Annotated in this window: 49 protein-coding genes and 3 pseudogenes (2 of these 52 cut by a window edge); 15 read left to right on the top strand and 37 right to left on the bottom strand. The window is 58.5% G+C overall.

Annotation, left to right across the window (positions count from 1 at the left end; genetic code table 11):
- On the top strand, positions 1–833 hold the 3' portion of the coding sequence (locus D3M70_RS25310) for a Tim44 domain-containing protein (protein ID WP_120128329.1). The gene continues 19 nt to the left of window position 1, outside the view; 833 of the gene's 852 nt are visible here — the last part of the coding sequence; its start codon lies beyond the left edge, outside the window; it ends in the stop codon at positions 831–833.
- Positions 834–963: 130 nt separating this feature from the next.
- Entirely contained in the window at positions 964–1,371 is a 408-nt protein-coding gene (locus tag D3M70_RS25305; protein ID WP_120128328.1) for an SMI1/KNR4 family protein, read from the top strand.
- A 28-nt stretch (positions 1,372–1,399) separates the two neighbouring features.
- On the opposite strand, the gene D3M70_RS25300 is transcribed toward D3M70_RS25305, so the two are convergent.
- A complete protein-coding gene (locus D3M70_RS25300; protein WP_120128327.1) occupies positions 1,400–3,163 on the bottom strand; it encodes a cation:proton antiporter in 1,764 nt (587 codons plus the stop codon).
- A gap of 315 nt (positions 3,164–3,478) precedes the next feature.
- Between D3M70_RS25300 and D3M70_RS25295 the strand changes: the two genes are divergently transcribed.
- Positions 3,479–3,964 (top strand): acyl-CoA thioesterase, encoded by a 486-nt coding sequence (locus D3M70_RS25295; protein WP_120128326.1) that lies wholly within the window; start codon positions 3,479–3,481, stop codon positions 3,962–3,964.
- Positions 3,965–4,112: 148 nt separating this feature from the next.
- Here the strand turns inward: D3M70_RS25295 and pdxY are convergent, their stop codons facing one another.
- Positions 4,113–4,985: a pyridoxal kinase PdxY gene (pdxY, locus tag D3M70_RS25290; protein WP_120128325.1), complete on the bottom strand. Its 873-nt coding sequence runs from the start codon at positions 4,983–4,985 to the stop codon at positions 4,113–4,115.
- Positions 4,986–5,119: 134 nt separating this feature from the next.
- Here pdxY and D3M70_RS25285 point away from each other — a divergent pair, with 134 nt between their 5' ends.
- Complete coding sequence (locus tag D3M70_RS25285) at positions 5,120–5,512, top strand: DUF3301 domain-containing protein (RefSeq protein ID WP_120128324.1); 393 nt, start codon at positions 5,120–5,122, stop codon at positions 5,510–5,512.
- A 6-nt stretch (positions 5,513–5,518) separates the two neighbouring features.
- Here the strand turns inward: D3M70_RS25285 and D3M70_RS25280 are convergent, their stop codons facing one another.
- Positions 5,519–6,484 carry a GTP-binding protein gene (locus D3M70_RS25280; protein ID WP_120128323.1) on the bottom strand — a complete coding sequence of 322 codons (966 nt, stop codon included), beginning with the start codon at positions 6,482–6,484 and terminating at the stop codon, positions 5,519–5,521.
- 53 nt (positions 6,485–6,537) lie between these two features.
- Between D3M70_RS25280 and D3M70_RS25275 the strand changes: the two genes are divergently transcribed.
- Positions 6,538–6,909: an NADH:ubiquinone oxidoreductase gene (locus D3M70_RS25275; protein WP_120128322.1), complete on the top strand. Its 372-nt coding sequence runs from the start codon at positions 6,538–6,540 to the stop codon at positions 6,907–6,909.
- A 106-nt stretch (positions 6,910–7,015) separates the two neighbouring features.
- On the opposite strand, the gene zigA is transcribed toward D3M70_RS25275, so the two are convergent.
- A complete protein-coding gene (gene zigA, locus D3M70_RS25270; RefSeq protein ID WP_120128321.1) occupies positions 7,016–8,218 on the bottom strand; it encodes a zinc metallochaperone GTPase ZigA in 1,203 nt (400 codons plus the stop codon).
- Positions 8,219–8,307: 89 nt separating this feature from the next.
- Between zigA and D3M70_RS25265 the strand changes: the two genes are divergently transcribed.
- Positions 8,308–8,697 carry a glutamine synthetase gene (locus tag D3M70_RS25265; RefSeq protein ID WP_120128320.1) on the top strand — a complete coding sequence of 130 codons (390 nt, stop codon included), beginning with the start codon at positions 8,308–8,310 and terminating at the stop codon, positions 8,695–8,697.
- Here the strand turns inward: D3M70_RS25265 and D3M70_RS25260 are convergent.
- Both D3M70_RS25260 and D3M70_RS25255 read right to left on the bottom strand, forming a co-directional pair.
- Positions 8,694–9,938: an N-acetylmuramoyl-L-alanine amidase gene (locus D3M70_RS25260; RefSeq protein WP_120128319.1), complete on the bottom strand. Its 1,245-nt coding sequence runs from the start codon at positions 9,936–9,938 to the stop codon at positions 8,694–8,696. The two genes, D3M70_RS25265 and D3M70_RS25260, sit on opposite strands and share 4 nt — an antisense overlap.
- Before the next feature lie 248 nt (positions 9,939–10,186).
- On the bottom strand, positions 10,187–10,708 hold the full coding sequence (locus D3M70_RS25255; RefSeq protein ID WP_120128318.1) for a DUF3617 domain-containing protein: 522 nt from the start codon (positions 10,706–10,708) through the stop codon (positions 10,187–10,189).
- Between the two features lie 173 nt (positions 10,709–10,881).
- Between D3M70_RS25255 and cls the strand changes: the two genes are divergently transcribed.
- Positions 10,882–12,321, top strand: a complete 1,440-nt coding sequence (cls, locus tag D3M70_RS25250; RefSeq protein WP_120128317.1) for a cardiolipin synthase — start codon at positions 10,882–10,884, stop codon at positions 12,319–12,321.
- A gap of 126 nt (positions 12,322–12,447) precedes the next feature.
- Here cls and cfaB read toward each other — a convergent pair whose 3' ends face one another.
- The 5 genes from cfaB to hflK form a co-directional block, all read right to left on the bottom strand.
- Positions 12,448–13,632 carry a C17 cyclopropane fatty acid synthase CfaB gene (cfaB, locus tag D3M70_RS25245; RefSeq protein ID WP_120128316.1) on the bottom strand — a complete coding sequence of 395 codons (1,185 nt, stop codon included), beginning with the start codon at positions 13,630–13,632 and terminating at the stop codon, positions 12,448–12,450.
- 281 nt (positions 13,633–13,913) lie between these two features.
- Positions 13,914–15,863, bottom strand: coding sequence for a heavy metal translocating P-type ATPase (locus D3M70_RS25240; protein ID WP_120128315.1), 1,950 nt, complete (start codon positions 15,861–15,863; stop codon positions 13,914–13,916).
- Positions 15,860–16,927 (bottom strand): SPFH domain-containing protein, encoded by a 1,068-nt coding sequence (locus D3M70_RS25235; RefSeq protein ID WP_120128314.1) that lies wholly within the window; start codon positions 16,925–16,927, stop codon positions 15,860–15,862. Before D3M70_RS25235 ends, D3M70_RS25240 begins: the two co-directional genes overlap by 4 nt.
- Positions 16,924–17,961: a protease modulator HflC gene (gene hflC / locus D3M70_RS25230; RefSeq protein ID WP_120128313.1), complete on the bottom strand. Its 1,038-nt coding sequence runs from the start codon at positions 17,959–17,961 to the stop codon at positions 16,924–16,926. Before hflC ends, D3M70_RS25235 begins: the two co-directional genes overlap by 4 nt.
- A gap of 11 nt (positions 17,962–17,972) precedes the next feature.
- The gene (gene hflK / locus D3M70_RS25225) at positions 17,973–19,940 is read right to left on the bottom strand and encodes a protease modulator HflK (protein WP_120128312.1); all 1,968 of its coding nucleotides are present in this window, start codon (positions 19,938–19,940) and stop codon (positions 17,973–17,975) included.
- A gap of 384 nt (positions 19,941–20,324) precedes the next feature.
- Here hflK and D3M70_RS25220 point away from each other — a divergent pair, with 384 nt between their 5' ends.
- Positions 20,325–20,969, top strand: coding sequence for a CDP-alcohol phosphatidyltransferase family protein (locus tag D3M70_RS25220; RefSeq protein ID WP_256659969.1), 645 nt, complete (start codon positions 20,325–20,327; stop codon positions 20,967–20,969).
- A 230-nt stretch (positions 20,970–21,199) separates the two neighbouring features.
- Entirely contained in the window at positions 21,200–22,600 is a 1,401-nt protein-coding gene (gene lpdA / locus D3M70_RS25215; protein ID WP_120128311.1) for a dihydrolipoyl dehydrogenase, read from the top strand.
- 166 nt (positions 22,601–22,766) lie between these two features.
- On the opposite strand, the gene D3M70_RS25210 is transcribed toward lpdA, so the two are convergent.
- Positions 22,767–23,240 carry an Lrp/AsnC family transcriptional regulator gene (locus tag D3M70_RS25210; protein ID WP_120128429.1) on the bottom strand — a complete coding sequence of 158 codons (474 nt, stop codon included), beginning with the start codon at positions 23,238–23,240 and terminating at the stop codon, positions 22,767–22,769.
- Between the two features lie 155 nt (positions 23,241–23,395).
- Here D3M70_RS25210 and D3M70_RS25205 point away from each other — a divergent pair, with 155 nt between their 5' ends.
- The 4 genes from D3M70_RS25205 to D3M70_RS25190 all read left to right on the top strand — a co-directional run bounded on the left by D3M70_RS25205 (position 23,396) and on the right by D3M70_RS25190 (position 28,924).
- Positions 23,396–24,025: a LysE family translocator gene (locus D3M70_RS25205; RefSeq protein WP_120128310.1), complete on the top strand. Its 630-nt coding sequence runs from the start codon at positions 23,396–23,398 to the stop codon at positions 24,023–24,025.
- Positions 24,026–24,205: 180 nt separating this feature from the next.
- Complete coding sequence (locus D3M70_RS25200) at positions 24,206–25,825, top strand: glucan biosynthesis protein D (RefSeq protein WP_120128309.1); 1,620 nt, start codon at positions 24,206–24,208, stop codon at positions 25,823–25,825.
- A gap of 509 nt (positions 25,826–26,334) precedes the next feature.
- Positions 26,335–27,639 carry a hypothetical protein gene (locus D3M70_RS25195; RefSeq protein WP_120128308.1) on the top strand — a complete coding sequence of 435 codons (1,305 nt, stop codon included), beginning with the start codon at positions 26,335–26,337 and terminating at the stop codon, positions 27,637–27,639.
- 1 nt (position 27,640) lies between these two features.
- On the top strand, positions 27,641–28,924 hold the full coding sequence (locus tag D3M70_RS25190; RefSeq protein ID WP_120128307.1) for a hypothetical protein: 1,284 nt from the start codon (positions 27,641–27,643) through the stop codon (positions 28,922–28,924).
- 227 nt (positions 28,925–29,151) lie between these two features.
- Here D3M70_RS25190 and D3M70_RS25185 read toward each other — a convergent pair whose 3' ends face one another.
- From D3M70_RS25185 to gcvA, 8 genes and pseudogenes are all read right to left on the bottom strand, one after another.
- On the bottom strand, positions 29,152–30,948 hold the full coding sequence (locus tag D3M70_RS25185) for an FAD/NAD(P)-binding protein (protein WP_120128306.1): 1,797 nt from the start codon (positions 30,946–30,948) through the stop codon (positions 29,152–29,154).
- Positions 30,939–32,958, bottom strand: a pseudogene (gene sbnA, locus D3M70_RS25180) (2,3-diaminopropionate biosynthesis protein SbnA). The gene D3M70_RS25185 and the pseudogene sbnA overlap by 10 nt, the downstream one beginning before the upstream one ends.
- 361 nt (positions 32,959–33,319) lie before the next feature.
- Positions 33,320–34,264, bottom strand: a 945-nt coding sequence (locus D3M70_RS25175; protein WP_256659968.1) for a SidA/IucD/PvdA family monooxygenase, incomplete at its 3' end; no start/stop codon positions are given.
- A 52-nt stretch (positions 34,265–34,316) separates the two neighbouring features.
- Positions 34,317–35,264, bottom strand: a complete 948-nt coding sequence (locus D3M70_RS25170; RefSeq protein WP_120128305.1) for an ABC transporter substrate-binding protein — start codon at positions 35,262–35,264, stop codon at positions 34,317–34,319.
- Positions 35,261–36,385, bottom strand: coding sequence for an FAD-binding oxidoreductase (locus D3M70_RS25165; RefSeq protein WP_120128304.1), 1,125 nt, complete (start codon positions 36,383–36,385; stop codon positions 35,261–35,263). The genes D3M70_RS25170 and D3M70_RS25165 overlap by 4 nt, the downstream gene beginning before the upstream one ends.
- Before the next feature lie 16 nt (positions 36,386–36,401).
- The gene (locus D3M70_RS25160) at positions 36,402–37,910 is read right to left on the bottom strand and encodes a methionine--tRNA ligase (RefSeq protein ID WP_120128303.1); all 1,509 of its coding nucleotides are present in this window, start codon (positions 37,908–37,910) and stop codon (positions 36,402–36,404) included.
- The gene (locus D3M70_RS25155) at positions 37,910–38,353 is read right to left on the bottom strand and encodes a cupin domain-containing protein (protein WP_120128302.1); all 444 of its coding nucleotides are present in this window, start codon (positions 38,351–38,353) and stop codon (positions 37,910–37,912) included. Before D3M70_RS25155 ends, D3M70_RS25160 begins: the two co-directional genes overlap by 1 nt.
- 369 nt (positions 38,354–38,722) lie before the next feature.
- Positions 38,723–39,631 carry a transcriptional regulator GcvA gene (gcvA, locus tag D3M70_RS25150; protein WP_120128301.1) on the bottom strand — a complete coding sequence of 303 codons (909 nt, stop codon included), beginning with the start codon at positions 39,629–39,631 and terminating at the stop codon, positions 38,723–38,725.
- 157 nt (positions 39,632–39,788) lie between these two features.
- Between gcvA and D3M70_RS25145 the strand changes: the two genes are divergently transcribed.
- Positions 39,789–40,712, top strand: a complete 924-nt coding sequence (locus D3M70_RS25145) for a DMT family transporter (RefSeq protein WP_120128300.1) — start codon at positions 39,789–39,791, stop codon at positions 40,710–40,712.
- Positions 40,713–40,912: 200 nt separating this feature from the next.
- Entirely contained in the window at positions 40,913–41,833 is a 921-nt protein-coding gene (locus D3M70_RS25140; RefSeq protein ID WP_120128299.1) for a LysR substrate-binding domain-containing protein, read from the top strand.
- Between the two features lie 79 nt (positions 41,834–41,912).
- On the opposite strand, the gene glmS is transcribed toward D3M70_RS25140, so the two are convergent.
- The 17 genes and pseudogenes from glmS to mnmG form a co-directional block, all read right to left on the bottom strand.
- Positions 41,913–43,748 carry a glutamine--fructose-6-phosphate transaminase (isomerizing) gene (gene glmS / locus D3M70_RS25135; protein WP_120128298.1) on the bottom strand — a complete coding sequence of 612 codons (1,836 nt, stop codon included), beginning with the start codon at positions 43,746–43,748 and terminating at the stop codon, positions 41,913–41,915.
- Between the two features lie 9 nt (positions 43,749–43,757).
- Positions 43,758–44,525 carry a DeoR/GlpR family DNA-binding transcription regulator gene (locus tag D3M70_RS25130; RefSeq protein WP_120128297.1) on the bottom strand — a complete coding sequence of 256 codons (768 nt, stop codon included), beginning with the start codon at positions 44,523–44,525 and terminating at the stop codon, positions 43,758–43,760.
- A gap of 206 nt (positions 44,526–44,731) precedes the next feature.
- Positions 44,732–46,099 carry a bifunctional UDP-N-acetylglucosamine diphosphorylase/glucosamine-1-phosphate N-acetyltransferase GlmU gene (gene glmU, locus D3M70_RS25125; protein ID WP_120128296.1) on the bottom strand — a complete coding sequence of 456 codons (1,368 nt, stop codon included), beginning with the start codon at positions 46,097–46,099 and terminating at the stop codon, positions 44,732–44,734.
- 125 nt (positions 46,100–46,224) lie between these two features.
- Positions 46,225–46,650: a F0F1 ATP synthase subunit epsilon gene (locus D3M70_RS25120; protein WP_037016911.1), complete on the bottom strand. Its 426-nt coding sequence runs from the start codon at positions 46,648–46,650 to the stop codon at positions 46,225–46,227.
- A gap of 44 nt (positions 46,651–46,694) precedes the next feature.
- Positions 46,695–48,071, bottom strand: a complete 1,377-nt coding sequence (gene atpD / locus D3M70_RS25115; RefSeq protein WP_062386203.1) for a F0F1 ATP synthase subunit beta — start codon at positions 48,069–48,071, stop codon at positions 46,695–46,697.
- A gap of 28 nt (positions 48,072–48,099) precedes the next feature.
- Positions 48,100–48,960, bottom strand: a complete 861-nt coding sequence (gene atpG / locus D3M70_RS25110; RefSeq protein ID WP_081564626.1) for a F0F1 ATP synthase subunit gamma — start codon at positions 48,958–48,960, stop codon at positions 48,100–48,102.
- A gap of 50 nt (positions 48,961–49,010) precedes the next feature.
- Entirely contained in the window at positions 49,011–50,555 is a 1,545-nt protein-coding gene (gene atpA, locus D3M70_RS25105) for a F0F1 ATP synthase subunit alpha (RefSeq protein ID WP_120128295.1), read from the bottom strand.
- 21 nt (positions 50,556–50,576) lie between these two features.
- Positions 50,577–51,113 (bottom strand): F0F1 ATP synthase subunit delta, encoded by a 537-nt coding sequence (locus D3M70_RS25100; RefSeq protein ID WP_037016920.1) that lies wholly within the window; start codon positions 51,111–51,113, stop codon positions 50,577–50,579.
- A 12-nt stretch (positions 51,114–51,125) separates the two neighbouring features.
- On the bottom strand, positions 51,126–51,596 hold the full coding sequence (locus tag D3M70_RS25095; RefSeq protein ID WP_062386210.1) for a F0F1 ATP synthase subunit B: 471 nt from the start codon (positions 51,594–51,596) through the stop codon (positions 51,126–51,128).
- Between the two features lie 57 nt (positions 51,597–51,653).
- Positions 51,654–51,911 carry a F0F1 ATP synthase subunit C gene (gene atpE, locus D3M70_RS25090; protein ID WP_002555987.1) on the bottom strand — a complete coding sequence of 86 codons (258 nt, stop codon included), beginning with the start codon at positions 51,909–51,911 and terminating at the stop codon, positions 51,654–51,656.
- Between the two features lie 136 nt (positions 51,912–52,047).
- A pseudogene (locus D3M70_RS33680) lies at positions 52,048–52,458 on the bottom strand (F0F1 ATP synthase subunit A); the annotation flags it as partial.
- 1 nt (position 52,459) lies between these two features.
- A pseudogene (locus D3M70_RS33675) lies at positions 52,460–52,829 on the bottom strand (FoF1 ATP synthase subunit a); the annotation flags it as partial.
- A gap of 64 nt (positions 52,830–52,893) precedes the next feature.
- On the bottom strand, positions 52,894–53,301 hold the full coding sequence (locus D3M70_RS25080) for a F0F1 ATP synthase subunit I (RefSeq protein WP_074757410.1): 408 nt from the start codon (positions 53,299–53,301) through the stop codon (positions 52,894–52,896).
- Between the two features lie 146 nt (positions 53,302–53,447).
- Positions 53,448–54,320: a ParB/RepB/Spo0J family partition protein gene (locus tag D3M70_RS25075; protein ID WP_120128294.1), complete on the bottom strand. Its 873-nt coding sequence runs from the start codon at positions 54,318–54,320 to the stop codon at positions 53,448–53,450.
- Positions 54,321–54,329: 9 nt separating this feature from the next.
- Complete coding sequence (locus tag D3M70_RS25070; RefSeq protein ID WP_120128293.1) at positions 54,330–55,124, bottom strand: ParA family protein; 795 nt, start codon at positions 55,122–55,124, stop codon at positions 54,330–54,332.
- 18 nt (positions 55,125–55,142) lie between these two features.
- A complete protein-coding gene (gene rsmG, locus D3M70_RS25065) occupies positions 55,143–55,778 on the bottom strand; it encodes a 16S rRNA (guanine(527)-N(7))-methyltransferase RsmG (protein ID WP_120128292.1) in 636 nt (211 codons plus the stop codon).
- Between the two features lie 5 nt (positions 55,779–55,783).
- Positions 55,784–57,671, bottom strand: partial view of a tRNA uridine-5-carboxymethylaminomethyl(34) synthesis enzyme MnmG gene (gene mnmG / locus D3M70_RS25060; protein ID WP_120128291.1) — the 3' portion only. Its footprint extends 11 nt past the window's final position; 1,888 of the gene's 1,899 nt are visible here — the last part of the coding sequence; the start codon falls outside the window, past its right edge; it ends in the stop codon at positions 55,784–55,786.

Genomic DNA, 57,671 nt, shown 5'->3' with positions numbered 1-57,671 from the left:
TCGCTTTGGCGCTGGTCATCGGGCTCTCCATGAGTCTGGATGCCAACGCCGCGCGCTTCGGTGGTGGCAAGAGCATGGGCTCGGCGCCAAGCCATCAGGCGCGTCAGACAGCTCCTTCCGCTCCTGCCGCTGCACCTAACGCCGCTGGCCGCCCTGCGCCTGCTGCAGGCGGTGCTTCCAAATGGCTGGGCCCACTGGCCGGTATCGCCGCTGGTGGCCTGCTGGCTTCCATGTTCATGGGCGGCGGTTTCGAGGGCATGCAGTTCTTCGACATCCTGATCATGGCGATCATCGCGTTCGTGATCTTCCGCTTCATCGCGGCTCGTCGACGCAAACAGCAACCACAGATGGCTCCGGCGGGCGCTCCTTACCAGCGTGAAACCTTCGAGCAACCTGCGCAGAACAACAACTCGATGTTCGGCGGCTCACCCGCCGCAACAGCGCGTCCCGTGATCAACGCTCCTGCCTGGTTCAACGAAGAACGTTTCCTTGAAGCCGCCCGCAGTCACTTCCAGTCGCTGCAGCAGCACTGGGATGCGAACGAGATGGATAAGATTGCCGAGTTCGTCACCCCACAAATGCTGCAGTTCTTGAAGAAAGAACGAGCGGATCTGGGCGACGGCTTCCAGTCGACCTACATCGATAATCTGACCGTGCAGCTGGACGGTGTCGACGATCGCGCCGACAAGACCATCGCCACGCTGACATTTGCTGGCGTATCGAAAACCTCGCGTTTCGATCAGGGTGAAGTGTTCAGCGAAAGCTGGAACATGGAGCGCGCTCCAGGCGAGAACCAGCCTTGGCTGGTGGCAGGTATTCGCCAGAACGGCTGAAACTCTTTGCCGCTTCGCTAATCCAAAACCCCGACTGTGATCGGGGTTTTGTTTTTTAGAGGCCAGCAGTTATTTGGTGATGTCTTTGAGCTACTGTATAAACCGCGCAAATAGTTAGAGGATCCACGTCGTGGAAGAAGTCATCGAACAACTCCGTGAAGCCAATGAGCCGGTCCCTGTCCCGCTTGAGCTGCCGGACGAAGATCAGCTCGTCGAAATCGAAGAACAGCTGTTCATTAATATCCCTTTTGTCTTCAAAGAGTTTCTGCTGACCGTCAGCGACGTGGTGTACGGCAGCCTGGAGCCGGTCACCGTGACCGACCCGCAGTCCCATACTTATTTGCCTGAAGTGGCGGCGAACGCCTGGGACATCGGTGTACCCCGTGAGCTGATCCCGATCTGTCAGGATGGCGAGGATTACTACTGCGTCGAGGAGGACGGCACCGTGGTGCTGTGGTCCGGCGAAGAAGAACTGGTCACCGAAGACAGCTGGGAATCGGTATGGCACTGGGCGCGGGACGTCTGGCTGGAAAGCTGAGACCCGCGCTTTGGAGAGCCTTCAACCGCTAACGGTCTGAAGGCTCCTGATGATTACCGAGGGTTTCCAGCAGCGCGATCTGCATCCGCGTATGCACACGGATGAACCAACGCCACAGCACAGCGGCGATCACAGCGGCCACTAGCACGATCAGCAGCAGCCATTCGCTGGTCGGCAACATGCTTGCCGACAGCAGTGCAATGAGCAGGAAGATCACCCCCAACGACAGCAACGGGATCACCTCGGCGATCACCCGCCGCACGCGCTCGGTGTGACGTCCCGCCATTTCCGGTTTGACGCTCATTTCCGCCAGCAACATCGACAGCGCTTTGAGTTTGCGATACGCCGCGATCAGGAATGGCAGGGACAGTAGCAACGACGCTCCCCAGATCCAAGCCTTCTGCTGTCCGACTTCAGTGACCCACTCGCTGAAATACTCGCCAATCCGCTCAGCGAAATAAGCCCCGCAGAAGAAGATCGCTACCACCAGTGCGAGATTTACCCCAACTTGCAGCAGGATCTTGCGGATCATCGATGCCAGAAGTGCTCCCTGGCCTTGTGGCTGAATGCTGCGTAACCATTCGCCGTACATGCCGAATACCCGGGCCACACGGTGGGGAACGATCCCTGCGAGCGAGTGCGATAACGGGTCAGCGGCACGAATCAGATAAGGCGTCAAAAGTGTGGTGATCGCCGAAACAGCCACCGCCACAGGGTAGAGAAAGTCGCTGGTGACCTGCAGCGTCATCCCGAGGGCTGCAATGATGAAGGAAAACTCACCAATTTGTGACAGCCCCATGCCCACGCGAAGTGAGGTTTTCCCGTCGTTGCCTGCGATGAACGCTCCAAGCCCGCAGGACAGCATCTTGCCCAGCACGACAGCCACCGTAATCACCGCAATGGGCCAGGCGTAGTCCAGCAGAATCTGCGGGTCGATCAGCAGGCCGATGGCAACAAAGAAGATCGCACTGAACATGTCGCGAATGGGTTCGATCAGATGCTCGATTTTCACCAGCTGTTTTGATTCGGCCATGATCGCCCCGATCAGGAACGCGCCGAGCACCATGCTGTATTCGAGTTTGACCACCAGCAGACAGAAGCCGAAACACAGGCCCAGAACCGTGATCAGCAGCATTTCGTTGCTTTCGAATTTCGCCACATAAGCCAGCAGACGCGGCACCAGCAGAATTCCGATCACCAACGCGACAATCATGAACAGCGAGAGCTTTCCGACAGTGGAAAAGACTTCGCCCGAACTGACCGTGCCGCTGACCGCAATCCCGGACAGCAGCGCGATGATGCCGATGCCCAGAATGTCTTCGACGATCAACACGCCGAAGATCAGTTGAGCAAAGCGCTGGTTCTTCATCTTCAGGTCGTTGAGTGCCTTGACGATGATCGTGGTGGAAGAAATGGCGAGAATTGCGCCCAGGAACAACGAGTCCATGGTGCTCCAGCCGAAGAACTGGCCGATTTCATAGCCGATCCAGATCATCAACATGATTTCTAGAAACGCAGCGATGAACGCCGTGGCACCGACCTTGAACAGTTTGCGCAGGCTGAACTCCAGCCCCAGGCAAAACATCAGGAAAATCACGCCAAGCTCCGCGAGAATCTTGATGGTGTCTTCGTCGTGGATCAGTCCGAATGGCGGAGTGTGCGGGCCAATGATGAAGCCGGCGACGATGTAACCTAGTACCACCGGCTGCTTGAGGCGATGAAACAACACGGTGACCACCCCAGCCACCAGCATGATGACTGCCAGATCCTGAATGAAGCTGATGGCATGCATGGGCGCGGACTCCTTGTGACGAACCGTGAAGGTGCGCGCTTCTGCCGGAAAGTCGGACAGCAACTGTGCGAAAGGTCGCCAACTGAGCCGGAATGATCTGACTGAAACGCAGGAAATACCCCATCCAAGGGTTTTCGCAGGTTAACACCGCACAAAAGCGGGTAAAGCCGGTGCAATATATGGAAACAGATAGGCATCAGGCGTGACGGCAGCATCGCTGCCAGCGTCCCGATATCGGTGGTTTTAATTGCCGATCTGCCTGGAGCACCGACACAGGTGCCGAATTTCTCTGATTCAACTAACCGTGAGCACGCTATGGAACCCGGAAACGCCCAGCTGTCGATGACTGTATTGATGACCCCGGACATGGCCAACTTTTCTGGCAACGTGCACGGCGGCACCCTTCTCAAGTACCTCGACGAAGTCGCGTACGCCTGTGCGAGCCGTTACGCCGGTCGCTATGTCGTGACTCTGTCGGTGGATCAGGTGATTTTCCGCGAGCCGATTCATGTCGGCGAACTGGTGACCTTCCTGGCATCAGTGAACTACACCGGCAATACGTCCATGGAAGTTGGCATCAAGGTGGTGACGGAGAACATTCGCGAGCGCTCGGTGCGTCACACCAACAGCTGCTTCTTCACCATGGTGGCCGTGGATGACCAGCGCAAGCCGGCGAGCGTGCCACCGCTGAGCCCGGAAACCAGCGAGGATAAACGTCGCTACGTACAAGCGCAGCAGCGCCGCCAGATTCGTCAGGAGCTGGAAAAGCGTTATCGCGAAATCAGGGAAGATGGGGTTTGATCGAAAACCGTCCGGCCTTGATGCCTTAACCCTGTGGGCGCCGGCTTGCTGGTGAAGGCGTTCGTTGAGAACAGACATGTTCCTGACGTATAGCAGCTGCCAGCAAGCCAGCTCCGACTAGATATCGGCGGTGCTTCAAGCTGCTATTTCAAGGCTGCAAACGAACCGCCTCAAACCTCACCCGAGGATGCGCGATCCGGTCCTGAGCCCTGACCAGCTCAAGCTCATAACTGCCGCACGCCTGAGTCTCCAGCAGCACCTCATGCACTGCCGATGCGGTGTACTCGAACGCGCCGCGCAGGTCTTCTCCTAGCAGAACCTTGGACAGAAACAGACCTGACGTCAGGTCGCCTACGCCCACGGGCTGACGCGGGAATGCCAGCAGTGGCCGACGCAGATGCCAGCTTTCGGATTCGGTGACCAACAGCATTTCGAAACCATCGGCGGGTTTGCCTGGGTAATCCAGGTGCTTGACGATGATCGCCTTCGGGCCTCGAGCCAGCAGCGCGCGCGCCATTGCAAGGCAGTCGAGCAACGAGTTCGGTTTGCGTCCCGAAAAGCTGTCCAGCTCCAGCTGATTGGGGCACAGGAAGTCGGCAACTGCGGCGGCCTCTTCCAGCAGGAACTCGCTGACTTCCTGAGGCACGATGCAGCCTTTTTCCGGATGGCCCATCACCGGGTCGCACAAATACAAAGCGCGTGGATTGGCCCGCTTGATCTGCGCCACCGCGGTCAGAATCGCCCGCCCCTGCGCCGCACTGCCCAGATAGCCCGAAAGTACGGCGTCACAATTGCCCAGTTCACCTATCGCTGCAATTCCCTCGACCAGCGCAGGAATCTGCTGCGGTGCCAGCACTTCACCGGTCCAGTGTCCATACTGAGTGTGGTTGGAGAACTGAACGGTATTCAGCGGCCAGACATTGATGCCGATACGCTGCATAGGGAAAACGGCCGCGCTGTTGCCGGCGTGCCCGAAGACCACGTGTGACTGGATGGCGAGTAAATGAGGCGAGCGTTTCATGACAGGTTCCTGAGACCGGGAAAGCACAGTAGTTGCGATGCCGGACGAAGTGAAGCGAAATTAAGCTTTCGGACTATGGCTGTCGGTCACCCGACGCAGTTAAGCTGGACATCTTCTGTTGGAGCTCTCTTTTCATGCTGACCCTGGGCAACATATTCGTCCTGATGCTGCTGGCGACCGCTGGCGCTTGGCTGTGGCATTCCCATGGCCTGCGCGAACGAGCACTGGAGCGTGTCAAACAGCACTGCGCCAAACTCGACATTGAATTGCTCGACGGCAACGTCGCCCTTCGCCGCATCACCTTCAAGCGCGACAATGAAGGCCGCAAGCGGCTGGCACGTGTGTATAACTTCGAGTTCACGGTCACGGGTGAGCAGCGTCACCCTGGCACGATCACCCTGTTCGGCGCGCATACTGCACAGATCGAACTGGCACCCTACCCGTTCGAAATCAAAACCCCCAAGCCGACTGCCGAAATCATCCAGCTCAACGAGTGGCGTCAGGAACACAACAAGTGGAAGCAGTGAACGGGTTCAGGCTTCTACGCACTGCCGCAACTGCGCGCTCAACAGGGCCTCGTCCTGAGGCTCGGCGAAAATCAGTTCCAGGCGCGAATCCTTGCGCCACTCGCTGGGCGACCACAGGATTTCCCCTCCCTCCAACGCGTTGCCAGATACCCAACCCGACTCGCTGCGGATAACCAGCTTGGCACGGCGCCACTCTAGAGCTTGCAGCCACTGCTGCACATTCGAGGCGTTGAATACCCGATCCGGATGCCAGCGCCAACCGATGCTCCAGCCTTCTGCCTGGCCTTGGCTCAGACAAATCGGCGTCATGGGGTCAGCCCAGACCGCAGGCAACTGGGCGAGCGTTTTCGGCGCTACAAAGTTATCCACGCCCTCGACTGCCCGTGCGTTCAACCCTGGCAGGCGATCAACAGGCAGCGCGCCTCGTTCGGTCCAGAACACAGTTTGATCAGGCAGGGCCTCGATCACCGTCTGCCGTGCAGCGATATCAAGACCCGCAGATTTGTTGAGCACCAGCAAACCGGCATCGGCCAACGCATCTTGCTGCGTTTGAGGCAAAGCTCTCCCGGCGACCAATGCCTGAGCATCGAGCACCATCACACTGGGCTGAACCGCCAAAACGCCAACCCATGGCGTCTCGCGCAATTGCGCCAGCAGCTGCACCGGATGACCGAGGCCAGAAGGTTCGATGAACAGCCGATCAGGCCGGGCCTTGCGCAGCAGGCGACCTAAACCGATCTGAAACGGTGCGCCGTTGACGCAACACAGGCAACCGCCAGCTACTTCACCAAGTGCGATACCATCCTCGGCCGTAGTGAGCAGTGCAGCGTCAAGGCCGATCTGACCAAATTCATTGATCAGGATCGCCCAGCGTTCATTCGCTGGTTTTTGCGTCAGCAAGTGTTTGATGAGGCTCGTCTTGCCTGCGCCCAAAGGACCCGCAATGACATGGGTGGGAATGTTCTGCAGCATGTCCGGCCATTCTTGAACGTCGCTCCCGAAACGAGCGCAGACGGAGGTAAACGATGCGAGCAATCTGGCTGCCCGTGCGGCTGGCGTTAGTGCTGTTGGCGGTGACGTCGAGCCAGGCGTGGGCTGAGTCCTGCGTGGTTCACAGTCATGCCGAACGGCTTGACGTGAAGGTCTGCCAGGAAAATATCAACATTCCGCCTGACCTGTTCCACGACGGTTTCTGCAAACCTCAGCTTAAGGATCAGAAGGTCGAAGTGACCTACACCGACCAGTGCCCAACCGGATCATTCGGCCAGTGCAGCAACGCGCAAGTCGCCAATATGCCCTATCGGCAAAACATTCACTATTACGGCGTGGCGAGCGATGCAGCCTTTCTCAAGCCGTTTTGCGAACAGCAAAGCAAGGGCGTGTGGAGGGCGCGGTAAGATGCATGGCTGACGCGTGTAGCAGTCCGGCTTGCCCGCGGTGGGTGAGCTGAAATCGCTACCGCCGGCAAGCCGGACTGCTACAGGGTCGGTGCCTGCAGGCTGATCAGGCCACCTCGCCGTACCAGTCGCCAAACGGATCGGCCAGTTGGCTCCAGCTCTCGACGCCAGCGGCCATCTCCGTGTCGCTCAGCAGGCAGTCATCGAGGTCGGCAGTCAGACGGTCGAAGTCGATGTTCTGACCGATGAACACCAGTTCCTGACGACAATCACCCGTTTGTGCCAGCCAGTTGCGCATGATGACCTGCGTGCTTTCCTCATCCTGCGGCCAGTGCGCTTTTGGTACGAAGCGCCACCAACGGCCAGCGAATCCATGGCGCATCAGCCCGCCTGCCTGTGACCAGCTTCCAGCATCCTGATGCTTGCTCGCCAACCAGAAGAAGCCTTTGGAACGCAGCAGCTTGCCATTGGTCCACGGCTGATTGATGAAGTCGAAGAAGCGTTGCGGATGAAACGGCCTGCGCGCCCGATACGCCGTCGACGCGATGCCGTACTCCTGGGTTTCCGGCGTGTGCTCACCGCGCAGCTCTTTTAGCCAGCCCGGCGCCTGTGCCGCGCGCTCGAAGTCGAAACGCCCGGTATCGAGGATCTTGCTCAGCGGCACTGCCCCCATCACCATCGGCAGAATCTCGGCCTGACTATTGAGTCGTTTGAGGATCGCCATCAACTCTTGTCGCTCACTGGAACCGATCAGGTCGATCTTGCTGATCAGGATCACATCAGCGAATTCGACCTGCTCGATCAGCAAGTCCGTGATCGAGCGCTCGTCATCTTCCCCCAACGTTTCACCGCGACTGTCCAGGCTTTCTGCGGCCTGATAATCCTCAAGAAAATTCAGGCCATCGACCACCGTTACCATTGTGTCGAGCCGCGCGACATCGGCGAGACTCTGTCCCGACTCGTCGCGAAAAGTGAAGGTTTCAGCCACAGGAAGCGGTTCTGAAATGCCGGTGGACTCGATCAACAGATAATCGAAGCGGCCGTCAGTGGCCAGGCGGCTGACTTCTTCGAGCAGGTCTTCGCGCAGGGTGCAGCAGATGCAACCGTTGCTCATTTCCACGAGCTTTTCTTCGGCGCGATTGAGGCTGACGTCACGCTGCACGTCGCTCCCGTCGATGTTGATTTCGCTCATGTCGTTGACGATGACAGCCACGCGCAGATTCTCACGATTGCGCAGAACATAATTGAGCAGCGTGCTTTTACCGGCGCCGAGAAAGCCGGAGAGCACGGTTACGGGGAGGCGGTTCATGGAGGACTCATCAGGTAGCAGGTTCAGGTGCTATTTACGTTATAGTATAACAACACAAACCTGCTAACACTTTTTGCAAGGTCAGCTCGATGGTCAGGGTTCTGAAGATTTTTCTGGGGTTTTCCCTGCTGCTGGGTGCGCAGGCGTTCGCGGCGCCGCCATCGGCCAAGCTCGATCAGGCGCTGTGCACGCGCAGCGCGACGCTCCTGGCATGCATCGATGCTCACGACAACCGTTACAGCGTGGCGATGTCGGGCACCACGATGTATTTGCGCGGTTACGAAAGCACGGACAAACGTCACTGGGCTCAGACCAACAGCCGATACGGTTCGATGACGTTCTTCACGGGGCTGGCCTCCGATGGCGAGGCCTGGGTGGGATATGTCCAGAAAGTGGGCTGGACAACCATCAGCCGCGTCTCCAGCTCCAGCGGCAGCCGGAGCAAGATCACGTGTAGCCGGATAACGGGCTGTCGCTAAACCGCGGCCTGCTCCGCAGCCTTCTGCTCCTGACGCCACGCAATGAAAGACCCTGCCGGGGGGTTGCGTTCGAAGTAGGTCTTCATGCCGTCGAACAGTCCATCGGCCACCGCCTGTTGATGACGTGCAGTGACCAGGCGCTGGCTGTCGCGGCTGTTGGAGATGAAACCGGTCTCGACCAGAATCGACGGCACGTCCGGCGATTTCAGCACCGCAAAGCCCGCTTGCTCCACACGCTTCTGATGCAGCGTGGTGACGCCTTCCAGACTGCCGAGCACGCTGTGACCCAGTTGCAGGCTCGCCGCGATGGTCGCATTCATCGACATGTCGAGAATCACGCCCGCCAGCATCGGATCCTTGTCCTTGAGGTTTAGCAGGCTGGTGGCACCGATCAGGTCTGCGCCGTTCTCGCGCTGCGCCATGAAACGCGCGGTCGCCGAGGTAGCGCCGTTCTCCGACAAGGCAAACACCGATGCCCCCGACGCCGTCAGCCGTGGAGCAGCATCGGCGTGAACGGAGATGAACATGTCGGCATTGTATTTGCGGGCGATGTCCACGCGTTTGCGCAGAGGTACGAAGAAGTCATCGTTACGCACAAGACGCACATCGAAACCCTTCTCGCGCTTCAGACGCTTGGCCAGCAACTGCGCGATAGATAGCACCACGTCTTTCTCGCGCTCGCCTTTCGAACCAATCGCGCCGGGGTCTTTGCCGCCATGCCCGGCATCGACGACCACCATGATGTCGCGCTTGGGGTGATTCTTGTCGATGACCGGCGCGGGCGGCTCTTTCATAAGGGGAGCAGTAACGGCAGCCAGTTGCACGGGCGGATGCACTACAGCTTCATGGCCCAGATCGATCACCAGGCGGTTACCCTGAGAACCTTCAGGCCCGAGAAGGAAGCTGTTGAGCTGCACTGGTGAGGCGAGATCCAGCACGATGCGAGTATCGCCCTGCCCGAAGTGCCCGGAGCGAATCGCCTTGATCGGCGTGTTCTCCAGCGCCAGTTCCGGGAAATTGCCTTCCAGCCGGGCGCCGCTGACATCAATGATGATGCGTTCAGGGGCGCTGAGGGTGAAGGTTTTGTATTGCACCGGGCCGCTGAGGTCGAAGACCAGTCTCAGCTTATTCTCGGAACGCCACAAACGAGCGTTACGGATCTGGGTGGCGTTGACGGAGAAAGGAAGCGCGAAGGCGGCGCTGGCCAAAAGCATATTAAGCAGCATTTGACGTCGGTGCATGACACGTTCCGAAAAAGGTGAGCATCCAGGCTCTGATAGACATGACATTGTTAGTAACAATATAACATGCCGATCAAATCCCAAAGATGAAGCTTTTTACAGGAACGGGCGAATATGCCGAGCTAAATCAGAGATTAAAGATGAAAATCTCAAGTGGAACAGCAACATGTTCCACGTGGAACACCAAATAAGATTCGTCGCTGGCAATGAAAACGCCCCGGCATGCGGGGCGCTGACCATTATGTGGATCAGGTTCTGGACTTGACCGCGCCACAGTTCGCACCCAACCACACGGCTTTAGTGTCCATGCTGCCGTTCTGCTGCTGGCCTGTGGCGTTGAACGACCCAATCACATGGGTGTTGAAGGCTCGATCACTGAGGAACTGCGCGGTCCCGGTGCCTTGCGCACGTGGGCAGCTGAACTTGAATTTCCAGGTCGGACCATTCCGCTCTGTGATCTGCTGGGTGCAACCGGTCTTCGGATCTGTCAGCGGGATCTGTTCGTTCTTCACTTGCTCCGGAGTCAGGCAAACCCTGACACCCTGCCCGCCTAACGTAATCCCTTGTTTTGCCAACATTTGTTCCATGGCTGCGCGCTGCTGCGGTGCCATCATCTGCATTTGAGCCAGCATGACTTGCATGTCAGGCATCTGCTGGCCATCAACCTGCATGTTGCTCGAGGTCAGCTCCCACAACCCGGGCTGGAGCACCTGCGCTTGAGCGAAGGGCGCAGCCAGACAAACCATCAACGCCAATACGCGCTTTTTCATGAACCTGTTTTCCTTTTTGCTCTGAAGCAGTTTGAACGCAGCCTTCTGAAGCCGCCAGACGTTGACGATTAGACGACGAATCCGGTATCCAGTTGCACGCCTAATAAAATAGCGACAATCCCCGCGTACTGTGGTCTGTTAGACACCAATATGCCTAAAGCACAAGGTTGCGCATGGATTATCACAGCCCGTATTTCTTTGGCTATTTGTTGGGGTTCACCCATTTGCTGGGCATCGTAGCAGCGATTCATGCGTTGCTGACCGTGCGCACTGCTCAAGGCTCCATCGCTTGGGCGATGCCGCTGATTTTCATCCCCTATGTCACGCTGATTCCTTACCTCGTATTCGGCCGAAGCACCTTCGATGCTTACATCAAGGCGCGTCGTCAGGCCAACAACGAGATGCGCAACGCTATCGTCGATTTCAACTGGAAGCCCTGGATCGAAGAAGCTGTCGCTGCTCGACGCTCGGACGCCTACGAGTCGTTGCGCGCCATGCCCAAGCTGGGCCGCATGCCCTGCCTGGCGAACAACCACGTCAAACTGCTGATCAATGGTGAAGCGACGTTCACCGCAATATTCGACGCCATTCGGGCAGCCAAACGCGTGGTGTTCGTGCAGTTTTTCATCATTCATGACGACGACCTTGGGCGCCGTCTGCAATCTCTGCTACTGGAAAGGGCCGCTGAAGGCGTCGAGATCTTTGTGCTTTACGACCGCATCGGCAGCCACGCCCTGCCTGCAAGCTACGTCGAGAAGCTGCGCGCAGGCGGTGTTCAGATCAAGGCATTCGCGACACGCGGGGGATGGTTGAACCGCTTTCAGATCAATTTCCGAAACCACCGCAAGATCGTCGTAGTGGACGGTGTGACGGGTTTCGTCGGCGGACACAACGTCGGTGACGAGTACCTCGGGCTCAAGCCGCCGTTGGCGCCGTGGCGAGATACGCACGTTGCCATCGTCGGTCGGGTGGTCGCGTGTCTGCAGGAATCGTTCGCCGAAGACTGGTTCTGGGCAACCCGCCAGTTGCCGCCGCTCATCCTGCCGGACAGCTATCCGGAGGACGGCGTACTGTGTCAGTTCCTGGCGACTGGTCCTGCCGACGCCCAGGAAACCTGCTCACTGTTTTTCGTCGAAGCGATACATGCCGCTACGCAAAGGGTCTGGATCACCACGCCTTATTTCATTCCGGATGAAGCGGTGTCCGCGGCGCTGCGGCTGGCGGTGCTGCGTGGCGTGGATGTACGACTGCTGCTGCCGTCACGGCCAGACCATTACACGGTATACGCCGCGTCCAGTCTGTTCGCCTTCGAAGCGGTTCGGGCAGGCGTGCGGATGTTCCGCTACCAGCCGGGTTTTCTGCATCAGAAGGTGGTACTGGTGGATAACGAGATTTCAGCGATCGGCAGTGCCAATCTGGATAATCGATCGTTTCGGCTGAATTTCGAACTGATGCTGCTGACCGTGGACGAAGACTTCGCCCGAGAAGTGGAGGCAATGCTCAGCGATGACTTTGCGCAGGCCAAGGAGATCTCCATCGAGGACAGCAAGGAGACCCATCATTTGCAGCAGTTGGGGATGCGGGTGGCGCGGTTGATTTCACCGATTTTGTGAGTACTCCAAACCTTTGGGGAGTGAGCTTACTCACGATTGTGGAGTGCCTGGAACGAATTCGTGTCCCGGCGAAACGCTGTCGCGAGCAAGCTCACTCCTACAATGGAAGAGCCTGCAATCAGCGGCTCAGGCATAAAGATCATCTCGAGTCAGCGGCAAATCATGGCTGCCATCGGCGCGCGGCTTTACGGCCAGAATCTGGTGCAGATTGATCCAGCCCTTGGAGAACGCATAGGCGCATCCAGCCAGGTACAGACGAAAGATTCGCAGCGCCTGCTCCGGCACCATCGCCGCCGCCACGTCCAGCTTCTCCTCCAGACGCGCACTCCAGTGATCCAGCGTCTTGGCGTAATGCAGACGCAGGCTTTCCACGTCGACCACTTCCAGCCCCGCCTCACTGACAAACCCGCTGATCATCGCCAGATGCGGCAACTCGCCATTGGGGAATACATAGCGGTCGATGAAGTCACCCGCGCCGCGTCCGACCGGACGACCGTCGGTGTGTTTGGCGGTGATGCCATGGTTCATCACCAGACCGCCCTCCTTCACTGCGCCGAACAGGCACTTGGCGTACAGATCCAGGTTCGCGTGACCAACGTGTTCGAACATCCCGACGCTGACCACTTTGTCAAAGCGGCCATCCTGGGGGAGGTCGCGATAGTCGAGCAATTGCAGCTCGACCCGATCTTCGAGCCCTTCCGCTCTCACGCGCTCTTGAGCCAGCGCCAATTGCTCGCGGCTCAGCGTGATACCGAAGACTTTCACGCCGTATTCACGCGCAGCGAAGCGCGAGAGCCCGCCCCAGCCGCAGCCAACGTCGAGCAGATATTCGCCGGGCTTGAGGCGCAGCTTGCGGCACAGGTGATGGAATTTGTCCTGCTGCGCCTGTTCCAGCGTTTCGTTGCCGGTCTTGAAGTAGGCACAGGAGTAGACCATCTCCCTGTCCAGCCATAGCTGGTAGAAAGCATTCGACAGGTCGTAGTGGTAGGAAATCGACTTGGCGTCGGTTTCCTTGTCGTGTTCCGTGCGGACCGGGACGACGTCTTCATCCTCGTCCACCAGCGCGGCCGTCAACTCGTCGCAGACCCGCATCACTTCGCTGATCGAACCTTCCAGCTCCAGTCGTCCCTCCACGAAGGCGCTCCCCAGAAGATCAAGGCTGGGGTGCGTGAAGTCGGAAACCAATGAGGGGTCTTTAACGACGATGGTGACGCTGGGATCAGTCCCCAGATCGAACGCATTGCCGTCCCAGAGCTTGAGTCGAAGTGGTAAATGAAGCTTCTGTAACGCCGGTGGAAGTTGCGCGAGCATTGAGAAAACCCCCTGATCCAGAAACACGGAAAAGGGTAGTCCAAAACCGGCTCCAGGGTAGGAACCGACAGGCTATCGGCTTTTGTGAATACGACGGCGAACCTGACTGCGGGTACTTCCTTGAGCCCTTGGGTTCGAGCCAATTTGAAGCCTGCGTTGGAGCACCCTCTTCATGACTGACTGGTAATTTGTTACAGAGTTCTTCAAAGCTCAAGCGAATTTTTATACTTAGGCAACGCCTCTAACCCGGCGCTTTTAGGGAAAGCGCCGAATTCAAAGGCTTACGAAGGATTGTGAAATTTTGCGATCGGCTCGTGGAAGCGCAACAAACGCCCCGCATTGCCCAGGACCAGCAACGTGCTGAGGTTATGAAGGACCGCTGCGATCATGGCGCCCGCAGCGCCGAGGATGCCGAAGGCCGCCAGCGCGACGATGGCCAGCGTCCAGCCCAGACCGATGATCACGTTGACCTGTAACGTATGGCGGCACTGGCGGCTCAATCGTACGCACGTGCCCAGGCGACGCAGATCACTGCCGATCAACACGATGTCAGCGGATGCCAGTGCGATGTCTGCCCCACCTGCGCCCATCGCTACTCCCACCACACCCGCCTTCAATGCCAGCGAGTCGTTGATACCGTCGCCCACGACCATCGGCCGGAACCCGCTCTTGATTTCGGCCATGACGCGGTTGAGCTTGTCCTCGGGCAACGCCTGAGCATGGATATCGCTGATTCCGACTTCATGGCCGAGGCTGTCAGCCACGCTTTGGCGGTCGCCAGTCAGCAGCAACTGACGCCCCATGCCCAGCTCACGCAGTTCGTTCAGTGCCTGACGCGCCTCAGGCTTGAGACTGTCAGCCAACAGCATCCAGGCCAGGAACACGCCATCGACCGAGAGCCCTGCAATCGGGCCGTCATGGTTTGGGACCGGCGACGTCTGAATGCCCAATTGGGCAAACAACTCAGGACGTCCCAGCGCAGCTTCGCCACGCGCAGTCCGCGCGACGACACCCAACCCCTGACGCTCGCGGATATCTTCCAGCGTCAGCAGATGCTCTTTCTCAACCAACCCCGCGAGCGCACGACTGACGGGGTGACTGCTGGCTGCACCCAGGCTCGCCGCGAGGGCAATCACCTCATCGCCTGCGCCCTCCTGGGCCTGCACCGACTGCAACCGCAGGCTGCCGTAGGTGAGTGTGCCGGTCTTGTCGACAACCAGCGAAGTCAGGTCGGCCAGTTCTTCGAGGAACGCCGAACTGCGAATCAGAATGCCGTGACGTGCCGCGACCGCAATTCCGGCAATGGCCGTAGCCGGCGCCGAGAGCACCAGCGCGCAGGGACACGCCGCAACCAGCACGGCAAGCATGGCCTGCGCGTTGTTGGTAATGAACCAGGTCACCGCCGCGATCAGTAACACCAGCACCATGTAACTGCCCGCGTAACGCTCCAGCAATCGAGTGATCGGTGGCTTCGAGCGTTCGGCGCTCTGCATCAGCGCAATGACCTTGCCCAGTGTCGATTCGTTACCGATGCGCGTCACCTCGATGCGCAGCAGGCCGTCGAGGTTGATCGCCCCGCCAAATACTTCCATGCCAGCGCGTGCTTCCAGCGGCACCGACTCACCGGTGATCGGTGCGGTGTCGAGACTTGCCTGGCCGGACATCACCAAACCATCGGCCGGAACACGGTCACCCGCTCGGACCTCCACGCGATCACCCGCGACCAACGAGCCATTGTCGACTTCGCGGATCGAGCCGTCGGCAGCAATCAGACGCGCGTGACTGCGGGTCAACTTGCCCAACGCCTGAATTGCCTCCTGAGAGCCGATAACGCTGCGCTCTTCCAGCACATGGCCGAAGATCATGATGATCGGCAGCAACGCGGCGGTCATCAGGTCTCCCGTGGCCCATGCGCCGAGCATGGCCAGCGCGATCAGTTGGTCAGTGATGCCGTGCAAGCTCGGGTAGCGCAGGCTGTGCCAACCAGCGCTGACCACAGGGATCGCTACCAACAGGGAGGCGGCGCCGAGCAGCAACTGACTGACTCCGACTTGTTCCGGCGCAAAAAAACGCCAGACCAGTCCCAACGCCAACAAGCCCAGAGCGAGCATCGCCAGGGTCAATTGCCGCGCGGCACTGCGCTGCTCGGTGCTGGTCAGCATGCTGCCCGGTGCGGGCACATCGTCGTGGGCATGGTCGTGATTGTGCGTGTGTGCAGCTTCGCCACTCATTTGTCGGCTCCCTGAATGATCAGCCGTGAATCGTCATGGGGATCGACCGTCGTCACAGAACCGGCCTGTTTCAGGATGCCCGGCACGCGCTCGCGGTAAATCCGCAGCAGCAAGCCGGGGTCGCTCCTGTTCTGGATTGACTGCGCAAGACCGGTCACCGCAGCGGTGTCGGTTTGCGCTTTGGCAAGTCGCTCGGACGCCTGCGCGTGGGCCACCTGCAAGGTGCGGTCCGACTGCTGGTTGGCGGTCTGATTGACCTTTTCGGCGTCGGTTCGCGCGTTGGCGACAGCCTGATCGGCTTGCTGGCTGGCAGTCAGTACAGCGTTGAAAGCATTGACCGCCGCAGCGGGCAGGCTCGACTGGACGTCCACTCGCACGACTTCGACACCCAGACCCACACCCGTTTTCGTCAGATCGTCGAGGCGTTGGTTGATGCCTTGCACCAGATCGCCACGCAGACGCTCGCGGCGCTCGGCGGATTGACTGTCGGAGCCGACCAGCTCGGGGCGCGCCACCAGAATCGTGTCCAGATCCCGCGCCGCCGTGAGACTGACGGCGCTGCGATTGACCAAACGGTCCAGCGCTGGCAACACATGCTCGCCTTGCAATACGAACTCGCGAGGGTCGGTGACCTTGTAGTACGCCGTCACATCCAGCTGAACGACACCGGCATCGCCCGTGAGCAGATAACCGGAGCCCGCCAGCGCGTCACTCATGGGCGTGGCAAAACTGGTGACCTTGTCGGCCGCCAGCGCGGTCGGCGAACGCAACAGGGTTTCCACATGACGCTCGATCACGCGGTCCGCCGAAGGCAGCAGCACCACTTGCTCGAACGGTTGCGGCCAAGCCAGGAGCAAGCCTGCGTTCTGCACGCGATCAAGCTCGCCGAAACGGAACACCACGGCCCGGTTCTGGGGATCGATCTGCCGCACGTTAGACACCGCCCAACCGAGCGCAGCCAGCAAGGTGACAACGTACAGCCCCAGAAATGCCAGGCGGCTGGCTTGCAGCCAAGGGCTGTTTACCACCGGGCGCTCGATCTGCATCGAGTCCTGTTCACTCATGGCTGCGTTCCAGCCTTGCCGTCCTGCTTGCCATCAAGGCTGGGCGGACCCTCTACCAACACGCGGAACGGCGCGGCGTCGGTACGCAGAATCAACTTGGTGGTCGGGCCGACGACCGTCCCCAGTGTGTCCAGCGAGCGCAGCAGGTTGTACAACTGCGGTGAACTGGCGTAGGCGCGGCCATAGATCAGCGCGGCTTCGACTCGGGATTGCGCTTCGATGTCAGCGGCTTTCACCGTGGCATCCGCCTCGACGATGCGGGCATCGCGCTCGGCGGCAGAACGGATCTGTGCGGCTTCACGCTTGCCAATGGCGGTACGTTCAGTAGCGATGGTTTCCCGCTCGGCGCGCATCCGGTCGACGGTGGCATTGAGCGTTACCGATGGCAGGGTCAGACGCTCGACACCCACTTGCAGGACGCGGACGCCATAGGTAGTCAGCAGTTGCTTGTCGATCTGCTGACGCAGCTGGTCTTCGAAATCGGCGATACGCACCTGACTGGCATCGGTGTTGATCAGGCTCGACAGGTCGAAACTGGCGGCGGTGGTTTCCAGCGCCGAGCCGACGAAGGTGCGGATCTGCCGCGCCGCTTCATCAGGCTGGTTTTGCACGGCGCGCATAAAGCGCTTCACGTTGTCGGGGTCGCCCTGGACCTGCCATGCAACATAGGCCTGAACGATGATCCGCAAGCCATCGCGGGTGCCGACGTCCTGCAAACCGCTGGACGTTGTGCGCAGACGCAGATCCACGGGAATCGCCGCTTCGAACGGCGCAGGCCAGCGCCAGCTCAGACCTGGATCGAGCAGTACCCGCGACGGATTGCCGAAACGCGTCACGACAGTGGCCTCGCCAGACCGTACCTGAACCAGGCTCGCCGCCGCGACGGCGAAGGCGATCAGCACTGCTGCGAGAGAAGCACGACGCCACGGGAAACCCACCGGGCCTGAGGCTTCGTCGTGATGGTGATGACCGTGATGATGACCATGGCCGCTGTGGTCGTGGCCGGAATGATCGTGGTTATGAAACAGACTCAAGGGTGGACTCCTTATTCAGCCGATGGCTGTTCAGCTGACTTGGGCGACGCCGATGGGTCGACCGGGAGGGTAAAGGAACGCAGATCGATGGTAGGCGCACTGGTGCCGCCCAAACGGTGATCGAGCACCAGCAACTTGGCGTGGGTCAGGCCCTGAGTCAGCTGGCTCAAGTACTGCTCCAGCAAAAAAGCTTGACCGGCTTTGGCATAACCTTGCAGTTCGGCACTGAAACGCAGGTCCGCACCTTGCGCCGTGGCCATGGTTTCACGGGAGTTCGCCGCCGCTTGATCGTGAGCGATGCTGGCGTGCAATTGCGCGAGGTTGGCCTGATCGGCCGCTGCACCGCGCTCACGGGCGATCAGTGCCTGGGCGCTGATCTGCGCGGCCTGCACGGCGTGATAAGCGTTGGCCGCGCCGGCGGGTGGGTGGATCGATTCGACGACCGTGGCGAGAATTTCCACACCGCTGTCGAGCTTCTTCAAGTCGCGCTGCACGGCATCGCCAATGTCTGCAGCCAGATCGGTGCGCTGTTCACCGAGCAATTCGTCGAGGGTGCGCGAGGCAAAGTCATGGACAAGGATGCGGCTTGCTGTGCTGCGAATCAGGCTCGGGATATCGGCGCTGTTATAGGTCGCGGCCATCGCGGACTGATCGTCCAGTCCGATACGGTAAACGAAACGCACGTCCATGTTGACGATCTGAAAGCTCTGTTTGTCTCCAGAGCCGCTGGCGATGACTTGGGATTTATCGTTGATGTGGGTCGCGTCCCATAGCCGGTTTGCGGCAGCAGGCGGCGGGCCTTCGGCTGGATCGAGGGCCTGCTCGCTGCTGGCGCCTTCGGATACACTGGTGGCAAGCTCGTGCACCACGCCGTTCTCCACAGGCAACACGGTCCCGAACGGCCATGGCAGACCGGCGTGTAGACCAGGTCCCATGACGTCGACAGGTTTGCCGAAGCGCTCGTAGATACCACGTCCCTGCATTGGAATCTCATGCACACCGCTGAGCGCCCAGCCAAGGGCGACGATCACCGCCAGCACTGGCAGGAAGGCCCGGCGCATGTAGGTGAACGCCCAGATCTGTCGCAGGTCGATGCCGAAACGGTTGTGCAACTCGTTTTGCAGCGCCATCAGCGGACGCGGCGGCCAGCGCAACAGGCCGGCGACGAAACTGCTGGCGACGAGGCGGGGTTCCAGGCGTTCGTTGCGCGGGCTGAATATCGACAGCAATGCGCGAATCAGCAGTTCAACGGCCACCAGCCCCGGCAACAGGCCGATCAGTACCGCCAGACGCGCCGGCCAGACGCGGTCGGCGGAGGAAAAGAACAGACAGAACGCCGCGATCAGCAGGGTGCCAATCGCCACGCGAGCGATCTGTGCCAGTTGCTCGGCCTCGGGCAAGCTCGCTTCGGACTCGTTGCTGAACTGACGCTCCAGCACCAGCAGACCGAACCCGATCAACAGCAACAAACCGCCAACCACACTGCCCGCCAGACCGACATTGGTGCCGATCAGCGCCATGTTCCAGATCATTGAAATGCCGATCAGCGCCAGCAATGCCCATCCTGCCAGCCAGAACACGGGAGCGCCGATCTGGCCGACCATTGAGGTCCCTGCCCCACCGATGCGCCCGAGCAAGCGGTCATACCACCCCTGCTCATCAGCCTCGGCGACGTCATCCTCGGCCGCAATCAACACCTCTTCGGGTGCGATGACCCGCGCCCTCCACAGGGTCACGACTTGGGCCGACTGCAATGCAGAAGCGAATACCAGCAAGCTGACGGCACTGTTGGTCAGCACGGCCGTCCAGAGGGAATTGGGAGAGAACAGGTCAACGAACAGCGATACCACCAGCCCCATTACACCCGTGGCACCCAGCACATAGGTCAGCCGCGAAAGACGCCGAGCCTGTACCGTCGCGCGCTGAAACCTTGGAAGGCTCGCAGGTGCCGCCCCTTCAACATCCAGATCAACCCGCATTGACACTCCAGAACCTGTTGAACGCTGTAGTCATACTCTTCCTGTCCACTTCCGGGCCGCTCTTGAGCATTCCCAGGGCGCTGATTTACGAGGCGTTACGATATAACAGAAGTGGTGAAATTTTTGTCCGCTATTCGCGGGCGCACATGACGAATTCTTCACTCAGACAGCCCGCAGACAGGTTAGCCCGACGGCAGAACGCGACACGCCTGCGAATGTTCTCAGCCGCCCCTTCAAAGTCTGCAGGTTTATCTAGAGACGGCCCGCTTCATCCGCGGGCACTGGCGGGCTATCTCTCGGGTAAGGGCTCTTCTGCATCGCCGGCATACTCCGACAACTTGCACTATGCTCCCAAAAAGTTATCCACAGGCGGGCAGCCCTGCGATGATGCCGACGATACTGAAAACCCGGTTGCACGCACTCCTTCATCCGCTGGCCAGGATTCTGTTCAACGACGGCGTGCGCGCGATTCATGTAACGTCGTGCGCGGGCCTCATATCGGTAGCAGTTGGCGTACTGGCCGCGGCGTTTGCGTTTCATCCGGGGATCTTCGTGCTGATCCCCATCTGGATAATCATCCGAATGCTGTTCAATGCTGTCGAGACGTTGCTCATCACCCAGTTCGGTCAGCATTCGCGCTTGGGCACCTGCGCCCAGGAACTGAGCCGCTTAGTGGCCGAAACCGCTTTATTTCTGCCCTTTTCGGTCATTCCAAAGGTCAGTCTGTTGCTGGTCATGACCGTGACCCTACTGGCAATCTTCAGCGAATTCGCAGGCCTCCTTGGCCCTTTGATCAAGGCATCACGACGCAGGGACGGGCCCATGAAGAGCGACATTCGCCTGCTGTGTTTTGCCGTGTTCGGGGCTGGAATAGGCTCGGGATACGCCCTCACCGCGCCGATCAATATCGCCTTGGCGGTGATGACCATTCTGCTGCTGATGACCATCGTGACCCGCATACGCCGAGCGGTGACTGAGGTTGCAAAGCCCGCCAGCGCCACGCCGAGCAAAGTTGATGCACAGAGCTGACCATTTTGTTTCAACAGCTTTACACACAAGCTGCCAACATCTTATCCACAGGCCTGAATGCCTTCGTCTACGCCTTTTGTATGATCCCTTCGGACCGAGCAACGCTTGACCTAAAAACCTTTCCGAGCAGATATTACAAACATAATTCAAGTGATCCGGATCGTCCGGGACATTTTCAAAGAGCGGTCTACGCTTCCCTCCATTGTCGATTTTCCTTCAGGAGTGCGCACATGAGTAACTACGACGTTGTCATCATCGGTGGCGGCCCAGGCGGCTACAACGCGGCCATTCATGCGGGTCAGAAAGGCCTGAAAGTGGCCTGTGTCGAAGGCCGGGAAACCTTGGGTGGCACCTGTCTGAACGTCGGCTGCATCCCCTCCAAATCGCTGCTGCATGCTTCCGAACTCTACGAAGCAGCGGCAGGCGAAGAATTCAAGAAGTTGGGCATCGACGTCACTCCGACGCTGAACCTGGCGCAAATGATGGCGCAGAAGGCCGAGAGCGTCACCGGCCTGACAAAGGGCATCGAGTTCCTGTTTCGCAAGTACAAAGCCGAGTGGATCAAGGGCTGGGGACGCATCGCTGGCCCCGGCAAAGTCATCGTCAAGGACGCGAGCGGCGCAGAAACCGAGCTGACCGCCAAGGACATCATCATCGCCACCGGGTCCGAGCCAACCCCGCTGCCGGGCGTGACGATCGACAACAAACGGATCCTGGACTCCACAGGCGCGTTGTCTCTGAACGAGGTCCCCAAGCATCTGGTAGTGATCGGGGCGGGCGTGATTGGGCTGGAACTGGGTTCGGTGTGGCGGCGTCTGGGCGCGAAGGTCACGGTGGTGGAGTTCCTTGACCATGTCGCTCACGGCTCGGATCTGGAAACCGGCAAGACGCTGCACCGCTCGCTGTCACGCCAGGGCATGAACTTCAAACTCAGCTCGAAAGTGACCTCGGCGACCGCCAGCGAAAACGGTGTGAGCCTGAGCGTCGAACCGGCTGCGGGTGGTGAAGCCGAGTTGATCGAAGCGGATTACGTGCTTGTCTCCATCGGCCGTCGTCCGGTCACCAAAGGTCTGGGTCTGGAAACCGTTGGTTTGGAAGTCGACAAACGCGGTGTCCTGGCCAACACGGGTCATCGCACATCTGTGGATGGGATCTGGGTGATCGGCGACGTGACCTCGGGCCCCATGCTTGCGCACAAGGCCGAGGACGAAGCGGCGGTATGCGTGGAACGGATCGTCGGCAAGAAGGGCGAACTTAATTACAACCTGATCCCCAATGTGATCTACACCTGGCCTGAACTGGCGAGCGTGGGTAAGACTGAGGAACAACTGAAGGAGCAAGGCCGAGCGTACAAGGTCGGAAAATTCCCCTTTAGCGCCAATAGCCGGGCCAAGGTCAATCACGAGGCCGACGGCTTCGCCAAGGTACTGGCTGACGAGAAGACCGACGAAATCCTCGGCGTGCATTTGGTAGGGCCAAGCGTCAGCGAGATGATTGCCGAGTACTGCGTGGCGATGGAGTTCGCAGCGTCTGCCGAAGACATCGCGCTGACTTGCCATCCACACCCGACCCGTTCCGAAGCCTTGCGTCAGGCGGCGATGGGGGCAGGTGGGCATACGACGCAGGCGTAATGCAAAGCGGGCCTAGCGGACCGCACTCAGCACAGTTGCGTTGATCAGGCGCTGTGCCTTGATTCACCGATCCCTCTAGCAGCACGGCTTGCCGGCGGCAGCGCTTTGAAGCATGCCACCGCCAGCAAGCCGTACTGCGACAGTGCCGATAACACATCCCTTGTGATCAATCCGGCAAATGCCCCAACGGCAATGGACCTTGGGCCTTGAGAGTACGAATAGCGAAGTTGCTTCGAATATCACGCACACTGGGCATTTTCAGCAGCGTTTGGGACAGAAACTGGTCATAGGCACGCAGGTCCGGTACCACGACATGCAGGAGAAAATCTGACTCTCCCGATACCAGATGAGCCGAGATGACCTCAGGCAATGCCGACACCGTTTGATGAAATTTCTGTGCTTCATCTTCGTGATGGCGGTCGACCTTCACCCCGATGAACACCGTCAGCCCCAACCCCAGTGCATCGGCGTTCAACGTCGCCTGATAGCCGCCAATGACCCCGATCTCTTCCAGATGGCGCACCCGGCGCAGACAAGGTGATGCGGACAGCCCGATTTCATCCGCCAGTTGAACGTTGGTCAGACGACCATCGCGTTGCAGCGCATTGAGAATGCGGCGGTCATAAGCATCCAGTTTCACATTGGATAGATTTGGCATATCTGGAACTCAACAGGCATTGATTGGGGCAGAAAATGCCAATACTAAGCACCTATTGAGATAAATGCGCAAGCACCTACCCTGCCTTTCGAACATAGAATTTTCTTCGGTCAACCCACTGCCAGAGAGCCGAAGAAATGGAAAACCTGACGTTGTTTGTCATTGCCTTGTCGATGGTGCTTCTGTTGCCCGGACCGGACATGATCCTGTTATTGCAGACCGGCGCCCGCCATGGCCGTGGCAAGGCACTGGCCACTGCACTGGGCCTGGCAATCGCTCGCGGTGGCCACGTCGCGCTGGCGGCGCTGGGACTGGCGACGCTGTTCAAGGTCTCACCCTGGACGTTCGAAACGGTGCGCATGGTCGGCGCTGCATATCTGCTGTGGCTGGGCGTGAAAATGTTCAAGCCCGGCGCCATGAGCACAGCCCACACCTGCGGCGCCAGCGAGGCAACGATCAGTTGGAGCACCGCAATCTTGCGCGGTTTGCTGACCAATCTGCTGAACCCCAAGGCGCTGTTGTTCTGCTCGGTGCTGCTGCCGCAGTTCATCGATCCCGACGCTGGATCGGTGGCCGGACAATTCGCCAGGCTCGGGGTCATCCTGCTGTTTATCGGCCTGTCATTTGACAGTGTTTACGCCATGGCTGGAGGCTGGATCGGGCGCTGGCTGGCAAGCAGTCAAACCGCACAGCGCGTTCAGCAGTGGCTGTTCGGCAGCCTGCTTATCGGGTTCGCCATACGCCTGGCACTGATCCAACAGGCTTGAGCACACCCTTGGCAACACTCTGAAGCCCCGCAAGTAGCGCTCTGAAACGATTTTTTATCTTTTTTGCGAACAAGATGCCGAGATTGTTATCTGTTTGTTGGTAATTTGCGTTCGGCAAGGATTGGGAAAGCGCACTTTTTTGTGCAGGAAAGCACAGCATTTCTTCAGAGGCTTCACCTTATGAATCGCAGGAATCTCCTCAAAGCTTCCATGGCGCTGGCAGCCTATAGCGCGCTGCCCGCCTCTGGTCTTTATGCGGCACGCGCTCTGGCGGCTGCGGCAGATGGCGAAATCGAGCATTTCGACTTCAAGACCTTGCAAGAGCTCGCCAAGCAGATGGCCGGCAAAGCCTACGTCAGCACCAAGCAGAACCTGCCCCCTACCCTTGCGAACATGACGCCTCAGCAGTTCAATGCGATCAAATACGACGCCGGCCATTCCCTGTGGAACGACGTCAAAGGCCAACTGGACGTGCACTTCTTCCACGTCGGTGCAGGCTTCAAGACGCCCGTGCGCATGTACAGCGTCGACCCCGCGACCCAGGAAGCGCGCGAAGTGCATTTCCGCCCCGAACTCTTCAATTACGAAGCCAGCCGCATCGACAAATCTCAGCTCAAGGGCGACTTGGGATTCGCGGGCTTCAAGCTGTTCAAGGCACCAGAGATCGCGATCAACGACATCCTGTCGTTCCTTGGTGCCAGCTACTTCCGGGCCATCGACAGCAACAAGCAGTACGGCCTGTCGGCACGCGGCCTGGCAATCGACACCTACGCCCACAAGCCTGAAGAATTCCCTGATTTCACCAAATTCTGGTTCGAGAAGCCGACCAAGGATGCGACCCGGTTCGTGGTCTACGCCCTGCTGGATTCGCCAAGCGCAACGGGCGCCTACCGTTTCGACATCGACTGCCAGGCTGATCGCGTGGTTATGGACATCGACGCCCACATCAACGCTCGCGCCGACATCGAGCAAATGGGCATCGCCACCATGACCAGCATGTTCAGTTGCGGCACCCATGAGCGCCGAATGTGCGACACCATTCACCCGGAAATCCATGATTCGGATCGCCTGGCAATGTGGCGTGGCAACGGCGAATGGATCTGCCGCCCCCTGAACAACCCTGCCAAGCTGCAATTCAACGCCTTCGCCGACAAAGACCCGAAGGGGTTCGGCCTTGTGCAGACCGACCATGAGTTCAAGACCTATCAAGACACCGTCGACTGGTATCACCGCCGACCAAGCCTGTGGGTCGAACCCACCACCGCCTGGGGCGAAGGCTCGATCGACCTGCTGGAGCTGCCGACCACCGGCGAGACACTGGATAACATCGTCGCGTTCTGGAATCCGAAGGTGCCGATCAAGGCCGGGATGTCGATGAACTACGGTTACAAGCTCTACTGGAGCCCGCTGCCACCGGTCAGCACGCCATTGGCACAGGTTCACGCGACCCGCTCGGGTATGGGCGGTTTCATCGAGGGCTGGGCGCCAGGTGAGCACTATCCGGAGGTCTGGGCGCGCCGCTTTGCGGTGGACTTCAACGGCGGCGGCATCGATCGCTTGCCTGAAGGTTCGGGTATCGAGCCTGTGGTGACGGTGTCCAACGGCAAGGTCCAGGATTTCAACGTGTTGGTGCTCCCCGACATCAAGGGCTTCCGCGTGACGTTCGACTGGTACCCGACCAGCGATTCGGTGGACCCGGTGGAAATGCGTATGTTCATCAAAACCGGCGACCGCACGCTGAGCGAAACCTGGCTTTATCAGTACTTCCCACCAGCGCCAGACAAGCGCAAGTACACATGATCCCGCATCCTTGATCACGCTAACTCTATAGCAGTCCGGCTTGTCGGCGGTGGTGATCCTGAAATAGCCACCGCTGGCAAGCCGGACTGCGATCGATAAGGCCACGCACAACTGTTTACCCGCGCGTTGTAACGAAAAGGAGTCATAGAAAGCCATTCGCTAGTGTCATTTTGTGCCTCTACTGACAGCGTCAAATTTCTATCCATTAATTAAATCAAGCAGTTACGCAGAACGCGTTTCTCGAACCGTGAAAACTGTCCGAAAATTTGACTAATTGATTGACAGCCGCCGCATCTGCGGCTGATATATCCCCTGTCACGCCGTGTGAGAGGGATCCTTTTCGGCACACCCTCCTCCCTCCCGTTCGCGACTCACGATGACCCTAAGCTCAATCGACGGCCTGCGCCGACTTCGATGAGCGGTAGCTTTGCCTTGCAGGTGACATTCTCTTGTCATGGCTCTACGCCTGCTGACGATCTCCAATTCCAGCGCTCCCGAGGGGCTGTACCATGATGTCGACTTCCCCCGTTTACGTTGAAAAGCCGTCGATGCTGTCTTTCGACAAATCCACTGCCATCGTGCTGGTCGCCATCAGCCTGATTCTGGTGGAGACCTTTTCCGGCGCTCTGCGCTTCTATCTGGACAAGGCCGGTATTTCGGTGCTGCTGTATGGCCCGAAAGTCGCGTGTCTGCTGTTCTTCGCGCTCGAACTGCGCAACTTCAGGGCAGGTCCTGGCGTGTGGCTGAGTTTTCTGGTGCTGTTGCTCTCGTCTGCCTGGGCTGTGCTGAACGGCGCGGGGGCGGGCAACTTCGCCTTTGCGTTGTACGGCATAAGCCCATTGCTGTTCGGCCTGGCCTGCGGTGATCAGATCACACGCCATAAACGCTTGTTCATGTGGGCAATCGCCTTTGCGCTGTTCGCCTCGCTGGCGGGCATCGCGCTAGACAAGTACACCAATCTGCCGTGGAAGGGTTACAGCTACAGCATTGGGGGTACGGAGTTGAGCGCCAACACCACCTGGGCGTCGGAAGAAGCCGACCGGCCGGCCGGATTCGCGCGCATTTCAAGTGCACTGGCGATCATCATCTCGATCTTCAGCCTGTACCTGATCGCGACCCTTCGCTCCAAAACGCTTGCACTGGGCATCTGCGCCATCGGCTTTGCCGGCGTGGTCCTGACCACCAGCAAGGCGCCCGCGCTGGCCTTTATCGGCGGCGTCGGCCTGTTGATGATCGCGCAGTTTCGCTGGACCACCCGGGGCGCCATCGTCGCTGCAGTATTGCTCGGCATGTCGCTGCCCTTTATCGCGATGGCGTTCGATTTCGACCCGAACAAGGTATCAGCGGCCAACTCTCTCTCGTCGATCTACGACCGTCTGGTGAACACCTGGCCCAATGTGATCCGCGAACTGATGAGTGAAAACCGCGAATACACCGGCGCGGGCTTTGGCCTGGTGGGCAGCGCCGTGGCGGCATTTCCGGTAGTAGGTGCCGATCTGTTTATGGTGTCCGACAGCACGGTGGTTTATCTGTGGGCGACCTTTGGCCTTGCCGGGTTATTTCTCTACGCCCTGCACATCCCACTGTTCTTCATTCTGGCCAACAGCGTTACTCGCTACGGCCGGGCGATGCTGGCGACCGGGTTCTGCATTTGCATCGTCAGCTGGACGACCGACACACTGGAGGTCACGCTGGCGAACCTGTTCCTGGGCATGGCCATCGGGCATGCGCTCAACGCGAGGTCACAGGTTAGAACCACTGCCCCAAAGCCCCAGGAGCTGACCCAATGGAGCGGCCTGCCGGGCCTGAGCTGAGATGAATGCATTGAGTATTGGCCGCAGAAGCCTGCTGTTACTGTCCTGCCTGATCTTCACCCGCATTACTGCCGCCGACCCCTTCATCGTCGGCGTCGCCACGCATTCTATGAATAACCTGGCGCAACCGCTGCGCAGCCTCGAACTGGCGAGCGTTGCCGGGATTACCTCGGTACGTGACGACGCGTTCTGGTCCACCGCCGAACCGACGCCGAAACAGCTGCGCATCATTCCACAGTGGCGGGCGTGGCTGAACACGGCCAGCGCGCTGGATCTGCGCACCATGGTCATTCTGGGCTATGGCACCTCGTTCAACGGGAACGCCAAGCCGCGCGAACCCGAAATCAAGATTCCATACCTCAACTACGTCGACTACACCACGCGGCAATTGGGCAATGCGGTGCAGTACTACGAGGTCTGGAACGAATGGGACATCGAAGGCCCCAGCGATGCCCGCCTGAGCAGCGACTACGTTGCACTGGTCAAAGACGCAGCGCCGATCATTCGTAAAAACAATCCACAGGCCAAAGTGCTCGCGGGTGCTGTGACATCCGCCGGCATCAAGGGCGGCTTCGTTGACCGGATGCTCGCAGGCGGCGTGCTCAAATATGCCGATGGAATCTCATTGCACCCCTACGTGCATTGCGAAGGCCGCGATCACAACACACCCGAGAACTGGATAAACTGGCTGCGCGATCTGGATCGCCGGTTCACCAGCAAAGCCGGGAAGCCAGTCCCTCTGTATCTCACTGAAATGGCCTGGCCCAGTCATGAAGGCAACTGCGGCATCAGTGCCGTGCGGCAATCGGCGTACCTGGCGCGGGCGTACTTTCTGGCGCGCACCGTTCCCACGATCAAGGGTATGTGGTGGTACGACCTGATCAATGATGGCACCGTTCGGGATGATCAGGAGCACAACTTCGGCCTGCTCAATATCGATCTCAGCCCCAAGCTTGCGTACTCGGTCCTCAAGGCGATCAGCCCCTACCTGCGCGACTTCACTTACGATGCCAGCAACAGCCTGCAAGCCGATAACGTCTACAAACTGGCCTTCAGCGATGGCCGCGAGCGGGTGATGGTCGCGTGGGCAACGGGCCGTCCGCGTGACGAGCATGTCACGGCCGCGGCAATGAAGAACGGCCCCGTGCGCGTACTCGATACAGAAGCAGCCATTCAAGGAATGATCGACAGCCCGCAAAAATGGACGTGCAATGGGGATCAGTGTTCAGCACCTGTCACGTTGACGGAATTCCCCAAGATCATTCGTTTGAGCCCCGGCGCTTGAATGGAGCGGTAGCCCGGAAAAGCCCGCCTGACCCCGTCAGCGCGGGCTTTTTCATGCCTTCCTGAATCAGCCTGTAAAGAGTGGCAATCAGACACACGGCAGACATTTACCATTGGTAGGTCATGGCTCCGTTGGCAGGAACCAAGGCTGCCACAGATCGCGCCCTGAACAGATTGCGCAGTAGGGGCGCTCGGGAATCCATTCACGGTCCGCAACGGCCTTGGGACTCAATGTACAAGAATCCCCAACATCTCCCGCGCCATCCGATCTGCATCGACGAAAGCGCGTGAATAACTGCCCGACGAAGGCACGTAGTGGTTGTAATAAGTAGCGCCTTCGACGATAGGGCCGGTTATCCACAGATTCGGCTGGGCTTTGCCCACGCTGTTCACGTAACACCCTCCCAGATCGTCGAGGCTATGGACGATTCCTCTTTCCATGAGCTGTCGAATGATCACTGGTTGAACGACGGCGGTTGCGTTACTACTGACATGGGCAGCTATCAGTGCGTCAAGGGTGACAATCTGGTCGCAGTTCAACGTGATCGACACGGCGCCCGACGCTTTGTTGTGGATAACTTTCGATCCGTGAACCCATTGCAGTATTCCTGCCTCCTCAAGCGCCAGTATCTCCTGATGGCGCTCTTTCTGCGGCCCGGCCACCATGGGGTTGACCAGAGGGGCGTATTGGCTGAAGAAGATTTTGCGCGACGCGGGCGTCAGTCCACGGTTATCCACAACGCGCCGCAATTGTTCACGGCAACTTCTCCAGACTTCTACCGCGGCTTTAAGAGGGCTGTGATCAAGATCAACAATGCTCTCCTGCAAGTCCGCTTCAATGAAGGCTCGAACCCATTGCGCGTAATTATCCACAGGCGCTCGTAGATGGAGAGGTGCGAAGGCGCTGTCGTCCAGCATTTCAGCATCAAAGCGTCGGGCGAGCTCATGGGTTTTGCCTTCCATATCGCCCAACAGAAAGGCTGTCGCCAACTCGGATTTCACCCGTGCCGCAGATTCACCTCTCAACGCCGCGATCAAGCCGAAGTATTCCGCGAGCATTTCAGCCTTGAGCAGCGGGAGCACTTGACGCTCGAAATCCAGCCCCTGCGGATTGCCAGCTCGCAGATCGGCGACCGCCGACAGCGTGAAGATCAAGGGCGATCCGCCTGTACGATGCGCTGCAATATCCGGCCGGGTGCGGTATGGCAGGCCGCTTCGTGAATACATGAATACGCGCGGCTCTTCGCCGGAAGCCTTGTAGCGCAGACCTTCCGGTGCTTGGACGAACGCCCCGCCCCTGCCAACGGTCAACCCGGCCACTACATCCATCGCCGACAGTCCAAGTCCTTCCACACCCACGAGGTCTGTGGACGTAATACTGCTCAGCGAATTGGGCTGTGGATAAGGGCACACGCGGCGCGTAACACGATCAACTTTTTCCACAGGCATTGGGGCTTTGCCATGACCAATCGTGATCAATAGCCAATCCAGATGATGTTTTAGCCCATGCTCTGTGGACAGTTCAAAGCCGCCCAAATCGGTATGTTCGATTTTATCCACAACCGTGGCGTAATGAACAACATGCACATTGTCTGGCAACGTGCGAATCACTTCATCGTAGGTCCATGCCAGATACTCGCCGAGCCATCGGCGAGGAAGAAATTCGTTCGCCTGGACCGGCCGGCCCCCAGGTTTGAACCGCAAGCACCACTCGTAGAAATTCGGACCCTGGCGACCATTGGAACCGCCGAGCGCTGCCCGATCCGGGAACATCGAGATCTGCGACGCCACGGTGTTGAGCATCAGATAATCAGGCTGCTCTACCGAGTGCAGACCCGGCCCCGGCCGATGGGGATCGAACACACTGATCTCGACGCGACGCTCGCTCTCGCCGGCCAACGCACACAGTCGCTCCAGCAACGTCAAGCCGCGGGAGCCACAGCCAACAATACCGACCCTGATCGCGGGCTCTTTCGCATCGTTGGCAGAAAACCTTTCCTTGGGAAGCGCAGTGCTCAGTTCCATCTCAGCGTTTCTCCGAAGAACGAATCGATAGCGATCGCACGCGAGTCAGCCATCGCGGTATCGACGATGAATTTGCTCAGCGCCAGGTCCAGCACCCCCAGACCAAAGGGCGAGAAAATCGACGCTTTGCCGGGGTCCAGCTCGACCTCACCACGAATCAGACCCGCCAGGGTGCCGTTCATGAATGCACGATGGCCGATCAACTGCTCGGCCAGGTGCGGCGAAGTGTTCGCCTTCATGCAATGCTCCACGTCATCGCAGAGGTTGTTCGCTTCCAGCAGCAACTGCGGCGCGATGTCCCGCAACGAAATGTTCAGCACCACCTGCCCCGCTCGAAAGCTCATCGGCGGTTTTACATAAGGCTCGCCAGCGGTCGTGGCGAAGATCACCAGATCGGCAGCCAGCGCTTGTTCAAGCGACCCGGTGCGGGCTGTGCATAAGTCGATTTGTTCGATATAGCCGGACAGGGCCTTGGTCGAGGCATCGTCGAAATCATGGACAACTGCCTGGCCTATCTTCCAGTTTTCCACAGCCAGCATGCGTGCGATGTTGCGAGCAATGACGCCTGCGCCGATGAATCCCACGGAGTGCGCCTTACGTGACTGACCGTTGAGCCAGTAAGCACCTGACACCGCCGATGCCGCCGTTCGCACGGCACTGATTTGCGCTCCTTCGAGGCATGCGTAGGGGTAGCCGGTTTCGCGGTCGTTGAGGATGACGACTGCCGAAGCTCGAGGCTTCTGATCAGCGACATTGCCGGGGAAACTGGAAATCCATTTAATGCCGGCGACAGCGTCGTCGCCTTCAAGTGACGCGGGGAGCGCGATGATGCGATTGGCAGGTTGCTGTGGAAAACGCAGAAAGTAGCTGTCCGGATTGAGCGTCAGGCCATCGTGATGCTGCAGATAGACCTGCTCCACGCGAGCGACCATCGTGTGCGCCTGACTGTCGAGGAGGTCCTTGATCACGGCGCCGGGAATGACGTGGAAATCAGACATGGGCTTCCTCCCCCTCGAAGGTGTGGACGTAATCGTGAAGGTAACGACTGATGGGCTTTGAGCTCAGCGCCGACAGTTCGGCGCGGCCAAACTTCTGCATGACCCACTCGTCGTTGTAGATGGTCTCCAGATACCGTTCGCCCGCATCGGGGGAGATCGCCACCACCACGGCGTCTTTGGGAATCCCCAACGATGGCGCTGCCAGGCCGGCCACCACCGTGCCCGTCGAACCGCCCGCCAGAATGCCGTTGGACCTAGCGAGCCAGCGGCACATCGCGACGGTCGCGCGCTCATCCACAACCTGCTGCTTGTGCAGATGATTGGACTTGAAGATCGGCGGCATCTGGCTCGAACCCAACCCCGGAATGAAACGCTTGCCGGGGGCCTGGCCAAATGTCACCGAACCGGCACTGTCCACGGCAATGATCTTGGTCCGGGGCGAATGCTTGCGGAAATACTGCACGCAGCCCATCAGCGTACCGGTAGTACCGGCGCCCACCACCAGATAATCCAATGCGGGAAACGCGATATGAATCGAGCGTGCAGTGGTCTGCTCATGCGTCCGAGCGTTGGCAGGGTTGCTGTATTGATTGAGCCATAGATGGCGCGGATCTCGCGCCACGGTGTCGCGAATGTAACGGATGCGGGTCCCTAGATAGCCGTCGTTGTCGTCGCGTTCGGTGACGATCACAATCTGCGCGCCAAAGGCTTCCATCATCTTGATGTTGTGCAGATTGGTGTTTGGATCGACCACGCAGCAGAACTTGTAGCCGCGCTCGGCACAGATCATCGCCAGCGCTACACCAAGGTTGCCTGAGGACGACTCGATCAGCACGGTGTCCTTGTGGATAAGTCGGCGCTCGGCATAGGAGTCGATCAGGCCGATGGCTGTCTTCATCTTGATGGAGCCTGCCGGGTTGCAGGACTCCAGTTTCAGATGGAGATTTTCGAACCCTAGCCCCTTGAGCCGGACGAAGTTGGAATCGCCAACGATATGAGAAATGAAGTTCATGGCCGTGCCTCGGCGCGCGCAGGTTTGGACAATGCTGGATGAGCCACCACCGGCGCCAGTTGTCGAGGCTGAGTGGCCAGCAGCGCATCCGTCAGTTGCTGAGCGCGTAGCGCAACCATCGAGAACGACTGCGCATCGCTGATGCCGTGGGTTTTTTCTGACGTGCCATTTGCCAGTATCTGCAAGCCTTCGCTGTTTTGCAGACCGACGCGGTAATGCCGATCCACTGCGAGACTGCCGTCCTCTTCACGCAGCAGCCAAGGTTGCAACAGCGTCAATAACGGGGGCACCGCCAGTTGCTCGTAACCGGTGCCGAGCACAATGCCGTCTACATACAGCGTGGTCTCCACACCCGTGTTGNGACGCTGGACCAGGTGTGCAGATTGAGGCGCTGATGCCCACTGACCTCGCCTTCGTACATGAAGGAGTACAACGCCTGACTTTCGTCGGCGTCGATGCCCGCGTAGTTGGTCGAACGAATCTCGTCGAACACTTTGCTGCGACGGCCAGGCTCCAGTTGATGGAAGTAATCCACCTGTTCCGGCAGGAACGCCATGTTGGGAAATTGCCCGAGCTGACCCACGCGGAACCCGACACCCCGATGAACCGAATGCACTTGAGTGGTCGGCGCTGCGCCAAGCAGATGCGCGACGGCCTCACCGGCGCTTTGACCCGAGCCCAGCACCAGCCAACGCTGGGCGATCGGCCCGCCGCCCAGGTGGATGTTTTTAAGATATTGCGAGGTGTGGAATACACGACCGCCCAGATGAGGGCTGAACGCTTCGGGAATTCTCGGCAGGCTGCCATGGGAAAGAACCAGCCGCCTGGTGCGATACGTCCCCTGTGCGGTGATGACGTCGACCCCCTTGAGAATGCCTTTTTCGGTCACCGGGAGCACATCGAGCACGCCCTCCTCGTAGGCCACGTAGTCTTTCAGCTGCGAGGCCACCCAACCGATGTAGTCTGACCACTCCACGCGACTGGCCGGACGTCCCAGCAGGCCGAACTTGTACAGGCGCCCCTTTTCCTTCAGGTACATCGCGAACGAGAAACGGCTGCGGGGATTGCGCGGTGTCACCAGGTCTCGAAAAACGTGATGGTTGATATCGGTACCAGCCAGCAGGAACGCGCCATGCCACGTCGAATCGCGTCCCTTTTCAAAGAAGCGCACCCGCGCAAACGGCTTTTTGCCGTTTTCCTCGGCTTCGTCTTCCAACGCACAGGCCAGTGCGATACCGGCGGGGCCGAAGCCGACCGACACGACGTCCAGCTCCTGACGCAAACCCTCGATTTCAAACTGATTCATGGTGGTCCTTCCTGAAAGGTTTAAAGACTTGGCGAGCCCGAAGAGGCCCGATTCAACACAGCAAGCGCCGTTCGTGGGCACATTCGTCGGCATAGACCCACAGCGAAACCCGGGCGTGATCGTTTTCCCCGTTGCTGAAACTGATGGGGCCGGCGGGTGTGGAAAACTGTTCGAAGCGCAGTGCATCCAGCAGCCCGCGGGGCTGAGACATCGCTAGATCCACCAGCGAGAACGCCGCCAGTGTTTCGATGGCGTAGACCGGAGCCTGCTCGCCGTAGATGCGCTGATAGGCCAGATCCACTGATTGGGCCTCGGGCAGATCGGAGGCGATGGGAAAACTGACCACGTAGACGGTACCGGTTCGTTCCAGGCCATCGACCAGCGCTGGCGAAGCAGCGTCATCCGTGAAGAAAAGTGGTAATCCACAACCGCCAGCACGGTTGTCCACAAGGAATTGGCGACTGGCTTTCAAGCGTCCGCAGAACACCAAAGCTTGGGCCTGGCGATTGTCCTCGACGATTTCGACTGTGGATAACGTTGCTGCGGCCTGTAGCTCACGCAGTTGTTGCTGACCATGAAGACTGGGATCAGCAGACAGGGCCAGCCTGAGTAGCCCTTGGCTTTCAGCGAAGGCCAGCAATCGTCTGGCAATTACACGGTCCGATGCACAAACACGGAAAGTGGTGCTGCCGTCTTCGGTCAGTGCGGCACACGTCGACGCCGGAAGAATCAACGGAATGCCGGCCTGTGCATAAGTTTGCACGACGGCTGCAGCGGACTCGGAAGCGAAATGACCGATCACAGCATCCACACGCGCTTCGATAAAGCTCCTGGCCGCCGCACGCCCGCCGTCGGCGTTGGCATCGTCATTGAAATAGAAGTGGCGGGCCCGACGCACATTGCCGAACAGATGGCTGGAAAGGTACACGCCTCGCAGAAAGCTGCGAGCGTGCAACGTAGTGCCGACGTCCAGTGCGGCGCAGATCCCCAGCCGCATCATGAAAAGGCAACCTCGGTAAAACGCGAGGGACAGAACGCTTCCATGATCGAACGGTGCTCCCCCTCCATCTGCGAGCCGGCCATCAGCCCGCCCAGTTCGAACGCCAGCAACTCGGCGACGCTTGGCGCCATCTTGAAGCCGATCCCGCAGAATCCGGTCGCCAGATAAATATGACTTTCGCGTGTGGAGCGGCCAATCAGCGGACGGCCATCTTCGGTGTAGGCGTCCCAGGCAATCTGGGTCACGACCGGGAGGGTGTGCAGTCTGTCGTAGCCGAGCCGGGTGACGCGCTCCACGACGTCCTGTTCGTTGTCCAGCAACGACAGGTTCAACTGCTCGGCGCGATCCGCGCGATGACGACGCTGCCCGCCGACCTGCATCAGGTTGCGTCCGAGTGGCAAAAGGTAGGTATTCAGATGGTGAGCAATTATCGGCATGCTCGGCACCTGATCGCAGCTCAACCGTGTGAACGGAATGGTGCGCGCATGCACTGCGCCGACAGGTCTTGAGACCGGACTGGAAGCGCCACAGGCATCCACGACCCACGTAGCCTCCAGGCATAACTTGCTCGCATGTACCTGAACCATGCCATCGAGTTCGACGCAACGATCAACGGCCAGATGATCGAGGAACGTCGCTTTCTCGCTGATGTACCGACACAAGTTGGACACCGTGACCCTGGCATCGACCATCCCGCCATCGCGCTCGATGAGCAGGCATTCGTCGCGGCAGAACGGCGTGAAGCGGCCGTTATCCAGCGCGCTGACGGAGGCATGCAGCTCGACACTCTGGGTTCCTTCGCTACCCACCGCATCCAGATAACGACCGCAGACCTCAGAGCTGGCGATGTAGGCAACCCCCGTACGCTTGAGCGCCTGCTCGAACATGGCGTGGACGATGCCGGTGTTGCCATGATGGGCCCCGCGCCGGGTCAGTGGCCGCAGCGCCGGATCCAGTTCCAGACCCCGAACGATCCCGCCCGTGTCGCGTGTCGCGCCCTGGCCGCCAGCGATGCCCTTTTCCATAAGGGCGACATCCAGACCGCTTTCGACGAGGGCTGCGGCGATTGACGATCCCATCACCCCGGCGCCGATCACAATCACATCGAATGAGGTTTTCATCAGCGTCACTCCCGGATCAGATCTCGTACTCGACGGCGCTGACGTACACCAGCTGATGGAACACTTCGTTCTCGGTAAAACGGCAGTAGCGCAGGATCTGCTTGGCAAGCTCGGGAAACACCGGCGCGCCGATGGCACCGATCAACCCCATGAACGGCAGAATTCGCTTGCCGAGCAACTGACGATCCCGAGCCGCGTTGATCACGTCCGACAGCAACACCGCCAGCCCCTTCATGGTGAAGTGATCCACCGATGTCACTTCGAACCAGCGCGTCACGAAGATCTTGATCGCCGATGCATCCGCCGAGCTCATCTTCAAGGTGTCACCTTCGATGCGCTCGCGTTCTGCTTGAGCCGCCAGCTTGACCAGCACTTCGTTGAACGTTTCTTCGCGCCAGGCCGCAAATTTCTTGACATCGAAATCATCGGTGTCCTGCTCCGGCGCGATGAGGGCCAGGTAAAACCGCGCACTGTCAGTGCATGCGTCAGCAACCAGATCCCGTGCCCAGATCGCGTAGTTGCGGCTGGTCGAGAGGTTCTTGCCGTTCAAGGTCAGGAACTGATTGGTGTAGAAGGTCTGACGCATGCGGTAGCCGTGCATGGTCTGCAACAAGGACGGATAAACCATCATGTGGCTGAATGCGCAGTCGTAGCCGAGGAAGTGCACCAGTCGGCCTTTTCCAGAGCGGCAGTATTCGTCGTATTCCCAAGGCGCATGTTTGTGTTCGTTGAGATACTCACGAAACGCGCCGAGATAGCCAGAAAGCCCCATGACCCAGGTATGGATACGACGGCTGCCGTCGGGCTTGAGGTCCAGACCCCCGTCATGCGGGCGAGTGATGCCCCAGTCCACCGGACCGATTTCGAACTCCTCATTGAGGAAACGGCGGATAAAAGGCCGGAGCGGCGCGTGTTCAAAGCTGCTTTTGAGGTGATTGCGGAAATTGGAAAGCGCCAGAAACTCTCGCTCCACAGGCCGCCAGATCATCTGCGCCGAACACAGCTTGCAGCGGAAGTTGCTCATCTTCGATGCATTGGGGGTATGCGCACACTCTTCGCACTGACTGGCGTCCGAGTCTGATCCACAGTGATCGCAGTGACCTCGCCCAAAGGCTTCATAGCCCCATTTGTCGCAGTGTTCGCAGTAAGGCTCCTGACTGACCTTCTTGTAGACCGCACCCGCCTTCACCGCAAACTCATACATCTCCTCAACCGCTTTCTTGAAGTAATTGTTGCGATAGGGGCGCATCCAGAAATCGACTTCTATCCCCATCTTCTTCAAGGTGTCGTTGATCTTGTCAGTGTTTTCCAGCGCCAACTCCTGTGGCGCACGGTCCAGTTCGATGCCACGGCGCAGCATGTACGACTGATAGTCGTCGGAGTACGAGACCAGCGTGCAGTCATGGCCTCGCTGGCGTTGCGCGCGAGTGTAGATATCGGCGGCGAGAAATGGGCCAGCCATATGACCGATATGCAGATCGCCATTGGGGGTTGGCGGAGTGATGGTGACCAGTAACTTGCCCATTACGAAGCCCTCTGATCGGACACGTCATGGATCGTCGCCTTTTGCAGCGCGAATTCGTTCAGGGCAACGGCCTGCTGGGCATCTTCGTCAAGGAATCGATTGGCCGAATCCCGATCCCACCAGACCACATAAAAGTGGAAGTCTTCGTCGGTGTCATTCAGCACGTAATGGTCAGTGTGTTTCGGGATGGCGGCGATATCGCCCATGGTGAACGGGTAAGTCTGATCGCCCACTACCAGTTTGGCGGTGCCTTTGATGCCGATGAAGAACTCCTGATCAATCTGGGTATGGGACAACGACTTCGTGTGTGGACGCACGACACACCAACCACCACCAATTGGCGTTGGATAACCGTCCCAAGGCAGCAGCCGGGAACCGTCCAGATCATATTCATGAACCAGTTTGTCCCACGCCATGGGGCGAAATATTTGAAAGTCAGTCATGGAGTTTCCCTCAGCCCGGAGCATCCCAGCTCGTTGTTTGATTGGCGCTCGCTGCTACTGAATAACGCCATTGAGTGGAGGGATAAGCTGAAGAAAATCCAAGAAGTGAGCAAACAAGAAATACGCAAGCAGCGGTTAAGTCTGACTTAACTCATCACTGCTTAATCAGTCGTTTTATCAACACGTTATGGGCATTAAACGGGTCCTGTGTAACCCGCTTGAACACTGAAGTAGGACTTAACTGTCGCGATAAACATCGAATTAAAACAGGCAGAACGCGACGACCTGACGCGGCCAGCGGGCGTCCGGCTCATTGCCGGAACTGTTCGAGAGGGCTGCCCGCGAGGCGGACTGCTAGAGAAATCCCGTTCAGCGGGTGGTGAACTCTCGCTGACTCGCAATGGCCTGAGACACCAGCCAGTCCCGAAATTGCCGACTGGATTTAGGCAAAATGGCGGTCTCGTCATAGACCAGGTAATACGCGATCGGTGTATCGATGGTTGCGCGAAAAGGCACCACCAATCGGCCTGAGGCCAACTCGTCTCGAATCAGCGAACGACGAACCAGCGCAATCCCCATTCCCGCCAACGCCGCTTCGATCACGCCATTGGAATCGACGAACACCGAGCCTCGATGCACTGCGGCCTCGGCGTCTTCAATACCCACCGCCCTGAGCCACAACGCCCAGTCTTCCCGGTGCTCGTCGTGCAGCAGGTTGTAGCTCTTCAGATCGATCGGTGATGACAGGTAGCGCGAATCCGGCAGCAGGCTTGGGCTACAGACCGGTTGAAGCCGGTCGTTGATCAGCATCTCGACCTCAAGGCCTGGATAGCGCCCAAGGCCGTGGCGCACCGCGAAATCAACACCATCGCCCAACAAGTCAACGAGCCTGTTGGTGGTGCTGATCAACACTTCGATACCGGGGCAAATGGCTTGAAAATCGGGAAGGCGCGGCAGTAGCCACTGCATGGCGAAGCCGCTGGTGCAACTGACGGTGATGGTGTTGGGACCGTTATCGCTCATCAGTCGCTGGGTCGCGTCGGAAATCTGCCCCAACGCCGGGCGAATGGCCCGCAGGTAGATCTTGCCCTCCGGGGTCAACTCCAGGCGTTTGGTATTGCGGATGAACAGCGTCACGCCCACGGCCTTTTCAAGCTTGGCGATCTGTTGACTGATCGCCGCCGGGGTCACGAAAAGCTCGCCCGCCGCGCTCTTCATGCTGGCGTGACGCCCTGTCGCTTCGAAACACAGCAGCGCGTACAGGGGCGGGAATTTCATGCCGGTCCTCAGTTAAGAAAATCTAATGCGCTTAAGAAAAGCTCGCTTGAGCACGGCTTGAGACACTGCTCAAATCATCACACCCCGACTCAGCGAGCGTCAATCAGCAAGTGTGGAGTCGTTCTTCAGGGTGTATTGGATTTGAGAAGGAAGTGTCATGAGGCCCTCTGACTTTGTTCGGTTACTTCTGCTCGCCGCAATATGGGGCGCAAGTTTCCTTTTCATGCGCGTGGCCGCGCCGGTATTAGGCGCATTGCCGACTGCGTTCTTCAGGGTATTACTCGGTGCGATCGGTTTATTTGTAATTCTTGCCATGCTGAAAACGCGTCACGATTTCCAGGGCAAACTCAAAGCCACAATGGTTTTGGGTGTTATCAATTCCGGCATTCCGTTCTTGATGTACAGCATGGCCGCATTGTTATTGCCAGCGGGGTACTCGGCGATTCTCAACGCGACCACTCCTTTGATGGGTGTCCTGATTGGCTCGATGTTCTTCAATGACACGTTGACCCCGAAAAAAGCGGCAGGCGTTTTCATCGGCCTGCTGGGGATAACTTTGCTGACCACCACCGGCCCGGTGACGTTCACCACGACCGTGGTCATGGGAGCGCTGGCCTGTCTGGTCGCGACCAGTTGCTACGGCGCGGCAGGCTTCCTGACCCGTCAATGGATAGCGGACCAGGGTGGCCTCGACGCCAAACTGGTCGCTTTTGGCAGCCAGATCGGCGCCACGCTTTTCCTCGCGCCATTCTTCGCGATCTCGACCACCGTCAACCCGCCCGCCTCCTGGGGCAACTCAACCGTCTGGCTGGCCTTGGCTGCCGTCGGGTTCATCTGCACGGCGTGTGCTTACATTCTGTATTTCCGCCTGATTGCCGACATTGGCCCGGTCCGATCACTGACGGTCACCTTTCTGGTACCGCCATTTGGCGTGCTCTGGGGTGTGATGTTTCTCGACGAAAGCCTGTCCGCTGGACATCTCTACGGCGGCGGCCTGATCTGTCTGGCGGTGTGGTTCGTGCTCAGCAAGAGCAGACCCAAGCCAGCGGCCGAAACACAGGACACCCCTGCAACCACCTGATCGAACAGTTATCCACAGCTGAACCCGAGACGCGGTTGTCTGGTGGCGTTGACCAGACGGGGCGCTGTTGTGCCCGGATTTCCTCTAACCGCCGCGTGCAATGAAACAGACAGGCTTTCTGGAACGACCGAAATGGCGACACTCACTGGCTCACTGACTTTATGGCCTTGCGGCTGTGACATCTCGGCGGAGTATGCAAGATGAGCAGAGCGATTCCGTTGATCGCCCTTCGTACCTTCGTCGAGGTGTGCAAGGTCGGCAGCATGAAACGAGCGGCGGACCACCTGTGCGTATCTCCTGCCGCGATCAGCCAGCAAATAAAGGGCCTTGAAGACCAGATTGGCAAGCGCCTGTTTGAGCGAGACGCCAAGGGCATACAACTGACCGCCAGTGGTCGCAGCCTGTTCGACGAACTCGCCGATACCTTCGACGTCATCGAAAAAGCCTGGTCAGGAGCGGCGCACAAGCAGCCCAGGCAAACGCGGCTGGTCATCAGCACGACGTCTACCATCGCCAGTACCTGGCTGATCCCGGCATTGGGAGATTTCAAGGAACGCTGCCCGAACATCGAAATTTCGATCCAGATCTGTAACGGTTTGTCCGACCTGAAACATGGGCATGTGGATATCTCCATCCAGCGGGAAATGGCCAGCAGCCCCGACAATCACGCCACACGACTCTGGTCCTCGTATCTGATCCCCGTGTGCAGTCCGACCCTGTTGGACAAACAGCACAACATCAAAACCCCGCAGGACTGCCTGACTTATCCACTGCTGCAAGACACTGAGCGCAATTACTGGAAGGTGTGGATGAATGCATTCGGCATGGGCAACCGAAAAATGATTCAAGGCTCCAGTTATGGCGACGAATCCCTGTTGATAAGTGCCGCCTGCGCCGGCCAAGGGATCGCGCTGGTCAACAGCGTCTTTGCCTCCGAAGCCTTGCAATCCAAGCGCCTGGTGCAAGTTACCCATGCGACATCCGAGCTCAAATTCGACTATTTCGTGTACTGCGCCAAGGAGCGTCGCGAGGAATGGGCAATCGTCGAGTTTATGAAATGGGCGGTGATGCAGGCGGGGAAATCGGAAAACAAAGAGACTACGCAGATGAGTGCGGCGTGATCTGACAGTTATCTACAGGCAAAAACGACAAACCCACCTCAGGGGTGGGTTTGTCGTGGTTAAACGGACTGTGGATAACTTATTCCACTGTGACGGATTTCGCCAGGTTGCGCGGCTGATCGACGTCAGTGCCCTTGAGCACGGCCACATAGTACGAAAGCAGTTGCAGCGGAATGGTGTACAGGATCGGGGCGAGTGCATCGATGATGTGCGGCATCGAGATGACGTGGGTCCCCTCCCCGTTGTTCAGACCGGCCTGCTCGTCGGCAAAGACCACCAGTTCGCCGCCGCGGGCGCGGACTTCCTGCAGGTTGGACTTCAGCTTTTCCAGCAACTCGTTGTTCGGTGCCACGGTCACGACGGGCATGTCGCTGTCGACCAGCGCCAGAGGGCCATGCTTGAGCTCGCCTGCCGGATAAGCTTCGGCGTGGATGTAGGAAATCTCCTTGAGTTTCAAGGCACCTTCCATCGCTACCGGGAATTGCGCCCCGCGCCCGAGGAACAGGGTGTGGTTCTTCTCAGAGAACAGCTCGGCCACCTTCTCCACGGTGCTGTCCATCGCCAACGCTTCACCCAGGCGAGTTGGCAAACGGCGCAGTTCCTCAACCAGCTCGGCCTCGACACCAGCGCCCAGCGAGCCTTTTACCTGGCCCAGTGACAGGGTCAGCAACATCAGCGCCACCAGTTGGGTAGTGAACGCCTTGGTGGACGCGACGCCGATTTCCGGACCGGCCTGGGTCAACAACGTCAGGTCCGATTCCCGGACCAACGAGCTGATGCCGACGTTACAGATAGCCAGGCTGGCGAGGAAGCCCAGTTCTTTCGCGTTACGCAGCGCCGCGAGTGTATCTGCCGTTTCACCAGACTGCGAAATCGAAACGAACAACGTATCAGGCTGCACCACGACCTTGCGATAGCGGAATTCGCTGGCCACTTCAACCTGACATGGAATTCCTGCCAGACCTTCGAGCCAGTAACGGGCGACCATGCCGGCGTGGTAGCTGGTGCCACAGGCCACGATTTGAACGTTGCGGACTTTCGCGAACAGCTCAGCCGCTTGCGGACCGAACGCCTGCACCAGCACCTGCTGCTCACCCAGACGACCTTCCAGGGTTCGTTGAACCACTTTTGGCTGCTCATGGATTTCCTTGAGCATGAAGTGACGAAACTCACCTTTGTCAGCCGCTTCGGCGCCTTCGCGATGCTGCACGATTTCACGCTCGACCGACTGCCCATCAGCTGCCCAGATCTGCACGCTGTCGCGACGAATCTCGGCGATGTCGCCCTCTTCCAGATACACGAAACGGTCGGTGACCTGACGCAACGCCAGTTGGTCCGAAGCCAGGAAGTTTTCACCCAGTCCCAGGCCCACTACCAACGGGCTGCCGCTGCGAGCTGCAACCACACGATCCGGCTGTTTTGCGCTGATCACGGCCAGACCGTATGCACCATGCAGTTCCTTGACCGTTGCCTTGAGTGCTGCGGTGAGGTCTGGGGTGTCCTGCAATTTATGGTGCAGCAAATGGACGATGACTTCGGTGTCGGTGTCCGAGGTGAACAGATAGCCCAAAGCTTTCAGGCGTTCGCGCAGGGGTTCATGATTCTCGATGATGCCGTTGTGGACAACGGCCAGTTCGCCACTCGAGAAATGCGGGTGGGCATTGTGTTCGACAGGTGCGCCATGTGTCGCCCAACGGGTATGAGCAATACCCAGACGACCCACCAGAGGCTCACCCGCCAGCGATTGCTCAAGTTCGTTGACCTTACCCACGCGGCGGCGGCGCTCAAGCACACCGGCGTTGCTGAACAGGGCAACACCCGCACTGTCGTAACCGCGGTATTCGAGACGCTTGAGGCCTTCCAGCAAAATGGCAGTGACATTACGTTCAGCGACGGCGCCGACGATTCCACACATGGTCTTCTCCTAGGAAACAGCGGCGCAGATCAAAGTAACGCCGCGAGCCTGAATTTGTTCGCGTGCCTCCTGAGGCAGGCGATCATCGGTGATAAAGGTATGGACACTGCTCCACGGCAGTTCCAGATTCGGAATCTTGCGACCGACTTTGTCGGCCTCGACCATTACGATCACTTCGCGAGACACTTCAGCCATCACTCGACTCAAGCCCAGCAGTTCGTTGAAGGTCGTGGTGCCACGCAGCAAATCGATGCCGTCGGCGCCAATGAACAACTGGTCGAAGTCATAAGAACGCAGCACCTGCTCGGCGACCTGTCCCTGAAACGATTCAGAATGGGGGTCCCAGGTACCGCCAGTCATAAGCAATACCGGTTCATGTTCCAGCTCGCCGAGGGCATTCGCGACATGCAGCGAATTGGTCATGACCACCAGGCCGGGCTGTTGACCCAGCTCGGGAATCATCGCTGCGGTGGTACTGCCGCTATCGATAATGATGCGAGCATGTTCGCGGATGAGGTTCACAGCGGCGCGAGCGATGGCTTGTTTGTACCGGGAGACCGGTTGTCCTGGCTCCCCGATCAGCTCCTGAGGCATAGGAACCGCACCGCCGTAGCGACGCATCAGCAAACCGTTACTTTCCAGCGCAGCGAGATCCTTGCGAACCGTAACTTCTGAGGTTTCGAATCGTCTGGCCAATTCGTCGACGCTGACCTCGCCTTTTTCATTGAGCAAGGCGAGGATGTTATGGCGGCGCTGTGGAGTATTGCGTTTCGACATTTCGGCTCGCAAGTTTCGTTTCGAAAGATAACGAAGCGAATAGAAACCTAACGAAAGATCTTAGTCAAGCGGGAGATGTCAATAAAGCCGGATAAGGCTCAGTTCCTTATCAGTCGGGCCACGCAACATCTGTGGATAAACGGAAGGTTCCACGCTCGAACCGAATCAGGCCTTACAACCATCAGGCCTGACTCAATGTGGATAACTTAGCTTTTTTTGGTTTTGACTGGACGTTTCCACCCATCGACATTGCGCTGTCGGGCCCGAGCAACGGCGAGTTGCCCCGCCGCCACATCCTGAGTGATGGTCGAACCGGCTGCGGTGTTCGCGCCCGTCGAGATATTCACAGGCGCCACCAGTGAGTTGTTCGAACCAATGAAGACATCCTCACCCAGTACCGTCTTGTGCTTGTTGGCACCGTCGTAGTTACACGTAATGGTGCCCGCACCGATGTTGGTCCGTGCGCCAATGACAGCATCGCCGAGGTAGCTTAGGTGTCCCGCCTTGGCGCCCTCGCCCATCTCGGCATTCTTGAGTTCTACGAAGTTGCCTACATGCGCGCGTGGCCCCAGCACGCTTCCCGGACGCAGGCGCGCGAACGGACCAGCATCGGCCGCTTCACCGACGATAGCGCCTTCCAGATGACTGTTGGCCTTGATGACCGCGCCTTTGCGCAAGGTGCTGTCCTTGATGACGCAATTAGGGCCAATGGAAACGTCATCCTCGATGATGACGCGTCCTTCGAGAATCACGTTGATATCGATCATCACGTCTCGACCGACCGTGATTTCACCACGCACGTCGAAACGTGCAGGGTCACGCAATGTGACCCCTGAAGCCATCAGGCGGCGAGCTTCACGCAACTGGTAATGACGCTCCAGATCGGAAAGTTGCTTGCGATCGTTGGCGCCCTGCACTTCCATGGCATCGAGAGGCTGCGCGGTCGCTACAGTCAAACCGTCTTGCACTGCCATGGCGATTACGTCTGTCAGGTAGTACTCGCCTTGGGCGTTGTGGTTGGACAGACGACTCAGCCAGTCTGCGAGACGCTTGCCAGGCACTGCGAGAATGCCGGTGTTGCCTTCTTTGATCGCTTTCTGCGCTTCGCTCGCGTCCTTGTGCTCGACGATGGCACTGACGCGACCCTGCGCGTCACGGACGATACGGCCATAACCCGTTGGATCGTCCAGCGTGACGGTCAGCAAACCCAGTTGTTGATCGTCGACCAGGGTGAGCAGACGTTGCAGTGTGGCGACCTCTATCAGCGGAACATCGCCATACAGAATCAAGACGATATCGGCACTCAACACCGGCACCGCCTGAGCAACGGCATGACCGGTACCCAGCTGCTTGTCCTGCAGCACGAAATTGAGGTCATCGGCGGCGAGTTGCTCGCGAACCCGTTCGGCGCCATGGCCGATCACCACGTGAATGCCTTCAGGCGAAAGCTGACGAGCGCTGTGGATAACATGTCCCAGCATGGAGTTACCCGCCACGGGGTGCAGGACCTTGGGCAGGGCCGAACGCATACGAGTGCCCTGACCCGCAGCAAGAATGACGATATCGAGAGACATGAAGGGATTCCAGGCGAGCGAGCCGCAGCCTAAGCCGGGCCGTTGATTCAGGAAAAAAGAGCGGAAAAAGAAAAAGGGTAGCCGAGGCTACCCTTTTACTCAATCGCGCATGAACGTCGCTGGCCTTAGCCGCCGAACTTCTTGCGAATTTGCTGAACGGTGCGCAGCTGAGCCGCGGCCTCCGCCAGACGTGCAGCAGCAGACCCGTAATCGAAATCTGCGCCTTTTTCGTTCAGGGCGCGCTCGGCAGCCTTAACGGCTTCCTGAGCAGAGGCTTCGTCCAGGTCAGCAGCGCGTTGCACGGTATCGGCAAGCACTTTGACCATGTTCGGTTGAACCTCAAGGAAACCGCCGGAGATGTAGAACACCTCGGCTTCTCCACCCTGCTTGATCAGACGGATCGGGCCCGGCTTCAGATCAGTGATCAGCGGCGCGTGACCTGGAGCAATACCGATATCACCCAGGTTACCGTGTGCAATCACCATCTCGACCAGACCGGAGAAAATCTCTCCTTCCGCGCTGACGATATCGCAATGGACTGTCATAGCCATTTGCTTGCCTCAACCTGATTAGCGCCCGTTGCCGGGCACCTGGATTACAGTTTCTTGGCTTTCTCGATCGCTTCTTCGATGCCGCCGACCATGTAGAACGCTTGTTCTGGCAGGTGGTCGTACTCACCGGCGAGGATGCCTTTGAAGCCAGCAATGGTGTCTTTCAGGGAAACGTATTTACCCGAAGCACCGGTGAAGACTTCAGCCACGAAGAACGGCTGCGACAGGAAGCGCTGAATCTTACGAGCACGGGATACCAACTGCTTGTCGGTTTCCGACAGCTCGTCCATACCCAGGATCGCGATGATGTCTTTCAGCTCTTTGTAGCGCTGCAGAACGTACTGGACGCCGCGAGCGGTGTCGTAGTGGTCCTGGCCGATGACGTTCGGGTCCAGCTGGCGCGAAGTCGAGTCCAGTGGGTCGACCGCCGGGTAGATACCCAGGGAGGCGATGTCACGGGACAGAACGACGGTGGCGTCCAGGTGGGCGAAGGTGGTCGCTGGCGACGGGTCGGTCAAGTCGTCCGCTGGTACGTATACCGCCTGGATCGAGGTGATCGAACCTTCTTTGGTCGAAGTGATGCGCTCTTGCAGCACGCCCATCTCTTCAGCCAGGGTCGGCTGGTAACCTACTGCCGAAGGCATACGGCCCAGCAGTGCGGATACTTCAGTACCGGCCAGTGTGTAACGATAGATATTGTCGACGAACAGCAGAACGTCGTTACCTTCGTCACGGAACTTCTCGGCCATGGTCAGGCCGGTCAGAGCTACGCGCAGACGGTTTCCCGGCGGCTCGTTCATCTGGCCGTAAACCAGTGCCACTTTGTCCAGAACGTTGGAGTCCTTCATCTCGTGGTAGAAGTCGTTACCCTCACGAGTACGCTCACCCACACCGGCGAACACGGAATAACCGCTGTGCTCGATGGCGATGTTACGGATCAGTTCCATCATGTTTACGGTCTTGCCAACACCGGCACCACCGAACAGACCGACTTTACCGCCTTTGGCAAACGGGCAAACCAGGTCGATGACCTTGATGCCGGTTTCCAGAAGGTCGTTGCCGCCTGCCTGATCAGCGAACGAAGGCGCAGGACGGTGAATGCCCCAGCGCTCTTCGGTATCGATCGGGCCAGCTTCGTCGATCGGGTTACCGAGGACGTCCATGATCCGGCCCAGAGTCGCTTTACCGACCGGTACGGAGATGGCTGCGCCGCTGTCGATAACGTCCAGACCGCGCTTCAAGCCTTCGGTGGAACCCATCGCAATGGTACGAACTACACCGTCGCCCAGCTGCTGCTGAACTTCGAGAGTAGTTTCCGCGCCTTGTACTTTCAGCGCGTTGTAGATGCTCGGTACGCTGTCGCGTGGAAATTCCACGTCGATCACGGCGCCGATGATTTGAACGATACGTCCGCTACTCATTAGCTGGATCCTCTGAATATTTGAACCGTTAAACCGCGGCAGCGCCGCCGACGATTTCCGAGATCTCTTGGGTGATCGCTGCCTGACGCGCCTTGTTGTAGATCAGCTGCAAATCGCTGATCAGGTCACCGGCGTTGTCAGTGGCGTTCTTCATCGCGATCATCCGCGCAGCTTGTTCAGCTGCGTTGTTCTCGACCACCGCCTGGTAGACCTGCGACTCCACGTAACGGACCATCAAGCCGTCCAGCAGCTCTTTGGCGTCGGGTTCGTACAGGTAATCCCAGTGGTGCTTGAGTTCTTGATCCTGGGTGGCGACCAACGGAATCAACTGCTCGACCGTTGGCTGCTGCGTCATGGTGTTGACGAACTTGTTGGATACCACGGACAGGCGGTCAATACGGCCCTCCAGGTAGGCATCCAGCATCACCTTGACGCTGCCGATCAAATCGTTGATCGATGGCTCTTCGCCCAAGTGGCTGATCGCAGCGACGACGTTACCGCCGAAGTTGCGGAAAAACGCCGCACCTTTGCTGCCGACCACGCACAGATCGATCTCTACGCCGTTTTCACGGTTCTTCGCCATGTCCTTGACCAAAGCCTTGAACAGGTTGGTATTCAAGCCACCGCACAGACCACGGTCACTGCTCACCACGATATAACCGACGCGCTTTACGTCGCGATCGATCATGAACGGGTGGCGGTATTCCGGGTTTGCGTTGGCAAGATGACCAATCACCTGGCGGATGCGCTCCGCGTAAGGACGGCTAGCAGCCATGCGCATTTGAGCCTTGCGCATTTTGCTGACCGCCACTTTTTCCATGGCGCTGGTGATCTTTTGCGTGCTTTTGATGCTCGCAATCTTGCTGCGAATCTCTTTTGCGCCTGCCATGTAACACCTATCAGGTTAGCAAGCGGGAGCCTCGCGACTCCCGCTGCGGCTTACCAGGTTTGGGTGGCCTTGAACTTCTCGATACCGGCTTTGAGGCCAGAATCGATTTCGTCATTGAAGTCACCCTTCACGTTGATCTTCGCCATCAAATCGGCGTGATCGCGGTTGAAGTAAGCAATCAGCGCTTGTTCAAAGCTGCCGACCTTGGCGATTTCGACGTCAGTCAGGAACCCACGCTCAGCGGCATACAGCGACAGCGACATGTCGGCGATCGACATTGGCGCGTATTGCTTCTGCTTCATCAGCTCGGTAACGCGCTGACCATGCTCAAGTTGCTTACGGGTCGCTTCGTCCAGGTCAGAAGCGAACTGGGCGAATGCCGCCAGTTCACGGTACTGAGCCAGAGCGGTACGGATACCACCGGACAGCTTCTTGATGATCTTGGTCTGAGCGGCACCGCCCACACGGGATACCGAAACACCGGCGTTCACTGCCGGGCGGATGCCGGAGTTGAACATGGCCGATTCCAGGAAGATCTGACCGTCGGTGATGGAAATCACGTTGGTCGGAACGAACGCGGAAACGTCGCCAGCCTGGGTTTCGATGATCGGCAGTGCGGTCAGGGAACCGGTTTTGCCGGTCACTGCGCCGTTGGTGAACTTCTCTACGTACTCTTCAGAAACGCGGGATGCGCGCTCCAGCAGACGGGAGTGGAGATAGAACACGTCGCCTGGGTAAGCTTCACGGCCTGGTGGACGGCGCAGCAGCAGGGAAATCTGGCGGTAAGCCACTGCTTGCTTGGACAGATCGTCATAAACGATCAGCGCGTCTTCACCGCGGTCGCGGAAGAACTCGCCCATGGTGCAACCGGCGTAAGGCGCCAGGAATTGCAGCGCAGGAGATTCCGAAGCACTGGCAGCCACGATGATCGTGTTGGCCAGAGCGCCGTTTTCTTCCAGCTTGCGAACAACGTTGGCGATGGTCGATTGCTTCTGACCAATTGCTACGTATACGCAGAAGATGCCGCTGTCTTTCTGGTTGATGATCGCGTCGATCGCCAGAGCGGTTTTACCGATCTGACGGTCACCGATGATCAGCTCACGCTGGCCACGGCCGACAGGGATCATGGCATCGACAGCCTTGTAGCCAGTCTGTACAGGCTGGTCTACCGACTTACGCCAGATAACGCCTGGAGCAACTTTCTCGACCGCATCGGTCTCGGTGTTGTTCAGAGGACCTTTACCGTCCACAGGGTTACCCAGTGCATCGACAACGCGACCCAGCAGTTCCTTACCAACCGGAATCTCCAGGATACGGCCAGTGCACTTGGCGCTCATGCCTTCGGCAAGAGAGGTGTATGCGCCCAGTACGACAGCACCCACGGAGTCTTGCTCCAGGTTGAGTGCCATACCGTAAACGCCGCCCGGGAACTCGATCATTTCGCCGTACATAGCGTCGGCCAGACCGTGAATCCGCACGATACCGTCAGACACGCTGACGACAGTGCCTTCGTTGCGGGCTTGGGAGGCTACATCGAGTTTCTCGATGCGGCCCTTGATGATTTCACTTATTTCGGAAGGATTGAGTTGCTGCATTGCTCTGCTGCCCCTTCAAACTCAAGATTTCAATGCTTCGGCTAGTTGCGCGAGTTTGCCGCGAACTGAGCCATCGATAACCAGGTCGCCGGCGCGGATGATGACACCACCTATCAGGGCGGCATCCTCCGCAGCGTGCAGGCGCACTTCCCGGCCGAGCCGTGCACTGAGAACCTTGGCGAGTTTGTCTTGCTGTTCTTGGTTCAATGCAAAAGCACTGGTCACATCCACATCTACCGATTTTTCCTGCTCGGCCTTGTACAGCTCGAACAGTTCGGAGATCTCCGGCAAAAGCTGGAGACGGTCGTTTTCGGCAACGACATGGATGAAATTCTGTGCCTTGGCATCGAACTTGTCGCCGCACACCTCAATAAAAGTGGCGGCCTTGTCTGCGCTCGTCAGTCGCGGGGCCTTGAGCATGCGCTGCATGGTGTCATCTTGCGACACCGCAGCAGCCAGGCCGAGCATGGCTGACCAATTGGCCAGCTGCTGGTGCGCCTGTGCATGCTCGAAGGCTGCCTTAGCGTAAGGTCGGGCCAACGTGGTCAGTTCTGCCATGATCGCCCTCGCTTAAATTTCTGCAGCCAGTTTGTTAACCAGCTCCGCGTGCGCGTTTTGATCGATTGTGGCACCCAGGATCTTCTCTGCGCCGTTGACTGCCAGGCTACCCAGTTGGGCGCGCAGCGCGTCTTTGACGCCGTTCAGTTCCTGCTCGATCTCGGCCTGAGCCTGAGCCTTGATGCGGTCAGCATCGACACGGGCCTGTTCACGGGCTTCGTCGACAATCTGAGTACCGCGTTTCTTGGCTTGCTCAATGATCTCAGCTGCCTGAGCTTTCGCTTCGCGCAGTTGCTGACCCGCTTTATCTTGGGCCAGCTCCAGGTCGCGAGCTGCTCGGGTGGCAGCGTCCAGTCCATCCGCGATCTTCTTCTGACGTTCGTGCAAAGCCGCGATGACCGGAGGCCACACGAACTTCATGCAGAACAGCACAAAAATGAAGAACGCAACGGACTGGCCAATCAGGGTTGCATTAATGTTCACGCCAACACCTCGCTCGTTCGTTGTCCATCACACCAATCAACTCGAAAATTCGAGCGATTAGCCAGCGAGTTGACCAACGAAGGGGTTCGCAAAAGTGAAGAACAGAGCGATACCAACACCGATCATGGTCACGGCGTCGAGCAGACCAGCCACGATGAACATTTTAACTTGCAGCATTGGAACCATTTCTGGCTGACGCGCTGCGCCTTCCAGGAACTTGCCGCCCAGCAGGCCGAAACCGATTGCAGTACCCAGAGCGCCCAGGCCGATCAGCAGTGCAACAGCGATAGCAGTTAGACCAACTACAGTTTCCATCTTTCCTCCCGACTTTTACGTCGTATTGGTTAGGTTTTTTTAGATTAAAGCGGTAAAGCAAAATCGTTTTTTACATCAGCCCTTACGGGCGCCCCCTCACCGCGGTGAGGGGATCATCAGACTCGCCAGGCGGGTCTTAATGGTTATCTTCGTGAGCCATCGAAAGATAGACGATGGTCAGCATCATGAAGATGAACGCTTGCAGGGTGATGATCAGGATGTGGAATACAGCCCACGCCCATTGCAGAACCACGCCCAGGCCGCTGAGCCAGAGCAGGCCGCTGCCGAACATGACCGCGATCAGGATGAACACCAGTTCGCCAGCGTACATGTTGCCGAAAAGACGCAGAGCCAGAGAAACCGGTTTGGCGATCAGGGTCACGAATTCAAGCAGGAAGTTCACAGGGATCAACAGCGCCTGAACAAGGACGTTCTTGCTGCCAAACGGGTGCAGGGTCAGCTCGCCGATGAAACCGCCGATACCCTTGACCTTGATGCTGTAGAAAATGATCAGTGCGAAGACCGAAAGCGCCATGCCAATCGTTGCNGGTCGCCGGAAATCATCACGGCCAACTGAGGAATCCAGTCAACGGGTACCAGGTCGACCGCGTTCATCAGGAAAACCCAGACGAAGATGGTCAGCGCCAGTGGAGCGATAACCGCACTGCGACCATGGAAGCTGTCTTTCACGCTGCCATCGACGAACTCGATCAGAACTTCGACAAAGTTCTGCAGCGCGCCTGGCTGACCAGAAGTCGCTTTCTTCGCCGCCATGCGAAAGATCAGGACAAAAATCAGCCCAAGAGCCACCGACCAGCCGAGAGTATCGAGGTGGAAAGCCCAAAAGCCCATTTCTTTTGCTTCTGCTGCGGAATGCGCGAAGCCCCAAGTGCCGTCAGGCAAATGACCGAAGGTCAAGTTCTGCAGGTGGTGCTGGATATAGCCCGAAGCTGTTTGCTCTGCCATGGTTGCCTCAAACGCCCTAAGGTCTCAAAAGTCTTGTTCTCATTAGCAGGGGTGCGAACCAACTGACCAACTGGGTCAGCATGAACACGCCGAAAACAGCCAGCGGGGCCAGCGGCTTCACGCCTGCAAAGGTCAGTGCAAACAGCACTGCCGTAAAAATCAGTTTGCCCGCCTCGCCGGCGTAGAACGACCGAACGATGGCTTGCGCTGCCCTGGCCCCGGAAAACCGGAACGCTTTATGGGCAAAGTACAAATTGGGCAGCCAAGCTATCAGGCCTCCGCAAAGCCCTGAGTATCCAGCTACGACTCCATGCCACTGCCAAAGCGTCACCGCGGCCAGCAACAGGACAATCAGTTGAGCCAGCAATACCGGGAAAACAGCCAGACGATGGAATGGCAAGCGGTTTGGCGTGCGTGTCTCCATCACATGGGCTCCTCGTATGCCAGCCGCCAAAATCAATAACTTGGCATAATTTGTGCCGACAAAATGCGCGCAGAGTATAGGGGCGGTTCAGCCCCTATTCAACTGCCGGGTAGTGATTTCCGACTACGCGCTACGTACGATATGTTTCAGCGGATGTGGGCGAGGACGCCCTGCAACTCGTCCAGCGAGTTGTAACGGATCACCAACTGGCCTTTTCCCTTCTGACCGTGGCGAATCTGTACCGCAGAGCCCAGCCGCTCGGCCAGACGCTGTTCAAGCCTAGTGATATCCGGATCGGCTTTTGCGGGTGCGACAGGCTCCTGTTTGCCACTCAACCACTGCCGTACCAGTGCCTCAGTCTGGCGCACGGTCAGCCCGCGTGCGACAACATGTCGCGCCCCGTCCACCTGCCGTTCTTCAGGCAGACCCAGCAATGCCCGAGCGTGTCCCATTTCAAGGTCGCCATGGGACAACATGGTCTTGATGACTTCCGGCAGTGCGATCAGACGCAGCAAATTGGCCACACTGACCCGTGACTTACCCACAGCCTCGGCAACCTGTTGCTGGGTCAGCTGGAACTCCTGCTGCAGGCGCTGCAGCGCGATGGCCTCTTCGATCGGATTGAGGTCTTCGCGCTGAATGTTCTCGATCAGCGCCATGGCAATGGCGGCTTCGTCCGGAACATCGCGCACCATTGCAGGAATCGTCTCGACGCCGGCTTGCTGACTCGCGCGCCAACGGCGCTCGCCCGCGATGATCTCGAAACGGTTGTCAGCAATCGGACGCACCACGATCGGCTGCATGACGCCCTGAGCTTTGATCGAGTTGGCCAGTTCTTCCAGCGCCTGTGGGTCCATGTCCCGACGCGGCTGATATTTGCCACGCTGAATCAGATCCAGCGGAATATGCTGGAGCTCGCGTTGATCGGCCTGAACGGCCTGTTCCTCAAGCGCACTGACGGTGGGACTGCTCAGAAGTGCGTCCAGCCCACGTCCAAGTCCTCGTTTCTTGACGGCCATGGGATTTCCTTAAGTGGGCTGGGCGGCGGAGCGGGAGGGCCGACGTTGACGACGAACCATCTCGCCAGCCAAAGCCAGATACGCCAGCGCGCCACGCGAAGTCTTGTCGTAGGCCAAGGCAGGCATGCCGAAACTCGGCGCCTCCGCCAGACGGATGTTGCGCGGGATCACAGTGTCGTAGAGCTGATCGCCGAAATGCTCCTTTAGCTGAGCAGATACATCGTTGATCAGGCTCAGACGTGGGTCGTACATCGTCCGAAGCAGGCCTTCGACCTTGAGCTGTGGATTAAGCAATTCAGCGATGCGCTTGATGTTATCCACAAGGTCGCTCAACCCTTCCAGCGCAAAATACTCGCACTGCATCGGGATGATCACGCCATCGGCGGCCACCAACGCATTGAGTGTCAACATTGACAGCGACGGCGGGCAGTCGATAAGGATGTAATCGTAGTTCTCGCGAATCGGCCCCAAAGCCGTACGCAGCCGGGACTCTTTCATCTGCATTTCCAGCAGAACCACTTCGGCAGCGGTCAGGTCGCGGTTCGCAGGCAGCAGTTGATAACCGCCGTGCTCGGAAAAGTGCATCGCCTGGTTCAGGTCGCATTCGCCGATCAGCAGATCGTAGACAGAATGTTCCAGCGCGTGTTTATCCACACCGCTTCCCATGGTGGCGTTGCCTTGTGGATCGAGATCGATCAACAACACCCGCCGCTTGGTAGCCACCAGCGACGCTGCGAGGTTGATACAGGTGGTGGTCTTGCCCACACCACCTTTTTGGTTCGCTATCGCGAATACCTTAGCCATTATTGCGTGTGTTCCCTGTCATGCCGTGCGGCGCAGTATCAGCAGATGCCGTTGACCTTGGCAACCGGGTACGGCCAAGGCTTGCGCGCTTTCCAGATGAAAATCTGCGGGCAATGCTACCAGTTCATCGGCAGGATGCAGACCCTTCATTGCCAGCCAGCGGGTTTCTTTGTCGCCCATGTGACGTGTCCACTGGGTGAAGTCCTCAAGACTGCTGAAGGCGCGGGAAATAATTCCCGTAAACGGCACTGCCGGCTGAAAAGCTTCTGCACGACTGTGGATAACTTCAAGGTTGTCGAGCTTGAGCTCGAGTTTGACCTGAGTCAGAAAACGAGTTTTCTTGCCGTTACTGTCCAGGCAGGTGACCTTCATGTCCGGAAACAGGATGGCGAGCGGGATGCCTGGCATCCCTCCACCGCTGCCAACGTCAAGCTGCCGTTCGCCCTGGATAAAGGGAACGACGCTCAGACTGTCGAGCAGATGACGAGAGACCATTTCGTCAGGATCGCGAACGGCGGTCAGGTTGTAGGCCTTGTTCCACTTGATCAGCAATGCCAGGTAGGCCAGCAGTTTTTCATGCTGGGCTTCGCTCAGGTCGACGCCCAGTTCGCGAGCGCCAAGGGTGAGTTCTTCTGCGTGCTGCGGGGTGACCATAGAACTCAAGCGCTTTGCTCCAACTGACGGCCCGCGCCGCGTTTTTTCAAATGAATCATCAACAGCGAAATGGCCGCCGGGGTCACGCCTGGAATGCGAGATGCCTGACCGAGCGTTTCTGGACGAGTTATCCCCAGCTTGCTCTGGATTTCTTTCGACAGGCCGGAAATGTTCGTGTAATCGATATCGTCCGGCAACCGGGTATTTTCGCTGGCCCGCAGCCGAGCGATTTCGTCCTGCTGGCGATCAATGTAACCGGCGTACTTGGTTTTGATCTCGACCTGTTCGGCGACCTGTGGATCGATGGAGCCTTGCCCCGTCAGTGCCACGAGCCCGGCGTAATCGATTTCCGGACGGCTCAAGAGGTTGAGCAGATTGTATTCGTGGGTCAGGGGCGTACCGAAGTGCGCCGACACCGCATCGCCTTGTTCAGTGCCGGGGCGTATCCAGGTCGATTTCAAGCGCTGTTCTTCCTGTTCGATGCCTTCGCGTTTGGCGCAGAACGCTGCCCAACGCGCATCGTCGACCAATCCCAGCTCTCGACCCTTTTCGGTCAGGCGCAGGTCGGCGTTGTCTTCGCGCAGGATCAGACGGTACTCGGCGCGAGAAGTGAACATGCGGTACGGCTCTTGGGTCCCCAGCGTAATCAGGTCATCCACCAGCACCCCGATGTAGGCCTCATCGCGACGCGGGCACCAGCTGTCCTTGCCCTGTGCACGCAGCGCGGCGTTGGCGCCTGCGAGCAGACCTTGCGCTCCGGCTTCCTCGTAACCGGTAGTGCCATTGATCTGCCCGGCGAAGAACAAGCCGCCGATGACTTTGGTTTCCAGGCTGTATTTCAGGTCTCGGGGATCGAAATAATCGTATTCGATGGCGTAGCCGGGGCGAACGATGTGGGCATTTTCCATCCCGCGAATCGAACGCACGATCTGCAATTGCACGTCGAATGGCAGCGAAGTCGAAATGCCGTTCGGGTACAGCTCATGAGTCGTCAGGCCTTCGGGCTCGATGAAGACCTGGTGGCTTTCCTTGTCGGCGAAGCGGTGGATCTTGTCTTCGATCGACGGGCAATAACGTGGGCCTACACCTTCGATTTCCCCGGCTGCCGAGTACATCGGCGAACGGTCGAGGTTCGCGGCGATGATTTCGTGAGTACGAGCGTTGGTGTGGGTAATCCAGCAACTGACCTGCCGTGGATGCTGTTCTTTGGAGCCCAGGAACGACATGACCGGGATCGGCGTGTCTCCCGGTTGTTCGGTCATCATGGAGAAATCCACGGAACGGCCATCGATTCGTGGAGGTGTCCCGGTTTTGAGGCGACCGACACGCAACGGTAACTCGCGTAAGCGGCGAGCCAGAGCGATCGACGGGGGATCGCCGGCACGGCCACCGGAGTAGTTCTGCAACCCAATGTGGATAAGTCCGCCCAAGAAGGTCCCGGTAGTCAGAACCACAGAGTCAGCCATGAAGCGCAGACCCATCTGGGTCACAACGCCACGTACCTGATCCTGCTCGACAATCAGATCATCGCAGGCCTGCTGAAATATCCACAGGTTCGGCTGGTTTTCGATGATTTCGCGGATCGCGGCCTTATACAGAATGCGGTCAGCCTGAGCACGAGTGGCCCGAACTGCAGGCCCTTTTCGACTGTTCAGAACACGAAACTGGATGCCACCCAAATCGGTCGCGGTGGCCATGGCCCCGCCGAGTGCATCGATTTCTTTGACCAGATGGCTTTTGCCAATCCCGCCAATGGCAGGGTTGCAACTCATTTGGCCCAGGGTTTCCACGTTATGCGTAAGCAGCAGGGTTTTCGCCCCCATGCGTGCAGACGCCAGTGCTGCCTCGGTACCGGCATGACCGCCGCCGATGACGATCACTTCAAAACGGGAA

Source organism: Pseudomonas sp. LS-2, assembly GCF_003605735.1.
Taxonomy (GTDB): Bacteria; Pseudomonadota; Gammaproteobacteria; order Pseudomonadales; family Pseudomonadaceae; genus Aquipseudomonas.
Note: the sequence above shows the minus strand (reverse complement) of the source record. Positions and strands in the feature narration are given on the sequence as shown.

Coding starts and splice junctions, on each gene's coding strand:
- D3M70_RS25190 (WP_120128307.1), top strand. CDS start 27,641: ATGAATGCATTGAGTATTGGCCGCAGAAGCCTGCTGTTACTGTCCTGC.
- D3M70_RS25280 (WP_120128323.1), bottom strand. CDS start 6,484: ATGCTGCAGAACATTCCCACCCATGTCATTGCGGGTCCTTTGGGCGCA.
- D3M70_RS25295 (WP_120128326.1), top strand. CDS start 3,479: ATGGAACCCGGAAACGCCCAGCTGTCGATGACTGTATTGATGACCCCG.
- D3M70_RS25235 (WP_120128314.1), bottom strand. CDS start 16,927: ATGAGTGAACAGGACTCGATGCAGATCGAGCGCCCGGTGGTAAACAGC.
- D3M70_RS25185 (WP_120128306.1), bottom strand. CDS start 30,948: ATGGAACTGAGCACTGCGCTTCCCAAGGAAAGGTTTTCTGCCAACGAT.
- D3M70_RS25195 (WP_120128308.1), top strand. CDS start 26,335: ATGATGTCGACTTCCCCCGTTTACGTTGAAAAGCCGTCGATGCTGTCT.
- D3M70_RS25165 (WP_120128304.1), bottom strand. CDS start 36,385: ATGAAAACCTCATTCGATGTGATTGTGATCGGCGCCGGGGTGATGGGA.
- zigA (WP_120128321.1), bottom strand. CDS start 8,218: ATGAACCGCCTCCCCGTAACCGTGCTCTCCGGCTTTCTCGGCGCCGGT.
- D3M70_RS25255 (WP_120128318.1), bottom strand. CDS start 10,708: ATGAAAAAGCGCGTATTGGCGTTGATGGTTTGTCTGGCTGCGCCCTTC.
- D3M70_RS25285 (WP_120128324.1), top strand. CDS start 5,120: ATGCTGACCCTGGGCAACATATTCGTCCTGATGCTGCTGGCGACCGCT.
- cfaB (WP_120128316.1), bottom strand. CDS start 13,632: ATGCTCGCGCAACTTCCACCGGCGTTACAGAAGCTTCATTTACCACTT.
- glmS (WP_120128298.1), bottom strand. CDS start 43,748: ATGTGTGGAATCGTCGGCGCCGTCGCTGAACGTAATGTCACTGCCATT.
- D3M70_RS25200 (WP_120128309.1), top strand. CDS start 24,206: ATGAATCGCAGGAATCTCCTCAAAGCTTCCATGGCGCTGGCAGCCTAT.
- D3M70_RS25265 (WP_120128320.1), top strand. CDS start 8,308: ATGGTCAGGGTTCTGAAGATTTTTCTGGGGTTTTCCCTGCTGCTGGGT.
- lpdA (WP_120128311.1), top strand. CDS start 21,200: ATGAGTAACTACGACGTTGTCATCATCGGTGGCGGCCCAGGCGGCTAC.
- gcvA (WP_120128301.1), bottom strand. CDS start 39,631: ATGAAATTCCCGCCCCTGTACGCGCTGCTGTGTTTCGAAGCGACAGGG.
- D3M70_RS25145 (WP_120128300.1), top strand. CDS start 39,789: ATGAGGCCCTCTGACTTTGTTCGGTTACTTCTGCTCGCCGCAATATGG.
- atpE (WP_002555987.1), bottom strand. CDS start 51,911: ATGGAAACTGTAGTTGGTCTAACTGCTATCGCTGTTGCACTGCTGATC.
- D3M70_RS25075 (WP_120128294.1), bottom strand. CDS start 54,320: ATGGCCGTCAAGAAACGAGGACTTGGACGTGGGCTGGACGCACTTCTG.
- cls (WP_120128317.1), top strand. CDS start 10,882: ATGGATTATCACAGCCCGTATTTCTTTGGCTATTTGTTGGGGTTCACC.
- D3M70_RS25205 (WP_120128310.1), top strand. CDS start 23,396: ATGGAAAACCTGACGTTGTTTGTCATTGCCTTGTCGATGGTGCTTCTG.
- D3M70_RS25260 (WP_120128319.1), bottom strand. CDS start 9,938: ATGCACCGACGTCAAATGCTGCTTAATATGCTTTTGGCCAGCGCCGCC.
- D3M70_RS25240 (WP_120128315.1), bottom strand. CDS start 15,863: ATGAGTGGCGAAGCTGCACACACGCACAATCACGACCATGCCCACGAC.
- D3M70_RS25140 (WP_120128299.1), top strand. CDS start 40,913: ATGAGCAGAGCGATTCCGTTGATCGCCCTTCGTACCTTCGTCGAGGTG.
- D3M70_RS25160 (WP_120128303.1), bottom strand. CDS start 37,910: ATGGGCAAGTTACTGGTCACCATCACTCCGCCAACCCCCAATGGCGAT.
- atpG (WP_081564626.1), bottom strand. CDS start 48,960: ATGGCAGGCGCAAAAGAGATTCGCAGCAAGATTGCGAGCATCAAAAGC.
- pdxY (WP_120128325.1), bottom strand. CDS start 4,985: ATGAAACGCTCGCCTCATTTACTCGCCATCCAGTCACACGTGGTCTTC.
- D3M70_RS25080 (WP_074757410.1), bottom strand. CDS start 53,301: ATGGAGACACGCACGCCAAACCGCTTGCCATTCCATCGTCTGGCTGTT.
- D3M70_RS25070 (WP_120128293.1), bottom strand. CDS start 55,124: ATGGCTAAGGTATTCGCGATAGCGAACCAAAAAGGTGGTGTGGGCAAG.
- D3M70_RS25155 (WP_120128302.1), bottom strand. CDS start 38,353: ATGACTGACTTTCAAATATTTCGCCCCATGGCGTGGGACAAACTGGTT.
- atpA (WP_120128295.1), bottom strand. CDS start 50,555: ATGCAGCAACTCAATCCTTCCGAAATAAGTGAAATCATCAAGGGCCGC.
- D3M70_RS25130 (WP_120128297.1), bottom strand. CDS start 44,525: ATGTCGAAACGCAATACTCCACAGCGCCGCCATAACATCCTCGCCTTG.
- D3M70_RS25300 (WP_120128327.1), bottom strand. CDS start 3,163: ATGCATGCCATCAGCTTCATTCAGGATCTGGCAGTCATCATGCTGGTG.
- atpD (WP_062386203.1), bottom strand. CDS start 48,071: ATGAGTAGCGGACGTATCGTTCAAATCATCGGCGCCGTGATCGACGTG.
- rsmG (WP_120128292.1), bottom strand. CDS start 55,778: ATGGTCACCCCGCAGCACGCAGAAGAACTCACCCTTGGCGCTCGCGAA.
- D3M70_RS25275 (WP_120128322.1), top strand. CDS start 6,538: ATGCGAGCAATCTGGCTGCCCGTGCGGCTGGCGTTAGTGCTGTTGGCG.
- D3M70_RS25120 (WP_037016911.1), bottom strand. CDS start 46,650: ATGGCTATGACAGTCCATTGCGATATCGTCAGCGCGGAAGGAGAGATT.
- D3M70_RS25100 (WP_037016920.1), bottom strand. CDS start 51,113: ATGGCAGAACTGACCACGTTGGCCCGACCTTACGCTAAGGCAGCCTTC.
- hflK (WP_120128312.1), bottom strand. CDS start 19,940: ATGCGGGTTGATCTGGATGTTGAAGGGGCGGCACCTGCGAGCCTTCCA.
- D3M70_RS25220 (WP_256659969.1), top strand. CDS start 20,325: ATGATGCCGACGATACTGAAAACCCGGTTGCACGCACTCCTTCATCCG.
- D3M70_RS25170 (WP_120128305.1), bottom strand. CDS start 35,264: ATGATGCGGCTGGGGATCTGCGCCGCACTGGACGTCGGCACTACGTTG.
- glmU (WP_120128296.1), bottom strand. CDS start 46,099: ATGTCTCTCGATATCGTCATTCTTGCTGCGGGTCAGGGCACTCGTATG.